This window comes from Escherichia sp. UTM R2 (assembly GCF_048593455.1).
GTDB lineage: Bacteria > Pseudomonadota > Gammaproteobacteria > Enterobacterales > Enterobacteriaceae > Escherichia > Escherichia coli.
In genome coordinates this window covers 1-57,671 of sequence record NZ_JBFWDY010000002.1, presented here as the reverse complement: position 1 = coordinate 57,671, position 57,671 = coordinate 1, and the positions used below count along the sequence as shown (strand labels likewise).

Sequence of the window (57,671 nt, the reverse complement as noted above, 5' to 3'; positions counted from 1 at the left end):
ACATCTCCAAAAACCGTTGCTCATCTTCAAGGCAGCGTAAATCCAGCCACAATCGTCCGTCATAAATACGACCAATCACCGGCACTGGCAATTCACGCCAGCGGGTGGCTAATGACTCAAGGTGGCTACCGCGTCCATCATGGGGTGTAAACGTTAATGCCGCGCTCGGCAGGCGATCAACCGGCAGCGAACCACTGCCAATCTGCGAAAGACATGGCATAACCTGTACCGCAAACTCCGCGCCGTAATGTGCGGCAAGGGGGGCCTGTAAACGTTGTGCCTGGATTTGAATGACCTCTGCGCTGCGGGTAAGCAGGCGCAGGGTCGGTAATTTTTCACTCAGAGCTTCAGGGTGTAAATAAAGACGCAACGTGGCTTCCAGCGCCGCGAGGGTCATTTTATCCGCGCGTAATGCACGCTTCAGCGGGTGGCTTTGCAGGCGGGCGATCATCTCTTTTTTACCAACAATAATTCCTGCCTGCGGCCCGCCTAACAACTTGTCGCCGGAGAAACTCACCAGACTGACGCCCGCCGCAATCAACTCCTGCGGCATTGGCTCTTTCGGCAAACCGTACTGGCTAAGATCGACCAGCGAGCCACTGCCTAAATCAGTCACTACGGGAACATCCAGCTCTTTGCCGAGCGCCACCAGTTCCGCTTCATCTATCGCTTTGGTGAACCCCTGAATGCTGTAGTTACTGGTATGTACTTTCATCAACAGTGCGGTATTTTCATTCACCGCCTGACGATAATCATTCGCGTGCGTGCGGTTGGTGGTCCCTACTTCGTGTAGGGTGCAGCCTGCCTGACGCATAACATCGGGAATACGAAACGCGCCGCCAATCTCCACCAGTTCGCCGCGAGATACCACCACCTCTTTTCCGCTGGCAGTGGCCGCCAACATCAATAACACCGCCGCCGCATTGTTATTGACGATACAGGCATCTTCCGCCCCCGTAATACGGCACAGCAGCTGCGCCAGCGCCCGATCGCGATGTCCGCGTCCGGCGTCGTCCAGATCATACTCGAGGGTCACTGGCGAACGCATAGCCTGCGCAACGGCTTCCACCGCGGCTTCCGCCTGTAAAGCTCGCCCAAGGTTGGTATGCAGCACGGTTCCCGTCAGGTTGATCACCGGACGCAGCGCGCTCTGCACTTCTTTCGTCAACCGGGCATCGACTTCTTGCGCCCAGTTTTCACACCACGCAGGCAGCGTCTGGCTGCCACGAATCACTTCTCGCGCTTCGTCGAGCATCTGACGCAACAATTCCACCACGCGGGTGTGACCATAAGTATCACGCAAAGAAAGGAAGGAGCTATCGCGCAATAAGCGATCAATAGCCGGAAGTTGACTATAGAGGGAACGCGTTTCGGTTGTCATAGGAAACCTGGCTGATCAAGGCCCTCTCACACGGAGAAGGGCGTTTAACATAACCACGGATTGTAACGTGAGATGGGTCAGGAGGACATATCGCGCATCAAGCCTTTGGCGGTTCGGTGCGAGCAAAACTTTCGCGGCTAAACAGGTTTTCGACCAGTTTGACTAAGTGTGGGCGGTCGACACACCAACCTGGCGCAACGCGGCGGAAATTGAGATATCCGACGGCACAGGCAATGGCGATAGTCGCCAGATTGACCGTATCGGTTTTGAGTGTGCCATCGACCAGATATCCTTCCAGCACATCCAGACTGCGGTTGATTTTCTCCCGCTGGCGTAACAATTCATCTTCAGACTGCTGCGCCGCTGGACGCGCCTGTTCACGCACCGATACCAGCCCGGCATCCATAATGCCATCCGCCAGTGCCTCAATTTTGCGCACCCGCAACGACTCCAGCGGATCGCGCGGCAACATCGCCGGAGCGACATTCATTAATTCAATATATTCAGCGATGATCGGCGAATCAAACCAACATTCGCCCTCTTCGGTCACCAGCACCGGCACTTTTCCTAACGGGTTAAATTGCGCCACGCCGTTGTCCGCGTTATAGGGCAGTTCATTAATAAATTCGAAAGTTATGCCCTTTTCTAACAACAGAATAGAAAGTTTGCGTACAAACGGGCTGGTGTAGCTACCGACGAGTTTCATGCCGAGTCCTTTGTGCGAGGAAAAATATCAGTATGGCCTGGTGATGGGAAAAAGGGCAGAAAATGTTGATGGTTTGTTACTTCCAAATAAATCACATATTTATCATGGTGATATAAATATTTTCCTAATTGTTTCTATCTGATGGATATCTCACTTAAGGCTTTCTTATAAATCTGTAGGGTTTTGCCTGGAAGCAGACAAATAACCCGATAAAACAAGGATGAGCAGATGAGCGGAAAACCGGCAGCGCGTCAGGGCGACATGACGCAGTATGGCGGTAGCATTGTTCAGGGTTCAGCCGGGGTGCGCATTGGTGCCCCCACCGGCGTGGCCTGTTCGGTGTGCCCCGGCGGAGTGACGTCCGGCCATCCGGTCAATCCCCTGCTCGGTGCAAAGGTCCTTCCCGGTGAAACCGACCTTGCCCTGCCCGGCCCGCTGCCGTTCATCCTCTCCCGCACCTACAGCAGTTACCGGACAAAAACGCCCGCGCCGGTGGGGAGCCTCGGCCCCGGCTGGAAAATGCCTGCGGATATCCGCTTACAGCTGCGCGATAACACACTGATACTCAGTGATAACGGCGGCAGAAGCCTGTATTTTGAGCACCTGTTTCCCGGTGAGGACGGTTACAGCCGCAGCGAGTCACTGTGGCTGGTGCGCGGCGGCGTCCTGAGACTGGATGAAGGTCACCGGCTGGCCGCACTCTGGCAGGCGCTGCCGGAAGAACTCCGCTTAAGTCCGCATCGTTATCTGGCGACAAACAGTCCGCAGGGGCCGTGGTGGCTGCTCGGCTGGTGTGAGCGGGTGCCGGAAGCGGATGAGGTGCTGCCTGCGCCGCTGCCGCCGTACCGGGTACTGACCGGGCTGGTGGACCGCTTCGGGCGCACACAGACGTTCCACCGCGAAGCCGCCGGTGAATTCAGCGGCGAAATCACCGGCGTGACGGATGGTGCCGGGCGTCACTTCCGGCTGGTACTGACCACGCAGGCGCAGCGGGCAGAAGAAGCCCGGCAGCAGGCCATTTCCGGCGGGACGGAACCGTCCGCTTTTCCTGATACCCTGCCGGGTTACACCGAATATGGCCGGGACAACGGCATCCGTCTGTCTGCCGTGTGGCTGACGCACGACCCGGAATACCCGGAGAATTTACCTGCCGCGCCGCTGGTACGCTATGGCTGGACGCCACGCGGCGAACTGGCGGTGGTGTATGACCGTAGTGGCAAACAGGTGCGCAGCTTTACTTACGATGATAAATACCGGGGCCGGATGGTGGCGCACCGTCACACGGGCCGGCCGGAAATCCGTTACCGTTACGACAGCGACGGGCGGGTGACAGAACAGCTAAACCCGGCAGGCTTAAGTTACACGTATCAGTATGAGAAGGACCGCATCACCATCACCGACAGCCTGAACCGCCGTGAAGTCCTGCACACGCAGGGTGAAGGCGGGCTGAAGCGGGTGGTGAAAAAGGAACACGCGGACGGCAGCGTCACGCAGAGTCAGTTTGACGCGGTGGGCAGGCTCAGGGCACAGACGGATGCCGCAGGCAGGACAACAGAATACAGTCCGGATGTGGTGACGGGCCTCATCACGCGCATCACCACGCCGGATGGCAGGGCATCGGCGTTTTACTATAACCACCACAGCCAGTTAACGTCAGCCACCGGGCCTGACGGGCTGGAAATACGCCGGGAATATGATGAATGGGGCCGTCTGATTCAGGAAACTGCCCCTGACGGCGATATCACCCGCTACCGTTATGATAATCCACACAGTGACTTACCCTGCGCAACGGAAGATGCCACCGGCAGCCGGAAAACCATGACGTGGAGCCGTTACGGTCAGTTGCTGAGCTTCACTGACTGTTCCGGTTATGTAACCCGCTATGACCATGACCGTTTTGGTCAGGTGACGGCGGTGCACCGCGAGGAAGGGCTGAGTCAGTACCGCGCATACGACAGCCGTGGACAGTTAATTGCCGTGAAAGACACGCAGGGCCATGAAACGCGGTATGAATACAACGCCGCCGGTGACCTGACCGCCGTCATTGCCCCGGACGGCAGCAGAAACGGGACACAGTACGATGCGTGGGGAAAGGCCGTCCGTACCACGCAGGGCGGGCTGACGCGCAGTATGGAATACGATGCTGCCGGACGGGTCATCCGCCTGACCAGTGAAAACGGCAGCCACACCACCTTCCGTTACGATGTACTTGACCGGCTGATACAGGAAACCGGCTTTGACGGCCGCACACAGCGTTATCACCACGACCTGACCGGCAAACTTATCCGCAGCGAGGATGAGGGTCTGGTCACCCACTGGCACTATGACGAAGCAGACCGCCTCACGCACCGCACCGTGAAGGGTGAAACCGCAGAGCAGTGGCAGTATGACGAACGCGGCTGGCTGACAGACATCAGCCATATCAGCGAAGGGCACCGGGTGGCGGTGCATTACAGGTATGATGAGAAAGGCCGGCTGACCGGTGAGCGCCAGACGGTGCATCACCCGCAGACGGAAGCACTGCTCTGGCAGCATGAGACCAGACATGCGTACAACGCGCAGGGACTGGCGAACCGCTGTATACCGGACAGCCTGCCCGCCGTGGAATGGCTGACCTACGGCAGCGGCTGGCTGGCAGGCATGAAGCTCGGCGACACACCGCTGGTGGATTTCACCCGCGACCGCCTGCACCGGGAAACGCTGCGCAGCTTCGGTCGTTATGAACTCACCACCGCTTACACCCCTGCCGGGCAGTTACAGCGTCAGCACCTGAACAGCCTGCAGTATGACCGCGATTACACCTGGAACGACAACGGCGAACTCATCCGCATCAGCAGCCCGCGCCAGACCCGGAGTTACAGCTACAGCACCACCGGCAGGCTGACCGGCGTTCACACCACCGCAGCGAATCTGGATATCCGCATCCCGTATGCCACGGACCCGGCGGGCAACCGCCTGCCCGACCCGGAGCTGCACCCGGACAGCACCCTCAGCATGTGGCCGGATAACCGTATCGCCCGTGACGCGCACTATCTTTACCGGTATGACCGTCACGGCAGGCTGACAGAGAAAACCGACCTCATCCCGGAAGGGGTTATCCGCACGGATGATGAGCGGACTCACCGGTACCATTACGACAGTCAGCACCGGCTGGTGCACTACACGCGGACACAATATGAAGAGCCGCTGGTCGAAAGTCGCTATCTTTACGACCCGCTGGGCCGCAGGGTGGCAAAACGGGTATGGCGGCGTGAACGGGACCTGACGGGCTGGATGTCGCTGTCACGGAAACCGCAAGTGACCTGGTACGGCTGGGACGGCGACCGGCTGACCACAATACAGAACGACAGAACCCGCATCCAGACGATTTATCAGCCGGGGAGCTTCACGCCACTCATCAGAGTTGAAACCGCCACCGGTGAGCTGGCGAAAACGCAGCGCCGCAGCCTGGCGGATACCCTTCAGCAGTCCGGCGGCGAAGACGGTGGCAGTGTGGTGTTCCCGCCGGTGCTGGTGCAGATGCTCGACCGGCTGGAAAGTGAAATCCTGGCTGACCGGGTGAGTGAGGAAAGCCGCCGCTGGCTGGCATCGTGCGGCCTGACCGTGGAGCAGATGAAAAACCAGATGGACCCGGTGTACACGCCGGCGCGAAAAATCCACCTGTACCACTGCGACCATCGCGGCCTGCCGCTGGCCCTTATCAGCAAGGAAGGGACAACAGAATGGTGCGCAGAATACGATGAATGGGGCAACCTGCTGAATGAAGAGAACCCGCATCAGCTGCAGCAGCTTATCCGCCTGCCGGGGCAGCAGTATGATGAGGAGTCCGGCCTGTATTACAACCGCCACCGCTATTATGACCCGCTGCAGGGGCGATATATCACTCAGGATCCGATTGGGCTGAAGGGGGGATGGAATTTTTATCAGTATCCGTTGAATCCGGTCATAAATGTAGATCCGCAAGGTTTGGTTGATATAAATTTATACCCCGAAAGTGATCTTATCCATTCTGTAGCTGATGAGATTAATATCCCAGGCGTTTTCACAATCGGGGGGCATGGTACCCCCACATCTATTGAATCCGCAACGCGCAGTATCATGACAGCTAAAGATCTAGCATATCTAATTAAATTTGATGGGAATTATAAAGATGGGATGACAGTTTGGTTATTTTCTTGTAATACAGGTAAAGGACAAAATTCATTTGCTAGCCAATTAGCTAAAGAGTTACATACAAATGTAATAGGACCTGACACGCTATGGACGTGGTGGGGGCGAGGAACTAATGGTAAGTTAAAAATGGATACAGTGCTAACAGCACCAACGAACCTTAATTCAAATAAGGATCTAATGGCTATAACAACAAAAGACCTTGGTAATTGGATAACATATGGGCCATCTGGGCACCCCATTTCTAATATGCAAGGTACGCCAGAAAAACCCAGTGATATAAGATAGGTTGTAGATGTATGAAAGCATGCTTGTTACTATTTTTTTATTTTTCTCTTATTGGTCAATTGCATGGTGCTGATGTGAAAATAAAAGAAAACGAAAGTGTGATGGGATCTACAGCAATGACCTATGATTTAAGTGAAGAAAAGCTGATGAAACTGAAGTATAAATCACAACATGGTGATTCAGAGGCATCATTTCGACTATATCAATATTACTGCTTTACTAAAAATAATATTGATAAACAATTGCGATTCTTGGAAAGATCAGCATCTCAGGGGAATGTTACAGCGCAGTTTAATTATGGGGTCTTTTTATCAGATACAAATCCAACATTATCAGAATATTATAATTTGAATAGAGCTATTTATTGGATGGAATTCGCTGTAAATAACGGTAATATTGATGCAAAGAGCAAACTTCAAGAGCTCAAAAAGCTAAAGCGAATGGATAGAAGGAAGAATAAGGAGAATCCGTAAAAGCAATAGTTCATCAGACTGCCGCAGCAGTAGTATGATGATGAATCAGGGCTGTACTATAACTATTATCGGTAACATTAACCGCAGCAGGGGCGGTATAACACTCAGGCTCCGATTGGGCTGGAAGGTAGGTGGAATTTTTATCAGTATCCGTTGAACCCGATTTCTGGAATCGATCCCCTTGGGATTAACCACCTGTTTATACAGCATAACTTTAGGTATGCTTTCGTGTGTTTCAGATATACCATGTGATGATAATTTTTATGATGTGCTTAGTATTCCAGTCGCTTCTGGTAATAATATGCAATGTAAAAATAATCCCCGTTGTACACATTTATAAATAGATGGCCAATACCTCAAGGCCTATGGAGTTGGAATGTTAATGACCCGGGAGCAAGCAATAGAAAACCTGACGGCATACGATTAGTACCGTCAGTTAATACAGGAACTTATAATCGCAATGGATTTTCAATACATAGTTGTTTAAACGCTTTTGGTCCGTCTTTAGGACCTCGATTCTGTTCCGAGGGTTGTATAACTGGTTTATCTAATGACATGCAAAAATTAAATGAGTTAATATTTTCAGAGCCAGATAGCACATTAACAGTTACGGACTAAAAAATATGGCAAGGTTATTAACAATTGTATTTTTTTCTCTATTTCTGCGAGTGCAGTTACTGCAAGACAATTTCAGAGAGAGTTAGATTTGGCAGACAAAGCAATATTATGGGCACTAATATCAGCCAGTACTAAAGAGGGACGAAAAGCGTGTTCACTAAGCTATTTTGCCTGTAAGGCCGCAGAGGCTGAACTCGGACTGGCATATATGGCTGCGAATGATAACAAGGAATTTCTCACATCCTTATCTAATATAATGAGGTACAAAATAGATGCTGGACTTTCCGAATCCTATACATGCTATTTATTAAGTAAGGGAAAGATCATAAGACCATATCTGAAAAATCTAAATCCACTCCAACTTGCCGCTGATTGCATTGAAACAGTAAATAAAATAAAAGATAAGAATAAAAAAATCATTGATATAAATTCAGTTAATATTTGTAGTGATGATAAAAATATAAAATTGAGAGTTAATAGTACTATTATGGCCATTGATGATTCTATAAAGTGCATCGATGAATGATAACTTAATTTTATTTAAAAATATATTAATAACTCACTCTCCAGGAGTTTTTTTAACTTAGTTTTATAATGAATACGATAATTAAAAGTGAAGAAGAAAATAGTTGTATACATATATTCCATGACCCTACATTGTGATCTATAGATTAAATATTTTTTAAATGTGACTGTCATCCTTCAGATAATAAAGCCATCATCGCAATAGATGGAAAAGCACTCCTGCTCTTTTTTGATTAGAGCCGTCGCAGGAGGAACAACTCATATCATCATTGCGATCTCGACGATGTATAGTCTCATCCTGCGGCAGAACAAGACGGATAAAAAATCCAATGAGAGCACACTCATCCAGAACTTATTAACATAATGAATATTAAAGAAAAATCATCGCAGCTAATGAAGTAATATGCAAAAATAATTAGTCCTTACAAGGAGCAAAGTTCCATAATCTCCCCCCTCCCCCTCAATGATCCAAATAAAGATAATGCATCCAGCTGGTCATTCTTAGCAGCACTTTCCGCATCACCGAAACATGGCTGAAATGGTCGGAGTAAACCGCCACCTGGGCGTAGATGCCGTCGGGTAAGGCATCGATATCATCGTTAGGGTCCAGTTCAATGGTTCCCAGCACACCGTCCGTGCCGGGCACGACCGTTAATGATTGCAATACCCCCTGCGCCTGATAAGAACCGCCTGGCACGACAGGTAAAATACTGGTCAGTTTGCCGTGGAACACCTGCCCAGGTAGCGCGTTAAACACCACTTCTGCATCATCACCAGGTTTCAGACGTAACAGCGAGTTTTGCCGAAATTGGGCGACAATTTGCCGTTTTTGCTCGGGGATGAAAACCATCACCGGACGCAACGGCAAGGCAGCTGCGTATGTGCCTGGGCGGATCAGTACCTGAGTGACGTAGCCATTGCTTGGTGCGCGAATGACAGTCTGCTCAAGATTATATTTTGCTTCAGTAAGTTGCGCTCTTAAGCTCACAATCTGCGATTGCTCGCCGTTAACCATACTGTCGAGCTGGCTCTGGATCTGCGCCTGCTCCGCCACCGAGCCTTTCACCAGCGCATCCTGCGCGAGGAAATTTTGCCGCGCATCGTCGATGTCACGTTCCGAGAACGGATTCACCGCCGCCTGGCTGCCTTTCAGATAACGTTGATAATTTTTAAACAGACGGTCGCGCTCCGCTGAAACCTGGGTGGTGTTGGCCTGCGCTTCTGTGAGCTGCGCGCGCAGAGTCTTTATATTATGCGTCGCCGTCATCAGGTCAGCCTGAAGCCTGTCAACTCGCGCCTGGTAACGAACCGGGTCGAGCTTAAAAAGCACCTCGCCCTTTTGAATAAGCTGATTATTCTTGTCAGTGACTTCAGTAACAATTCCCGTCACCTGTGGCGTGATGGGGATCGCTATCACTGCCTTTTGCGCGGTAAAAGTGTAAGGGTGGTTGTAGTTCATCAACAAAATCAAACCACTCACCAGAAACACGCCACCCAGCGCCGCCGTCGCCAGCGTCCACTGATTCACCGGAATACGAAAGATTTTAAAGACCGCCCACGCCAGCGCCACGTAAGTTAAAACAATCAATAGATCCATAATTAGATCTCCGGGAACGTGGAATAGTCAGTCTTTTTCTCGGCGGCGAGTTGATGCTCCAGCCGGGAAATTCGGTCAGAAAGTGCGGCGATTTCCGGGTCAGTCGCTTTCTCCTGCGACGCAACATGTGACTGCATACCCCAGCCACGCTCCGGTTGATAGAGCGTCGCCCAGATCCACAGAAACGGCCAGATAACATGCAGAGTAAACAGGCTCACCCAGCCCGCCGTATGAATAGCGTCGGCATGGGGATGGTTGCGCTTTTTGGCAATCAGATAAGGGATGTCATGTATCGCGATGATTCCATAAAAAATCACCAGAAAGACGAAGATCAGCACTCCCAACGCGAAATAGTTTAGAAACATATCTGCCTCGGATTCACGTTTATCAGTGTTGTTTTTGGGCTGGCAGCCAGAAGGGAGTCAGGCTGATATTTTGACAATAATCCGGGTTCGCGATTCTCGCCATAACACCAAAGAATAATTTTTAGAGGTGATGAGTTGCTTAGTTACATAACGATTGTATGACGAAGGCATAACATGCTGTAGATCACATCAGGTGAACGCCGTAAGAAAATATGTTGTGATTCAGATCACAAAGATTCAACAAACCATCAAAACAAAAATGTGACACTACTCACATTTAAATGCCATTTTTAGCGAAAATCGCCGCCTTGTTGCTTTTTTACACAAGCGTTTTGTGATGAATGTCACGTCAATTACCTCTCTACCCCCTATATTTATGTGATTGATATCACACAAAAGGCCGTCGACTGGACAGTTAACCGATTCAGTGCCAGATTTCGCAGTATCTACAAGGTCCGGCTACCTCTGCCGCCACATTAACAAAAAACCTCGGGCTTCCAGCCTGCGCGACAGCAAACATAAGAAGGGGTGTTTTTATGTCATCCGATATTAAGATCAAAGTGCAAAGCTTTGGTCGTTTCCTCAGCAACATGGTGATGCCAAATATCGGCGCGTTTATCGCGTGGGGTATCATCACCGCGTTATTTATTCCAACAGGGTGGTTACCGAACGAGACGCTGGCGAAGCTGGTCGGGCCGATGATCACTTATCTCCTGCCGCTGCTGATCGGTTATACCGGTGGTAAGCTGGTAGGCGGCGAACGTGGCGGCGTAGTCGGTGCCATCACCACCATGGGCGTTATCGTCGGCGCAGACATGCCGATGTTCCTCGGTTCTATGATTGCAGGTCCGCTGGGCGGCTGGTGCATTAAGCACTTCGACCGCTGGGTAGACGGTAAGATCAAATCCGGTTTTGAGATGCTGGTGAATAACTTCTCCGCAGGCATCATCGGGATGATCCTCGCTATTCTGGCATTCCTCGGCATTGGCCCGATTGTTGAAGCCCTGTCCAAAATGCTGGCTGCGGGCGTTAACTTCATGGTTGTCCATGACATGCTGCCGCTGGCGTCTATCTTTGTTGAACCGGCGAAAATCCTGTTCCTCAACAACGCCATTAACCACGGTATCTTCTCGCCGCTGGGTATTCAGCAGTCCCATGAACTGGGTAAATCAATCTTCTTCCTGATTGAAGCTAACCCAGGTCCAGGTATGGGCGTGCTGCTGGCGTACATGTTCTTTGGTCGTGGTAGCGCTAAACAGTCTGCGGGCGGTGCGGCAATCATCCACTTCCTGGGTGGTATCCACGAAATCTACTTCCCGTATGTGCTGATGAATCCGCGTCTGATCCTCGCAGTCATCCTCGGCGGTATGACTGGCGTGTTCACGCTGACTATCCTGGGCGGTGGTCTGGTTTCTCCGGCATCTCCGGGTTCTATCCTTGCTGTACTGGCGATGACACCAAAAGGTGCTTACTTCGCTAACATCGCGGGTGTGTGTGCGGCGATGGCTGTCTCCTTCGTTGTCTCTGCTATTTTGCTGAAAACCAGCAAAGTGAAAGAAGAAGATGATATTGAAGCAGCAACTCGTCGTATGCAGGACATGAAAGCTGAGTCTAAAGGCGCATCTCCGCTGTCTGCTGGCGATGTGACTAACGACCTGAGCCACGTACGTAAAATCATCGTTGCCTGTGACGCCGGTATGGGTTCCAGTGCGATGGGCGCAGGCGTTCTGCGTAAGAAAATTCAGGATGCAGGTCTGTCGCAGATTTCTGTTACTAACAGCGCGATCAACAACCTGCCGCCAGATGTGGACCTCGTCATCACTCACCGTGACCTGACCGAACGCGCTATGCGCCAGGTTCCGCAGGCACAGCATATTTCGCTGACCAACTTCCTCGACAGCGGCCTGTACACCAGCCTGACCGAACGTCTGGTTGCTGCCCAACGCCACACGGCAAACGAAGAGAAAGTAAAAGACAGCCTGAAAGACAGCTTTGACGATTCCAGTGCTAACCTGTTCAAGCTAGGCGCGGAGAACATCTTCCTCGGTCGCAAAGCGGCAACTAAAGAAGAAGCGATTCGTTTTGCTGGCGAGCAGCTGGTGAAAGGCGGTTACGTTGAGCCGGAATACGTTCAGGCGATGCTGGATCGTGAAAAACTGACCCCGACTTATCTGGGTGAGTCTATCGCGGTGCCACACGGTACGGTTGAAGCGAAAGATCGCGTACTGAAAACGGGCGTCGTGTTCTGCCAGTACCCGGAAGGCGTGCGCTTCGGTGAAGAAGAAGATGACATTGCCCGTCTGGTGATTGGTATTGCTGCCCGTAACAACGAGCACATTCAGGTTATCACCAGCCTGACCAATGCACTGGATGATGAGTCCGTCATCGAGCGTCTGGCACACACCACCAGCGTGGATGAAGTGCTGGAACTGCTGGCAGGTCGTAAGTAATCCAATCCCACCCTCTCCACATGGAGAAGGTGGGGTTAATTGCCTGATGCGCTACGCTTATCAGGCCTACAGGATGCATCACAATTTGTTGAATTTGCACGTTCTTGTAGGCCGGATAAGGCGCTTACGCCGCATCCGGCGCTGCCCCTCTCCTCACGGAGAGGGTTTGGGTGAGGGAAAAGCCTCACCCCAGCCCTCTCGGGTAAAAACATTGATGAAGGTTAATACTATGAAAGCATTACATTTTGGCGCAGGTAATATCGGTCGTGGCTTTATCGGTAAACTGCTGGCAGACGCGGGTATCCAACTGACGTTTGCCGATGTCAATCAGGTGGTACTTGATGCCCTGAATGCCCGTCATAGCTATCAGGTACATGTGGTTGGTGAAACCGAGCAGGTAGATACCGTTTCCGGCGTCAATGCTGTCAGCAGCATTGGTGATGATGTCGTTGATCTGATTGCTCAGGTTGATTTAGTCACTACCGCCGTTGGCCCGGTTGTGCTGGAACGTATTGCTCCGGCAATCGCCAAAGGGCTGGTGAAACGTAAAGAACAAGGTAATGAATCCCCGCTGAACATCATCGCCTGTGAAAACATGGTACGCGGTACCACGCAGCTGAAAGGCCATGTGATGAACGCCCTGCCGGAAGACGCCAAAGCGTGGGTAGAAGAACACGTTGGCTTTGTCGATTCCGCCGTTGACCGCATCGTACCGCCTTCGGCTTCGGCAACTAACGATCCGCTGGAAGTGACGGTAGAAACTTTCAGCGAATGGATTGTCGATAAAACGCAGTTCAAAGGCGCACTGCCGAACATCCCAGGCATGGAGTTAACCGACAACCTGATGGCATTTGTCGAACGTAAACTCTTCACCCTGAACACGGGTCATGCTATAACCGCGTACCTCGGAAAACTGGCCGGTCATCAGACCATTCGTGACGCGATTCTCGACGAGAAAATCCGCGCGGTGGTAAAAGGTGCGATGGAAGAAAGTGGTGCAGTATTGATCAAGCGCTACGGCTTTGACGCTGACAAGCATGCGGCGTACATCCAGAAAATCCTCGGTCGTTTTGAGAACCCGTATCTGAAAGATGATGTAGAGCGCGTAGGCCGTCAGCCGCTGCGTAAACTGAGTGCTGGCGACCGTCTGATCAAGCCACTGCTCGGTACGCTGGAATATGGTCTGCCACATAAAAACCTGATTGAAGGTATTGCCGCTGCAATGCACTTCCGCAGTGAAGATGATCCGCAGGCTCAGGAACTGGCAGCACTGATCGCTGACAAAGGTCCGCAGGCGGCGCTGGCACAGATTTCCGGTCTTGATGCCAACAGCGAGGTTGTATCCGAGGCGGTAACCGCTTATAAAGCAATGCAATAATGGTGGACCAGGCGCAGGACACCCTGCGCCCGAATAACAGATTGTCAGATATGCAGGCAACAATGGAACAAACCCAGGCCTTTGAAAACCGTGTGCTTGAGCGTCTGAATGCTGGCAAAACCGTGCGAAGCTTTCTGATCACCGCCGTCGAGCTCCTGACCGAGGCGGTAAATCTTCTGGTGCTTCAGGTATTCCGCAAAGACGATTACGCGGTGAAGTATGCTGTAGAACCGTTACTCGACGGCGATGGTCCGCTGGGCGATCTTTCTGTGCGTTTAAAACTCATTTACGGGTTGGGCGTCATTAACCGCCAGGAATACGAAGATGCGGAACTGCTGATGGCATTGCGTGAAGAGCTAAATCACGACGGCAACGAGTACGCCTTTACCGACGACGAAATCCTTGGACCCTTTGGTGAACTGCACTGCGTGGCGGCGTTACCACCGCCGCCACAGTTTGAACCAGCAGACTCCAGTTTGTATGCAATGCAAATTCAGCGCTATCAACAGGCTGTGCGATCAACAATGGTCCTTTCACTGACTGAGCTGATTTCCAAAATCAGCTTAAAAAAAGCCTTTCAAAAGTAAGCAACGTCTGCTTACTGCCCCTCTACCTGCTTCGGCCGATAAAGCCGACGATAATACTCCAGACGTTGTAGATATAACGGCACGCTTTCATCGGGTATTCCGGACGGAATCGCGTTACGGGGAGGAAGTTTTTTCAGATACTCCCGGAACGCCTGGCTTGATGCCATGAAATCTACGGCTTTATCGATAAGAAGCGGAACGTTTTCACCTAATTTGCCCATGATGATATCTCCGTATTACCCCGCGCCGGGAATGCGCGGCCGCCAATTTTAGTTTAGGTTCCCGGTAAAGATGACATTAAGGAAAACGTGCTGAATCCTCAATAATCATCCGCTGCTGTTTATTATCTTTTTTCTATAGATTTCTTAATTAATCAACGAATTGCGTAGTTTTTGAGCATGTTAATGATTACGTTGCAGAACTATTACAATGTCATCAGTTGTGAACAAAGCACTTGGTCGCGCATACTAGGGGCTATAAATTTATCTTTATCAGAAGCCATCACATGAAAGAAGTCGAAAAAAACGAAATCAAACGTCTCAGCGATCGCCTGGACGCCATCCGCCACCAGCAGGCCGATCTGTCGCTGGTTGAAGCCGCAGACAAATATGCCGAGCTGGAAAAAGAGAAAGCCACGCTGGAAGCAGAAATTGCTCGCCTGCGTGAGGTTCATAGCCAAAAACTGAGTAAAGAAGCACAAAAACTGATGAAGATGCCGTTTCAGCGCGCAATTACCAAAAAAGAGCAGGCTGATATGGGCAAGCTGAAGAAAAGTGTTCGCGGACTGGTGGTTGTGCACCCAATGACCGCACTGGGCCGTGAAATGGGCCTGGAAGAGATGACCGGGTTTTCAAAGACCGCGTTTTAAGCCCCTCAGACGACTGGTACGATCGTATCAACCCGCATCTGACTTGCGTTAGCTGGTCAATGCGGGGACTCTCCTGTCTACTCGCCTAATGACCAAACAATTCACTCCCCTTACGTCGATTTACCGCTGGTTGATATTCTGAAAATGCATCTTTACCGAAATAACCACCTATAAACAATAAAAATATATAGAAGATATCATTTATTAATTAACAAGCAGTTACGTCTCTTTTTTTCGGATTTAATTGTGAAATTTTAATCATCATATTCATACAATCAATTATCTGTAAAATTTTTCCCATACATGGTTTCTTTCATATTTGACATTTATTAATAATCATCATTAGAATCCACGAAAAATATTATATTCATACAAACACAGACATCTTTTGAAACTAATGATACATTTTTATGATGAATGCTTAAAACAATATTTAATCGACACACATCACTGTCATTAATGTAAAGCAACATAGATCACCAATAATACAATGGACAACTCTACCGGCATTGATCGCTGGTCGGAGGCAATAAGGATTTTCACATGAACTTGAAGAAGATTTTTTTCAGTGCTGTCACTGTTTCAGTTCTCTGCGCATTAACGGGATGTGACTACATTCAAGAAGGCAAGCCAGAAAGTAGTTTACTGAAACAAGAAGAAGAACATAACAATAAAATTGTGCTACTTGAAAAACAACAAGCACAGCTAAAGAGTCAACTCGAAACTATTCAAAAACAACAAACTGGCATAATAAACAGCACAAAGACTTTAACTCACGTAATTAAATCCGTTAAAGACCAACAAAATACTTTTATTTTTACCGAGTTTAACCCAGCAAAAACGAAGTATTTCATCCTGAACAACGGTTCGGTGGCTTTAGCGGGCCGAGTGTTATCCATTGACGCCACAGAGAATGGCAGTGTTATTCATATTTCACTGGTCAACTTATTAAGTATACCAATCTCAAACATTGGCTTTAATGCGACATGGGGTGGTGAAAAACCTGTCGATGCCAAAGAGTTTGCCCGGTGGCAACAATTACTTTTCAACACATCAATGACATCCACATTGAAATTATTACCAGGTCAATGGCAAGACATTAATTTGACACTGAAGGGTGTATCGCCAAATAACCTGGGATATCTGAAGTTAGCCATCAATATGGAAAATATTCAGTTTGACAATCTTCCCGCTGCTGATAATCGGCAGAAAAGAAGCAAAAAATAAATGCAATTAGTACGCTTATAACAAGGAATAGCGAGCATCATTAATGAACAAAATATTTAAAGTTATCTGGAACCCTGCCACAGGGAATTATACTGTTACCAGCGAAACGGCAAAAAGCCGTGGCAAGAAATCTGGGCGCAGTAAGCTGTTAATTTCTGCGCTGGTTGCGGGTGGGTTGTTGTCGTCGTTTGGGGCATTGGCGAATGCCGGGAATGACAACGGTCAGGGTGTTGATTACGGTAGTGGATCAGCTGGCGACGGCTGGGTTGCTATAGGCAAAGGGGCGAAAGCAAATACTTTTATGAACACCAGTGGTTCCAGTACTGCTGTGGGTTATGACGCTATAGCTGAAGGCCAATATAGCTCTGCCATCGGGTCAAAAACCCATGCGATTGGCGGTGCATCAATGGCCTTTGGGGTTAGTGCAATATCAGAAGGCGATAGAAGTATAGCACTGGGTGCCTCTTCGTATTCATTGGGCCAATACTCAATGGCCCTCGGCCGTTATTCAAAAGCATTGGGTAAATTGTCTATTGCTATGGGGGACTCTTCCAAAGCGGAAGGAGCAAACGCCATTGCCCTGGGAAATGCCACTAAAGCTACTGAGATTATGAGTATTGCTCTTGGCGACACCGCCAATGCGTCAAAAGCGTATTCAATGGCGCTGGGAGCAAGTAGCGTCGCATCTGAAGAAAACGCAATTGCCCTGGGGCGTAGCAGTGTAGCTAGCGGTACTGACAGCCTCGCATTTGGCAGACAATCACTTGCCAGCGCAGCGAACGCTATTGCGATAGGTGCTGAGACCGAAGCCGCTGAAAATGCAACTGCTATTGGCAATAATGCGAAGGCAAAAGGGACTAATAGCATGGCAATGGGGTTCGGAAGCCTTGCCGATAAAGTCAATACTATCGCATTAGGAAATGGCAGCCAGGCTCTGGCAGATAATGCAATCGCCATAGGCCAGGGCAACAAAGCTGATGGCGTGGATGCCATCGCTCTGGGTAATGGTAGCCAGTCGAGAGGCTTAAACACCATTGCCTTAGGCACAGCCAGTAATGCAACTGGTGATAAGAGTCTTGCGCTTGGTAGTAATAGCAGTGCCAACGGTATTAACTCTGTCGCGCTGGGCGCAGATTCCATTGCGGATTTAGACAATACCGTCTCTGTCGGCAATAGTTCATTAAAACGCAAGATCGTTAATGTGAAAAATGGCGCGATCAAGTCTGACAGTTACGATGCCATTAATGGTTCACAGCTTTATGCCATTAGCGACTCGGTAGCAAAAAGGCTTGGAGGAGGGGCTGCAGTAGATGTTGATGACGGTACTGTTACAGCACCAACCTACAATTTAAAAAATGGTAGCAAAAATAACGTAGGGGCTGCGCTCGCTGTACTTGATGAAAACACCCTGCAATGGGACCAAACCAAAGGCAAATACAGCGCTGCTCATGGTACTAGTAGCCCAACTGCCAGCGTAATCACCGATGTTGCGGATGGCACGATTTCAGCCTCCAGTAAGGATGCGGTTAACGGTTCCCAACTGAAAGCTACCAATGACGATGTCGAAGCCAACACCGCCAATATCGCTACTAATACCAGCAACATTGCCACGAATACAGCAAGTATTGCCACCAATACCACCAATATCACCAACCTGACGGATTCCGTTGGTGACCTTCAGGCTGATGCCCTGCTCTGGAACGAAACTAAAAAGGCATTCAGTGCAGCTCACGGCCAGGATACCACCAGCAAAATCACCAACGTTAAAGATGCCGACCTGACGGCTGACAGCACTGATGCTGTTAACGGCTCTCAGCTGAAAACCACCAACGATGCTGTGGCGACGAATACCACCAATATCGCCAATAACACTTCCAATATTGCCACTAACACCACCAACATCTCTAACCTGACTGAGACGGTGACTAATCTTGGTGAGGATGCGCTGAAATGGGATAAGGACAATGGTGTCTTCACTGCAGCTCATGGCAACAATACCGCCAGCAAAATCACCAATATCCTGGACGGCACAGTCACTGCAACCAGTTCCGATGCCATTAACGGTAGCCAGCTTTATGACTTAAGCAGCAATATCGCCACCTACTTCGGCGGCAATGCTTCTGTGAATACTGACGGTGTGTTTACCGGTCCAACCTACAAAATCGGTGAAACAAATTATTATAACGTCGGCGATGCACTGGCTGCGATTAACTCCTCATTTAGCACGTCTCTCGGCGATGCTCTGCTTTGGGATGCCACCGCAGGTAAATTCAGTGCCAAACACGGTACTAATGGTGACGCAAGCGTGATCACTGATGTCGCAGATGGTGAAATTTCAGACTCCAGTTCTGACGCAGTAAACGGCTCACAACTCCACGGCGTGAGCAGTTATGTTGTTGATGCGCTGGGGGGTGGTGCCGAAGTCAATGCAGACGGCACCATCACTGCGCCGACGTACACCATTGCTAATGCTGATTACGATAATGTCGGTGATGCCCTGAATGCTATCGATACCACTCTTGACGACGCTCTGCTCTGGGATGCGGACGCCGGTGAAAATGGTGCATTTAGCGCCGCTCACGGAAAAGATAAAACTGCCAGTGTAATCACTAACGTCGCTAACGGTGCAATCTCTGCTGCCAGCAGCGACGCGATTAACGGCTCACAACTCTATACCACCAATAAGTACATCGCTGATGCGCTGGGTGGTGACGCAGAAGTCAACGCCGACGGCACCATCACCGCACCGACTTACACCATTGCGAACGCCGAGTACAACAACGTCGGTGACGCCCTGGATGCGCTTGATGATAACGCCCTGCTGTGGGATGAGACTGCCAATGGCGGTGCTGGAGCCTACAATGCCAGCCATGACGGTAAAGCCAGCATCATCACTAATGTCGCTAATGGCAGTATTAGTGAGGACAGTACCGATGCAGTGAACGGTTCTCAGTTGAATGCGACGAATATGATGATTGAGCAGAACACCCAAATTATCAATCAGCTCGCTGGTAACACCGACGCAACCTATATCCAAGAAAACGGTGCGGGTATTAACTATGTGCGTACTAACGACGACGGCTTAGCGTTCAACGACGCCAGCGCACAGGGTGTTGGCGCTACAGCTATAGGTTATAACTCTGTCGCCAAAGGCGATAGCAGCGTAGCTATTGGTCAGGGCAGCTACAGCGACGTTGATACGGGTATCGCCCTGGGTAGCAGCTCTGTTTCCAGCCGAGTGATTGCCAAAGGCTCCCGTGACACCAGCATAACGGAAAATGGCGTTGTTATTGGTTACGACACCACGGATGGCGAACTGCTCGGTGCATTGTCTATCGGTGATGACGGTAAATATCGTCAAATCATCAACGTAGCCGATGGTTCCGAAGCCCATGACGCCGTTACGGTTCGTCAATTGCAGAATGCGATTGGTGCTGTAGCAACGACACCGTCCAAATACTTCCATGCTAATTCAACGGAAGAAGATTCACTGGCTGTCGGTGAAGACTCGCTGGCAATGGGTGCGAAAACCATTGTTAATGGTGATGCAGGGATCGGTATTGGCCTGAACACTCTGGTGTTAACTGATGCAATCAACGGTATTGCTATCGGTAGCAACGCGAGTGCAAATCATGCAAACAGTATTGCGATGGGTAGTGGTTCCCAGACCACCCGTGGTGCGCAGACGGACTACACCGCCTACAACATGGACGCGCCGCAGAATTCTGTCGGTGAATTCTCTGTCGGCAGCGAAGACGGTCAACGTCAGATCACCAACGTCGCGGCTGGTTCAGCGGATACCGATGCGGTTAACGTAGGTCAGTTGAAAGTCACTGATGAGCGCGTAGCGCAAAATACCCAAAGCATTACTAACCTGAACAATCAGGTCACTAATCTGGATACTCGCGTTACTAATATCGAAAACGGTATTGGCGACATTGTAACCACCGGTAGCACCAAGTACTTCAAGACCAACACCGATGGCGTAGATGCCAACGCCCAGGGTAAAGATAGCGTTGCTATTGGTTCTGGGTCCATTGCTGCCGCTGACAACAGCGTCGCACTGGGTACCGGTTCCGTTGCAGACGAAGAAAATACAATCTCTGTAGGTTCTTCTACTAACCAACGCCGTATTACTAACGTTGCCGCAGGTAAAAATGCTACCGATGCTGTTAACGTTGCGCAGTTGAAGTCTTCTGAGGCGGGCGGCGTGCGTTACGACACCAAAGCTGATGGTTCTATCGACTATAGCAATATCACCCTCGGTGGCGGCAACGGTGGTACGACTCGTATCAGCAACGTCTCCGCTGGCGTCAACAACAACGACGCGGTGAACTACGCGCAGTTGAAGCAAAGCGTGCAGGAAACGAAGCAATACACCGATCAGCGGATGGTTGAGATGGATAACAAACTGTCTAAAACTGAAAGCAAGTTGAGCGGTGGTATCGCTTCTGCAATGGCGATGACCGGTCTGCCGCAGGCTTACACTCCAGGTGCCAGCATGGCCTCTATTGGTGGCGGTACTTACAACGGTGAATCGGCTGTTGCTTTAGGTGTGTCGATGGTGAGCGCCAATGGTCGTTGGGTCTACAAATTACAAGGTAGTACCAATAGCCAGGGTGAATACTCCGCCGCACTCGGTGCCGGTATTCAGTGGTAATGATCCATTAACTTCATGTGACTAAGGGCAAACGCCAAATTGCCTGATGCGCTACGCTTATCAGGCCTACAGGGTGATTCTGCACATTCCTATAGGCCGAGTAAGGTGTTCACGCCGCATCTGGCAAGATAAGGCGCTCCGGGTCAACAATCTAAGGGCAATTCTCTGATGAGGATTGCCCTTTTCTTTACCAGACATCTCCCCCCACAAGAATTGGCCCTACCAATTCTTCGCTTATCTGACCTCTGGTTCACAATTTCCCAATTAAAACTCACATCAATGTTGCCAATACATAACATTTAGTTAACCATTCATTGTCATTATCCCTACACAACACAATTGGCAGTGCCACTTTTACACAACGTGTGACAAAGAGATGAGCAACAGACTCATTACACGATGTGCGTGGACTCCAGGAGACCTGCAATGAATCTCTGGCAACAAAACTACGATCCCGCCGGGAATATCTGGCTTTCCAGCCTGATAGCATCGCTTCCCATCCTGTTTTTCTTCTTTGCGCTGATTAAGCTCAAACTGAAAGGATACGTCGCCGCTTCATGGACAGTGGCAATCGCCCTTGCCGTGGCTTTGCTGTTCTATAAAATGCCTGTCACTAACGCGCTGGCCTCGGTGGTTTATGGCTTCTTCTATGGTTTGTGGCCCATCGCGTGGATCATTATTGCAGCGGTGTTCGTCTATAAGATCTCGGTGAAAACCGGGCAGTTTGACATCATTCGCTCGTCTATTCTTTCGATAACCCCTGACCAGCGTCTGCAAATGCTGATCGTCGGTTTCTGTTTCGGCGCGTTCCTTGAAGGAGCCGCAGGCTTTGGCGCACCGGTAGCAATTACCGCCGCATTGCTGGTCGGCCTGGGTTTTAAACCGCTGTACGCCGCCGGGCTGTGCCTGATTGTTAACACCGCGCCAGTGGCATTTGGTGCGATGGGCATTCCAATCCTGGTTGCCGGACAGGTAACAGGTATCGACAGCTTTGAGATTGGTCAGATGGTGGGGCGGCAGCTACCGTTTATGACCATTATCGTGCTGTTCTGGATCATGGCGATTATGGACGGCTGGCGCGGTATCAAAGAGACGTGGCCTGCGGTCGTGGTTGCGGGCGGCTCGTTTGCCATCGCTCAGTACCTTAGCTCTAACTTCATTGGGCCGGAGCTGCCGGACATTATCTCTTCGCTGGTATCACTGCTCTGCCTGACGCTGTTCCTCAAACGCTGGCAGCCAGTGCGTGTATTCCGTTTTGGTGATTTGGGGGCGTCACAGGTTGATATGACGCTGGCCCACACCGGTTACACTGCGGGTCAGGTGTTACGTGCCTGGACACCGTTCCTGTTCCTGACAGCTACCGTAACACTGTGGAGTATCCCGCCGTTTAAAGCCCTGTTCGCATCGGGTGGCGCGCTGTATGAGTGGGTGATCAATATTCCGGTGCCGTACCTCGATAAACTGGTTGCCCGTATGCCGCCAGTGGTCAGCGAGGCTACAGCCTATGCCGCCGTGTTTAAGTTTGACTGGTTCTCTGCCACCGGCACCGCCATTCTGTTTGCTGCACTGCTCTCGATTGTCTGGCTGAAGATGAAACCGTCTGACGCTATCAGCACCTTCGGCAGCACGCTGAAAGAACTGGCTCTGCCCATCTACTCCATCGGTATGGTGCTGGCATTCGCCTTTATTTCGAACTATTCCGGACTGTCATCAACCCTGGCGCTGGCACTGGCGCACACCGGTCATGCATTCACCTTCTTCTCGCCGTTCCTCGGCTGGCTGGGGGTATTCCTGACCGGGTCGGATACCTCATCTAACGCCCTGTTCGCCGCGCTGCAAGCCACCGCAGCACAACAAATTGGCGTCTCTGATCTGTTGCTGGTTGCCGCCAATACCACCGGTGGCGTCACCGGTAAGATGATCTCCCCGCAATCTATCGCTATCGCCTGTGCGGCGGTAGGCCTGGTGGGCAAAGAGTCTGATTTGTTCCGCTTTACTGTCAAACACAGCCTGATCTTCACCTGTATGGTGGGCGTGATCACCACGCTTCAGGCTTATGTCTTAACGTGGATGATTCCTTAATGATTGTTTTACCCAGACGCCTGTCAGACGAGGTTGCCGATCGTGTGCGGGCGCTGATTGATGAAAAAAACCTGGAAGCGGGCATGAAGTTGCCCGCTGAACGTCAACTGGCAATGCAACTCGGCGTATCGCGTAATTCACTGCGCGAGGCGCTGGCAAAACTGGTGAGCGAAGGCGTGCTGCTCAGTCGACGCGGCGGCGGGACGTTTATTCGCTGGCGTCATGACACATGGTCGGAGCAAAACATCGTCCAGCCGCTAAAAACGCTGATGGCCGATGATCCGGATTACAGTTTCGATATTCTGGAAGCTCGCTACGCCATTGAAGCCAGCACCGCATGGCATGCGGCAATGCGCGCCACACCTGGCGACAAAGAAAAGATTCAGCTTTGCTTTGAAGCAACGCTAAGTGAAGACCCGGATATCGCCTCACAAGCGGACGTTCGTTTTCATCTGGCGATTGCCGAAGCCTCACATAACATCGTGCTGCTGCAAACCATGCGCGGTTTCTTCGATGTCCTGCAATCCTCAGTGAAGCATAGCCGTCAGCGGATGTATCTGGTGCCACCGGTTTTTTCACAACTGACCGAACAACATCAGGCTGTCATTGACGCCATTTTTGCTGGTGATGCCGACGGGGCGCGTAAAGCAATGATGGCGCACCTTAGTTTTGTTCACACCACCATGAAACGATTCGATGAAGATCAGGCTCGCCACGCACGGATTACCCGCCTGCCCGGTGAGCATAATGAGCATTCGAGGGAGAAAAACGCATGATTATTTCCGCAGCCAGCGATTATCGCGCCGCAGCGCAACGCATTCTGCCGCCGTTCCTGTTCCACTATATGGATGGGGGTGCATATTCTGAATACACGCTGCGCCGCAACGTGGAAGATTTGTCAGAAGTGGCGCTGCGCCAGCGTATTCTGAAAAACATGTCCGACTTAAGCCTGGAAACGACGCTGTTTAATGAGAAATTGTCGATGCCGGTGGCACTGGCTCCGGTGGGTTTGTGTGGCATGTATGCGCGACGCGGCGAAGTTCAGGCTGCCAAAGCCGCGGATGCGCATGGCATTCCGTTTACTCTCTCGACGGTTTCCGTTTGCCCGATTGAAGAAGTGGCTCCGGCTATCAAACGTCCGATGTGGTTCCAGCTTTATGTACTGCGCGATCGCGGCTTTATGCGTAACGCGCTGGAGCGAGCAAAAGCAGCGGGTTGTTCGACGCTGGTTTTCACCGTGGATATGCCGACACCGGGCGCACGCTACCGTGATGCGCATTCAGGTATGAGCGGCCCAAATGCGGCAATGCGCCGCTACTTGCAAGCGGTGACACATCCGCAATGGGCGTGGGATGTGGGCCTGAACGGTCGTCCACATGATTTAGGTAATATCTCAGCTTATCTCGGCAAACCGACCGGACTGGAAGATTACATCGGCTGGCTGGGGAATAACTTCGATCCGTCCATCTCATGGAAAGACCTTGAGTGGATCCGCGATTTCTGGGATGGCCCGATGGTGATCAAAGGGATCCTCGATCCGGAAGATGCGCGCGATGCAGTACGTTTTGGTGCTGATGGGATTGTAGTTTCTAACCACGGTGGCCGCCAGCTGGACGGTGTACTCTCTTCCGCTCGTGCATTGCCCGCTATTGCAGATGCGGTGAAAGGTGATATCGCCATTCTGGCGGATAGCGGAATTCGTAACGGGCTTGATGTCGTGCGTATGATTGCGCTCGGTGCCGACACCGTACTGCTGGGTCGTGCTTTCCTGTATGCGCTGGCAACAGCGGGCCAGGCGGGTGTAGCTAACCTGCTAAATCTGATCGAAAAAGAGATGAAAGTGGCGATGACGCTGACTGGCGCGAAATCGATCAGCGAAATTACGCAAGATTCGCTGGTGCAAGGGCTGGGTAAAGAGTTGCCTGCGGCACTGGCTCCCATGGCGAAAGGGAATGCGGCATAGTCGTTTGCGCTCCCTCACCCTAACCCTCTCCCTCAGGGAGAGGGGACCGTTCGGCGCTGTATGTACTCCCTCACTCTGAAACGACACCGCACTCTTTTTTCTCCCTCGCCCCTCCGGGGTGAGGGGAAAAGGCCGCACTGCTCACCAATTTTCTGCTATCCTGCCCCCGCACTAAGGGGGCAGTATGCTAAACATCGTACTTTACGAACCAGAAATTCCGCCAAATACTGGCAACATCATCCGTCTTTGCGCTAATACCGGCTTTCGTCTGCATATCATCGAACCGATGGGATTTGCCTGGGACGATAAGCGCCTGCGCCGCGCGGGGCTGGACTATCACGAGTTTACCGCCGTTACGCGTCATCATGACTATCGCGCGTTCCTCGAAGCAGAAAATCCCCAGCGCCTGTTCGCCCTCACCACGAAAGGTACACCTGCTCACAGCGCCGTAAGCTATCAGGATGGCGATTATCTGATGTTCGGCCCGGAAACACGCGGCCTGCCAGCGAGCATTCTTGATGCCCTGCCCGCTGAACAAAAAATTCGCATTCCGATGGTGCCGGACAGCCGCAGCATGAACCTGTCCAATGCGGTGTCAGTTGTGGTGTATGAAGCCTGGCGGCAGCTGGGATATCCGGGAGCGTTGTTGAGAGATTAGTTACTGTAGGCCGGATAGATGATTACATCGCATCCGGCACGATCACAGAACATTAGATCCCATCCCCATACTCAAATGTATGGTTAATACCATTGAAATGCTGGTCCATATCCATTGATGGTTTATCGCTATCCGGCTTGCCGACAATGCGTGCCGGAACGCCAGCGGCGGTGGTATGCGGCGGCACCGGTTGCAGCACCACGGAACCTGCGCCAATCTTCGCGCCGCGCCCAACTTCAATATTGCCGAGAATTTTCGCGCCCGCGCCAATCATCACACCTTCACGAATTTTCGGGTGACGGTCACCACCAGATTTACCCGTACCGCCAAGCGTCACAGATTGCAGAATCGATACGTCGTTTTCAATCACCGCCGTTTCACCAACGACGATGCCTGTCGCGTGGTCAAGCATGATACCGCGACCAATTTTTGCTGCCGGGTGAATATCAACCTGGAACGTCACAGAAACCTGGTTTTGCAGAAAGATTGCCAGTGCGCGACGCCCCTGATTCCACAACCAGTGGCCTATGCGATAGGCCTGCAAGGCATGAAAACCCTTCAGGTATAACAACGGGGTTGAGTATTTATCGACTGCCGGGTCGCGGGTACGCACCGCCTGAATATCACAGGCCGCAGAGGCGATCATTTCCGGGTCAGCGGCGTAGGCTTCTTCCACCACTTCACGGATAGCAATAGCAGGCATAATTGGCGATGACAGCTTGTTCGCCAGCATGTAGCTCAGTGCACTGCCAAGGTTTTCGTGCTTGAGTAGCGTCGCGTGGTAAAAACTGGCCAGCATTGGCTCACAGTCCGCCAGCGTTCTGGCTTCGGCTTTAATATTGTTCCAGACAATTTCCAGTTCTTCACACGACATTGCTTACTCCACACGATGAGATAATGACCGGCCCGTTCTGCGCGGGCCGGGTCATAGCGGTAACAAAGGTTCCCTGGGGTTAGTGGCTGCTGCGCTCGTCCTTGCGTGCACGACCTAATAACGTCAATGCTGCCTCGCGCGCGTTTTTTCCGCAATATAATACTTGATAAATTTCCTCGGTTATTGGCATTTCAACGCCGAAGCGATGCGCCAGTTCGCGGACTTCTTTCGTATTGCGGTAGCCTTCCACCACCTGACCAATCTTCTCCTGCGCGCTTTGTACATCCATGCCCTGACCGAGCATCATGCCAAAACGGCGGTTACGCGACTGGTTGTCGGTACAGGTAAGCACCAGATCGCCAAGCCCCGCCATGCCCATAAAGGTGGCAGGATCGGCACCCAGCGCCACGCCAAGACGCGACATTTCAGCCAGCCCACGGGTGATCAGCGCCGTACGCGCATTCGCACCAAAACCGATACCGTCGGACATCCCCGCACCAATGGCAATGACGTTTTTCACCGCGCCGCCAAGCTGCACGCCAATGAAATCCGGATTGCTGTAAACGCGGAAACTTTTGCCGCAGTGCAGCAGCTGCTGGAGATCATCTGCAAAGGTCTGGTCGGTAGAGGCCAGCGAAATGGCCGTCGGTAAACCTGCCGCCAGTTCTTTCGCAAACGTTGGGCCAGAGATAACCGCCAGCGGAATTTGATCGCCTAAGGCCTCACGCGCCACGTCCTGTAACAGACGTCCGGTTTCCGCTTCCAGCCCTTTGGTCGCCCACACCAGACGCGCATCAGGACGCATCAGTGGTTTAATCTGGCGCAGCACTTCACCAAAGACATGGCTGGGTACGACGACGAGAATATTACGGCTGGCTGCCAGCGCAGTGGCGAGATCGCTTTCAAGATGGAGCGTATCGGGAAAAGGCACATCGGGGAGAAACGCGGCGTTACAGCGGTCGCGTTCAAGCGTTGCGATATGTTCAGGGTCATGGCCCCAGAGGGCAACCTCGTGGCCATTTCTTGCCAGGGTGATGGCAAGAGCGGTGCCGTACGAGCCGGCACCGATCACAGTCATTGAAGCATTACGTTGGTTCATCAGGCATCCTGATGTTCTTCAGTACCTTCGCCAGCCTGCTGCTGCAAATAGTTCATGAACAGCGCATCGAAGTTAACCGGCGCAAGGTTCAGTTGCGGGAATGTACCGCGGGATACCATGCTGGTGATGCACTCACGAGCATACGGGAACAGAATGTTCGGGCAGTATGCGCCCAGGCAATGTGCCATCTGGGTGCCTTCGATACCCGCGATGGAGAAAATACCGCCCTGCTGAACTTCACACAGGAACGCGGTTTCTTCGCCCAGGGAGGCCGTTACGGTAACACGCAGTACCACTTCGTAAACGTCATCTGCCAGTTGAGTAGATGCCGTATCCAGATCAAGTTTAACTTCTGGCTGCCAATCTTTCTGGAAAACGTGCGGCGCGTTCGGCGCTTCGAAAGAAATATCCTTGGTATAAATACGTTGGATCTGGAAAGTCATTTCGGTGTTGTTTTGTTCTGACATGTGTAGAAAACCCTTAAGTGTTGTCCTTAAATACTGCGCAATGTAATGCCAACGTTCACACGTTATTTCAGCAGGGGATCCAGTCCACCACGTGCATCCAATGCATACAAGTCATCACAGCCGCCAATGTGCTGTGCGTCAATAAAAATCTGGGGAACCGTGGTGCGACCGCTGCGTTTGATCATCTCTTCACGCTTGGCGGCATTGCCATCGATCGGCAACTCCTGGAAACTCACGCCCTTGCTGCTCAGCAGTGCTTTTGCACGATGGCAATACGGGCAGGTTTCTTTGGTATAGATTTCAACATTGGCCATAAATTAGCTCCTGTTTTTTTACCCTGAAATTTCATGTTGCAGGGCGGCAGCAAAATGGAGTGTCCCCAGAAGCTTATAACAATAAGTCGCTGGGGGCCTAATTGCAGCTAACGGCCTGCATCATGAAAGACGACAGGTAAATTATTTGCCGCGCACCAGAGGCAAGTTTTCGCCAGCCCAGCCAGCAACGCCCTCTTTCAGCACGAATACTTGCGCAAAACCAGCTTTCGTCAGCGCGTTTGCAGGCTCCTGGCACTGCATGCCAGAACCGTCTACCACGATAACCGGTTTGTCTTTGTGCTTCTCAAGCTCACCAACATTGTTGGCTTTGATTTCGCTCGGCAACAGATTGATAGAACCTGCGATATGGCCTTTACGGAAGTCATCACGCTGACGTAAATCCACAACCACAGCGTCTTCTTTGTTGATCAGACGCGTAGCTTCACCACGAGTAATCACCTTCACTTTCGAGGTCAGGCTCTTAAACGTAGTCACAAGAACCGCCACCAGTAACGCGATCCAGGCGATACTCAGTATGGGATGACGGCCAACAAATTGCATAATTTCTTGCATGGGGGGTAACAACTCCCGACGTAGTGATTAAAAAAACCAGGAAAGGAGTATACCTGCGCGGTGCGGCAAATACAGCCAGCGCGTTAACTGGAATGCAATTTTGCGGGGCGCGACGAAAAAAAAGCGCAAATCTGGCATCGGCTTGCCGCGAGCGGTCGTATATTTTGATCTTCAGAGGCTATTTTATCGATTCAGCTGTAGTAAAATTACGCAAATTTTGACTCTTGAGTATGAGGTTGTCGCAATGTCGGTTTCTAAAAAACCTATGGTACTGGTGATTCTGGATGGCTATGGCTATCGCGAAGAACAGCAGGATAACGCCATTTTTAGTGCTAAAACCCCGGTAATGGATGCACTGTGGGCCAATCGTCCGCATACCCTAATCGACGCTTCCGGTCTGGAAGTCGGTCTGCCTGACCGTCAGATGGGTAACTCCGAAGTAGGCCACGTTAACCTGGGTGCCGGCCGCATCGTGTATCAGGACCTGACTCGTCTGGACGTTGAAATCAAAGATCGCGCTTTCTTTGCTAATCCGGTGCTGACTGGCGCGGTAGATAAAGCGAAAAACGCAGGCAAAGCGGTACACATTATGGGTCTGCTCTCCGCAGGCGGCGTACACAGCCACGAAGATCACATCATGGCGATGGTAGAACTGGCAGCTGAACGCGGCGCAGAAAAAATCTACCTGCACGCATTCCTTGACGGTCGCGACACTCCGCCGCGCAGTGCTGAATCCTCGCTGAAAAAATTCGAAGAAAAATTTGCCGCGCTGGGCAAAGGCCGCGTAGCGTCCATCATTGGTCGTTACTACGCGATGGACCGCGATAACCGTTGGGATCGCGTAGAAAAAGCTTATGACCTGCTGACTCTGGCGCAGGGCGAGTTCCAGGCCGATACCGCCGTTGCTGGTTTGCAGGCTGCTTATGCTCGCGACGAAAATGATGAATTCGTGAAAGCGACCGTTATCCGTGCTGAAGGTCAGCCAGACGCGGCAATGGAAGACGGCGATGCACTGATTTTCATGAACTTCCGTGCTGACCGCGCGCGTGAAATCACTCGTGCTTTCGTGAACGCTGATTTCGATGGCTTCGCGCGTAAGAAAGTGGTTAACGTCGATTTCGTGATGCTGACCGAATACGCCGCTGACATCAAAACTGCGGTTGCTTACCCACCCGCTTCCCTGGTTAACACCTTCGGCGAGTGGATGGCGAAAAACGACAAAACTCAGTTGCGTATTTCCGAAACCGAAAAATATGCCCACGTTACTTTCTTCTTCAACGGTGGCGTAGAAGAGTCGTTCAAAGGCGAAGATCGCATTCTGATCAACTCACCGAAAGTGGCTACCTACGATCTGCAACCGGAAATGAGCTCCGCAGAGCTGACCGAAAAACTGGTTGCGGCCATCAAGAGCGGCAAATACGACACCATCATCTGTAACTATCCGAACGGCGACATGGTAGGTCACACCGGGGTGATGGAAGCGGCGGTTAAAGCGGTTGAAGCGCTGGATCACTGCGTGGAAGAAGTCGCGAAAGCGGTTGAGTCCGTGGGTGGACAACTGCTGATCACCGCTGACCACGGTAACGCTGAGCAGATGCGCGATCCGGCAACGGGTCAGGCACACACGGCACACACCAACCTGCCAGTTCCGCTGATTTACGTTGGTGATAAGAACGTGAAAGCGGTTGAAGGCGGCAAACTTTCTGACATCGCGCCGACCATGTTGTCGCTGATGGGTATGGAAATCCCGCAAGAGATGACTGGTAAGCCGCTGTTCATCGTGGAATAATCCCTCCCCATGAGGGGAAAGGCGATTAATACCATGACACGGGCCGTGAAACCGCGCAGGTTTGCAATCAGGCCCATCATCTACGCCAGCGTTCTTAGCGCTGGCGTATTGTTGTGCGCCTTTTCCGCCCACGCGGATGAGCGTGACCAACTCAAATCTATTCAGGCTGACATCGCCGCAAAAGAGCGCGCGGTACGCCAAAAGCAACAACAACGCGCAAGCCTGCTCGCACAATTGAAAAAGCAGGAAGAAGCGATCTCTGAAGCCACCCGTAAGCTGCGCGAAACGCAAAACACGCTCAATCAACTCAATAAACAGATTGATGAGATGAACGCGTCGATTGCCAAACTGGAGCAGCAAAAAGCCGCCCAGGAGCGCAGCCTCGCCGCACAACTGGATGCCGCATTCCGTCAGGGCGAGCATACCGGTATTCAGCTGATTCTCAGCGGTGAAGAAAGCCAGCGTGGACAGCGTTTACAGGCTTATTTCGGCTATCTCAACCAGGCGCGACAAGAAACCATTGCCCAGTTGAAGCAAACGCGTGAAGAAGTCGCCATGCAGCGTGCTGAACTGGAAGAGAAACAGAGCGAGCAACAAACGCTGTTATATGAGCAGCGCGCCCAACAGGCGAAACTGACTCAGGCGCTGAACGAGCGTAAAAAGACGCTGGCAGGGCTGGAGTCTTCCATCCAGCAAGGTCAGCAACAGTTGAGCGAGCTGCGCGCCAACGAATCCCGTCTGCGTAACAGCATTGCCCGTGCGGAAGCCGCGGCGAAAGCGCGTGCAGAACGAGAAGCACGTGAGGCCCAGGCGGTTCGCGACCGCCAGAAAGAAGCGACGCGCAAAGGCACCACCTACAAACCGACCGAAAGCGAAAAATCGCTGATGTCCCGTACCGGTGGTCTGGGCGCGCCGCGTGGTCAGGCATTCTGGCCGGTTCGCGGGCCGACGCTGCATCGCTATGGCGAACAGCTACAGGGTGAATTACGCTGGAAAGGTATGGTTATCGGTGCTTCTGAAGGTACTGAAGTTAAAGCGATTGCCGACGGTCGAGTGATTCTGGCTGACTGGCTGCAAGGCTACGGTCTGGTGGTGGTGGTTGAGCATGGTAAAGGCGACATGAGTCTTTACGGCTATAATCAGAGCGCACTGGTGAGCGTTGGTTCGCAGGTTCGCGCGGGCCAGCCGATTGCACTGGTGGGCAGCAGTGGCGGTCAGGGTCGGCCTTCACTCTATTTCGAAATTCGCCGCCAGGGTCAGGCGGTCAATCCACAGCCGTGGTTGGGAAGATAAGTTTTGTTTCCATTTCGTCGTAACGTTCTTGCATTTGCCGCTCTGTTGGCGCTCTCCTCCCCCGTACTTGCTGGCAAACTTGCCATCGTCATTGATGATTTTGGGTATCGCCCGCACAACGAAAACCAGGTGCTGGCGATGCCTTCCGCTATCTCCGTCGCTGTATTACCCGATTCACCGCACGCCAGAGAGATGGCGACCAAAGCGCATAACAGCGGGCACGAAGTGTTGATTCATCTCCCGATGGCACCGTTGAGTAAACAGCCGCTGGAGAAAAATACGCTACGCCCGGAGATGAGCAGCGACGAAATTGAGCGCATTATTCGTAGTGCGGTCAATAACGTGCCCTATGCCGTGGGGATCAACAACCACATGGGCAGCAAGATGACCTCTAACCTGTTTGGTATGCAGAAAGTGATGCAGGCGCTGGAGCGTTACAATCTTTACTTCCTCGACAGCGTAACCATCGGTAATACCCAGGCGATGCGCGCCGCGCAAGGCACTGGCGTGAAGGTGATCAAACGGAAGGTATTCCTCGACGATTCGCAAAATGAAGCGGACATCCGTGTGCAATTTAATCGCGCAATTGACCTGGCGCGTCGCAACGGTTCGACCATTGCCATTGGGCATCCTCACCCTGCAACGGTACGCGTGTTGCAACAGATGGTTTATAACCTGCCGCCAGACATTACGCTGGTGAAAGCCAGCAGCTTGCTGAATGAACCGCAGGTTGATACTTCTACACCGCCGAAAAACGCTGTGCCTGATGCACCGCGTAATCCGTTCCGTGGCGTGAAGCTGTGCAAACCGAAGAAACCGATAGAACCTGTTTATGCTAATCGCTTCTTTGAAGTATTAAGCGAAAGCATCAGCCAGAGCACGCTGATCGTTTACTTCCAGCATCAGTGGCAAGGCTGGGGCAAACAGCCCGAAGCGGCGAAGTTTAACGCTAGCGCAAATTAAAGGCGCTACGCGTAATGCGATGGTGCGACCGCGTTTTGTCGCGCCATTGCCATAAGCGGAAAGACCACAATAACGCCTGGTAACCCACCTTCACGCTGCGCACATTGGTAATCAGGCGCTTATACATACCGGAAGTAAATATCTCGGCAATCATCCGTTGGCGGGTAATAATATCCGGCTCTTTGCGCACCGCATGGCAAACACGCAATGCTTCGTAAGTTATTTGCTGATAAAATTCCGGATAAATCGTAATTTTGTCGGCATAATTTCGATTTAATTTCTCCAGCAGGCGGGTAATCTTAATATAGTGACGTTGATAATTAAGGTTTTTATTCCCTTGTCTATGCAACCGACTCACTGACGTATTATGCAGATAATATTTATATAATGATTGCTCGGTATATCGCGCACGCAAAGCGTTAAACATGAATTCTGTTGTCCAGACAATATCCTGATGATGTAATCCGGCAATAAATTTAATGTTATTTTTAACAATAACATCGCGGCGATAAACCCCCATCCAGACAACGTGAGTCCAACGGCGCGAAGAAAGCCCCATCCGCAGCCAGTCCGGGCCGGTTAATACACCGGTTGAGCGAAGGCGATCGCTGGGGATGGATTGCCAGGTTTCTCCCGTTTCACGAAAACACCAGTCAGCGTTGCACTGCGCCACGTCGAGGTCGTCCTCTAACGCCATGGTCATCAGCGTTTCGTACATGGTGGGATAGACTTCATCGTCAGCATCGACAAAAGCGACATATTTGCCCGTCGCCACCTCGATCCCACGATTACGCGCTACCGATGCGCCAGCATTCGCCTGATGCAACAAACGAACGTGCGGATAGTTTTCTGCGTAATGCTTTGCTATTTCAACAGAATTATCCGTTGAACCATCGTTAATAATAATGATTTCCAGAGCAGTCCAGGTTTGCGTAATTAAAGATTCCATACAAGTGCGGAAATCATCGCCCGCATTATATAACGGAATAATAACACTAAGTTTATTGGTGTTGTTCATCATAAATTACCGACGACCTCTGAAGTTATCCTGACGTTTTACAGGCTTTGTATTAAGAAACTATTAAGCCTGTGAGATATTATTTTTACAGGTGAGAGAGTCACTTCAGGGTAGAGAGATAGTGAGAGCAGCTATATAAGAGATCAGCGCAATTACGATATCTTTATTACACTGACAGGATTTTACATATTTAACGGATTATCCTCAGGGAAAAGGGCTGGAATACCAGCCCTTGTTCGTGTTAATCCCAGCTCAGAATAACTTTCCCGGACTGGCCTGAACGCATGGCATCAAAGCCCTTCTGGAAATCATCGATAGAGAAACGATGGGTAATGATCGGCGAGAGATCGAGGCCAGACTGAATCAGCGCCGCCATCTTGTACCAGGTTTCAAACATCTCACGACCGTAAATACCTTTAATGAACAAGCCTTTAAAGATCACTTTGGTCCAGTCGATAGACATATCAGACGGTGGAATACCCAGCATCGCAATACGACCGCCGTGGTTCATGGTGTCGAGCATGGTACGAAACGCTGGCGGCGCACCGGACATTTCCAGACCGACATCAAAACCTTCGGTCATGCCTAACTCCGCCATCACGTCATTGAGATTTTCTTTGGCGACGTTAACCGCACGGGTGATACCCATTTTACGCGCCAGCTCAAGGCGGTATTCGTTAACATCAGTGATCACCACATTGCGTGCACCAACGTGTTTCGCCACCGCCGCAGCCATAATACCTATCGGCCCTGCACCAGAGACCAGCACATCCTCGCCAACCAGATCGAACGACAGCGCGGTATGCACGGCATTACCGAAGGGATCAAAAATGGAAGCCAGATCGTCGGAGATATTGTCGGGAATTTTGAAGGCGTTGAACGCCGGAATCACCAGATATTCGGCGAAGCAGCCCGGACGGTTAACGCCGACGCCGATCGTGTTGCGGCACAGATGGGTACGACCGCCACGACAGTTGCGACAGTGACCGCAAGTGATATGGCCTTCGCCAGAAACGCGATCACCAATCTTGAAGCCTTTCACTTCCTGACCAATACCTACCACTTCACCGACATATTCATGGCCCACGACCATCGGCACCGGGATGGTTTTTTGCGACCACTCATCCCAGTTATAGATGTGAACGTCAGTCCCGCAGATGGCTGTTTTACGGATTTTAATCAGCAGATCGTTATGCCCGAGTTCCGGTACAGGAACGTCGGTCATCCAGATGCCCTCTTCCGCTTTCAGTTTGGATAACGCTTTCATCTCACATCCTCAGGCGATAACGCCCAGTTGTTTACCAATACGCGTGAATGCTTCTACTGCACGCGTAATTTGCTCAGGGGTATGCGCCGCAGACATCTGGGTACGAATACGCGCCTGACCTTTCGGAACGACCGGATAGAAGAAACCGGTGACGTAAATGCCCTCTTTTTGCAGCTCACGGGCAAATTTCTGCGCCACTACTGCATCGCCAAGCATGACCGGAATAATGGCATGATCGGCTCCCGCCAGGGTAAAGCCCGCCGCCGACATTTGCTCACGGAACTGACGTGCGTTCGCCCACAGACGGTCACGCAGTTCGCTGCCCGCTTCGACCATCTCCAGTACTTTGATGCATGCGGCAACAATGGCCGGTGCCAGCGAGTTGGAGAACAGATACGGACGAGAACGCTGGCGCAGCCACTCAACCACTTCTTTGCGCGCCGCAGTATAACCACCAGAAGCCCCGCCCAGCGCTTTACCGAGCGTGCCGGTGATGATGTCGACACGCCCCATCACATCGCAGTATTCATGGGAACCACGACCATTTTCACCGACAAAACCGACCGCGTGGGAGTCGTCTACCATCACCAGGGCATCGTATTTATCTGCCAGATCGCAAACGCCTTTCAGGTTGGCAATCACGCCGTCCATTGAGAACACACCATCGGTGGCAATCAGCACATGACGCGCACCGGCTTCACGCGCTTCTTTCAGACGTGCTTCCAGCTCCTGCATATCGTTGTTGGCATAGCGATAGCGTTTAGCTTTGCACAGACGCACACCATCAATAATAGACGCGTGGTTCAGTGCGTCGGAGATAATGGCGTCTTCCGCACCCAGCAGCGTTTCAAACAGTCCACCGTTAGCATCAAAGCAGGAAGAGTAGAGAATCGCATCTTCCATCCCCAGGAATGCCGCCAGTTTTTGTTCAAGCTCTTTATGGCTGTCCTGAGTGCCGCAAATAAAACGCACCGAAGCCATGCCGAAACCGTGAGAATCCATTCCCGCCTTTGCTGCCGCAATCAGATCCGGATGATTCGCCAGCCCGAGATAGTTGTTGGCACAAAAGTTAATGACGTGGCTTCCATCAGCCACAGTGATATCTGCTTGCTGCGCAGACGTAATAATGCGCTCTTCTTTAAACAACCCTTCCGCCCGTGCGGTTTCCAGATCGTTGGTTAACTGCTGATAAAATTCTCCACGCATTGCGATTCTCCAGACAGGGCAAATTCCAGCACATATTACCCAAACTTATACGTCGCGACGAGATGACGCGTTAACACTTCTGCAAAATTCAGGATAAATAACGTCCATCAATCTCACTTTTGGCGAATGGCTGAAGCCAACGCCGTGTAGTGATATGATAGAAGTATTCGTGTCTGAGATTGTCTCTGACTCCATAATTCGAAGGTTACAGTTATGATCATCGTTACCGGCGGCGCGGGCTTTATCGGCAGCAACATCGTTAAGGCCCTGAATGATAAAGGCATCACCGATATTCTGGTGGTGGACAACCTGAAAGACGGCACCAAGTTTGTGAACCTGGTGGATCTGAATATCGCAGACTATATGGATAAGGAAGACTTCCTGATCCAGATTATGGCTGGCGAAGAGTTCGGCGATGTCGAAGCGATTTTCCACGAAGGCGCATGCTCTTCCACCACCGAGTGGGATGGCAAGTATATGATGGATAACAACTATCAATACTCCAAAGAGCTGCTGCACTACTGTCTGGAGCGCGAAATCCCGTTCCTGTATGCATCTTCCGCGGCCACCTACGGCGGACGCACCTCCGACTTTATTGAATCCCGCGAGTACGAAAAACCGTTGAACGTCTACGGTTACTCAAAATTCCTGTTTGATGAATATGTTCGTCAAATCCTGCCTGAAGCGAACTCGCAGATTGTTGGCTTCCGCTATTTCAACGTTTATGGACCGCGTGAAGGCCATAAAGGCAGCATGGCGAGCGTCGCTTTCCATCTCAACACCCAGCTTAACAACGGTGAATCACCGAAGCTGTTTGAAGGTAGCGAGAACTTCAAACGCGACTTCGTCTATGTGGGCGACGTGGCAGATGTAAACCTGTGGTTCCTGGAAAATGGCGTTTCCGGCATCTTCAATCTCGGTACTGGTCGTGCGGAATCCTTCCAGGCTGTAGCTGATGCTACGCTGGCTTATCACAAGAAAGGACAGATCGAATACATTCCGTTCCCGGATAAACTGAAAGGCCGCTATCAGGCGTTCACTCAGGCAGATCTGACAAATCTGCGCGCGGCGGGTTACGACAAACCGTTCAAAACCGTTGCTGAAGGTGTAACGGAATACATGGCCTGGCTGAATCGCGACGCATAAGAGCTCTGCATGAAAATACTGGTGATCGGCCCGTCTTGGGTTGGCGACATGATGATGTCGCAAAGTCTCTATCGCACGCTCCAGGCGCGCTATCCCCAGGCGATAATCGATGTGATGGCACCGGCATGGTGCCGTCCATTATTATCGCGGATGCCGGAAGTTAACGAAGCTATTCCTATGCCTCTCGGTCACGGAGCGCTGGAAATCGGCGAACGCCGTAAACTGGGTCATAGCCTGCGTGAAAAGCGCTACGACCGCGCCTACGTCTTACCCAACTCCTTCAAATCTGCATTAGTGCCTTTCTTCGCGGGTATTCCTCATCGCACCGGCTGGCGCGGCGAGATGCGCTACGGTTTACTCAACGATGTACGCGTGCTCGATAAAGAAGCCTGGCCGCTAATGGTGGAACGCTATGTCGCGCTGGCCTATGACAAAGGCGTGATGCGTACCGCACAAGATCTACCAAAACCGTTGTTATGGCCGCAATTGCAGGTGAGCGAAGGTGAAAAATCATATACCTGTAATCAATTTTCGCTTTCATCAGAACGTCCGATGATTGGTTTTTGCCCGGGGGCGGAGTTTGGTCCGGCAAAACGCTGGCCACATTACCACTATGCTGAGCTGGCAAAGCAGCTGATTGATGAAGGTTATCAGGTGGTTCTGTTTGGCTCGGCGAAAGATCATGAGGCGGGCAATGAGATTCTTGCCGCTTTGAATACCGAGCAGCAGGCATGGTGTCGGAACCTGGCGGGGGAAACACAGCTTGATCAAGCGGTTATCCTGATTGCAGCCTGTAAAGCCATTGTCACTAACGATTCTGGCCTGATGCACGTTGCGGCGGCGCTCAATCGTCCGCTGGTTGCCTTGTATGGTCCGAGTAGCCCGGACTTCACACCGCCGCTATCCCATAAAGCGCGCGTGATCCGTCTGATTACCGGCTATCACAAAGTGCGTAAAGGTGACGCTGCGGAGGGTTATCACCAGAGCTTGATCGACATTACTCCCCAGCGCGTACTGGAAGAACTCAACGCGCTATTGTTACAAGAGGAAGTCTGACGGATGCGGGTTTTGATCGTTAAAACATCGTCGATGGGCGATGTTCTCCATACGTTGCCCGCACTCACTGATGCCCAGCAGGCAATCCCAGGGATTAAGTTTGACTGGGTGGTGGAAGAAGGGTTCGCACAGATTCCTTCCTGGCACGCTGCCGTTGAGCGAGTTATTCCTGTGGCAATACGTCGCTGGCGTAAAGCCTGGTTCTCGGCCCCCATAAAAGTTGAACGCAAAGCGTTTCGTGAAGCGCTACAAGCAGAGAACTATGACGCAGTTATCGATGCTCAGGGGCTGGTAAAAAGCGCGGCGCTGGTGACGCGTCTGGCGCATGGCGTAAAGCATGGATTGGACTGGCAAACCGCTCGCGAACCGTTAGCCAGCCTGTTTTACAATCGTAAGCATCATATTGCAAAACAGCAGCACGCCGTAGAACGCACCCGCGAACTGTTTGCCAAAAGTCTGGGCTATAGCAAACCGCAAACCCAGGGCGATTATGCTATTGCACAGCATTTCCTGACGAACCTGCCTACAGATGCTGGCGAATATGCCGTATTTCTTCATGCGACGACCCGTGATGATAAACACTGGCCGGAAGAACACTGGCGAGAATTGATTGGTTTACTGGCTGCTTCAGGAATACGGATTAAACTTCCGTGGGGCGCGCCGCATGAGGAAGAACGGGCGAAACGACTGGCGGAAGGATTTGCTTATGTTGAAGTATTGCCGAAGATGAGTCTGGAAGGCGTTGCCCGCGTGCTGGCCGGGGCTAAATTTGTAGTGTCAGTGGATACGGGGTTAAGCCATTTAACGGCGGCACTGGATAGACCCAATATCACGGTTTATGGACCAACCGATCCGGGATTAATTGGTGGGTATGGGAAGAATCAGATGGTTTGTAGGGCTCCGGGGAATGAGTTGTCTCAATTGACAGCAAATGCTGTTAAGCGATTCATTGAAGAAAACGCTGAAAACGCTGCTATGATTTAAATTACAACCCCTTAATAGATAATTTTGAAATAAAATCAGCCTCCTTGCTGATTTTATTTCACATATTCATTATTTATCTAATAAACATTGGTCTGATTGTGCTTTAAAATAAGCACAAAGCAATATTATGGTGACAAACACAGCAGTCGGAACCGGTTTAGAAAAGAGTATTACATCACTTAGGCCTACTACCAGTAGTGAAAAAAGCAAGATTAAAATATAAGGTTCTTTAGCAGTTCTTAAGGCATATATGAGTATTGCTGAAAAGGCTAAAATTGTTAATACAACTCCAGGAATACCACGCGTTGATAACGTATCTATGAGATCGTTATGCAAATGAGAATCTATATAGGGTAAAGCGCCACTCAATCTAGGCTCTTTTTCTTCTAGTTCATGTATTTTTTCCGCTCGTTTTTCCAGTGATTGTCCTATTGGAGAATATGTTTTTAAGCCAACTTCATACATTGCCAGACGGGCACCGACTGAAGTTCTGGTGTTATCATGCGAATAATTAACTAAATCGTTATTTAAGTCATTCATTCTCATAAGCAATGTATCTTTAAAAGAAAATACACCTGCTAATAATGCAATCGCAATAAAACAATATAACTTATAATTAATTCGCTTATTAATATAACTATCCATTACGATTAATAGTAACGCAAAGAATGGAAACACTAATATGGCTGCACGCGTTTCAGTTACTATGACAGCACATAAGCTAAGCATGAAGTTAATTGTATATAATGTTGTTTTATGTCTAAAGTCGGATTTTAAAATGAGAATTGATGCCAGTAAAGAAGGGAAAAGGATGATGTAGCCTGCTGTTGTAGCGTGGGAAGCTGATAATGCAACACGGTCAACGTTTAAATAGAAATGTTGCCACATGGCATGCGCAAAAAAAAGTAACTGCGTTGCCAGGGATGCGAACAGAATTAGTTTCCCAAATTTTATTTTTGTTCTCAACTCATTTTTAGCAAAAAGAACCAAGAAAATAAAAGCACTACACAAGGCAATTTTCCCAGTTTCCATTGGGCCACGATATGCATTGGTATAAACAGAGCCCGAAACTTTATAATGTGAATACCAGATGATATTTATGATTCCCAAAAGACATAATGAGATGAAAATTAACAAAGTAGGATTATTAGTTATTGTTTTTTTTGGTGTCATTAGAAAATACAATGCAGATATAATTCCAGCTGCATGAAGAAACTTTGTTGCAACATCATCCCATAAAGACAAAGTCATCAAAGAAAAAATACATAATATGAGAATTAAAGACTTTATACCAGAATTAATTTCATTCCAACAAAATGACATATATTTTCAACCTATGCTACGAGGATGGATTATTTAATGCAAGATCTAACGTTTATTCTTTTTCCTATTTACCAGTCTTACCATCCTCCAGAGAATATAATTTTTTGATGCTAATATTTTTGCTCGTCTTTTATCTCTCTTGCCAGAAAGATTACAATCATTCAATTCTTTTTCATTGCTTTCAACTAATTGATTTAATAGTTCAAAATCACCATTAAGTAGAACATTCCATAAATAACGAGTTTTATGATAAGCTCTATTTTGACTCAATAATGTATGAATTTCTTCTTTCCGGTTACCTTTGTATAACTGCATCACAGAAGAGTAGATTCTTTCGTGCGCAAATGACTCATGTCGATAATGAGTGATGGTTCTACATGAGTTCATTAAGGAATTTTCTCTATAGTTATGCTTATACATATAATATGGAACCGCATACATATCGCATGTAAGTAGCAGTCGATAGATAAAATCCAGATCTTCTCCTAGTCGTAAATCTTCATCAAAAAAAAGATTATTCTCTTCCAGAAGTTGTTTTCTTATAAACAAGCACCCTATATGGAATCTAACCTTTTTATAAAAAAAGTCGAAAAGTAAAGATCCTTCATTAAACTCTGTATTTATAGGTGAGTAAGTAACACCATCTTTTATATAATGGCCATAAAGCCCACAATAAATCGCATCCCCTCCCGTCTCATGTTGTCTGGTATACATCTTCAGCAGATAGTTAGGATCTATCTCATCATCATCATCCATAAAACATATAAACTGTCCTTGCGCCTTGCGGATACCTGTATTCCTGGCAGACGAAACACCGCCATTTTCTTTATTGATAATAATTAATCGAGAGTGGGTTAACCCATACTCTCTCAAAACGTTTGATGTGTTATCTTTAGAACCATCATTAACAATAACAATTTCAAAATTTGGGTAAGTTTGTTTTTCTAATTTCGTTAGAGTTTCAGTAATGTAATCAGATGAATTATACGTCGGTATTATTATGGATACTAAAGGGTAATCATTGCTCATCGTGTTCTCTTGCCTGAACTAATAAAATATGATAGTACTCATCCTTAATTATTATTGTAACTCAGACATCCATGATTTTTATTATTATCCAAATAGTTTTCTTTTATACTTATTTAATTTAAATTTAATGAAGTAAATAAAAGCGTTAAACGTATCACCATTTTTCTTTGCATGTTGATATTTCACTTGATACTGCTTTTCATTCGTGGCTGGAATAAACGCCACATCATTCCAGCAAGAAGCCTGATAAGCCTCATTAAAATACTTCTGGCAGGGATAATTCGTCCAGTCGTTCCAGGGCTTCGTTACGCCAACATAATGAATCAGCTTAGTATCATCGGTAATGGTCTTTTTATAATCTTCATCGCTTTTATTTTCTAACTCATAATCAATGCCATAAAAGCAATCATAATCGCCGCTAATAAAAATACAATGACCAAAGAACAGAATATTTAAAATATCCTGATCAAGGCATTTATACTTCGTGTGCTGCGGGTCACTTGCCAGCATAGCAATGGCTTTATTCATAAAATCATTTTTCGCCCATGCTTCAAGCTGCAGATATACTACACCGGCGTTGAAATAATTCCCTGGAAGTCCCTCTATAGCCAGACGCTTCGCTGGTTTTTCCTGCATAAAAGGCACATCTTTAATAACAGCTGCAAACTTATCCCCATCAAAATTAATATCAAGCAATCCAGCTAATGAGCCTTTACAGATGACATCAGCATCGATATATAACAGATTTTCAATAGTTTCACTCAGATACTGGAACGCAACTAAACGGAAGAATGTTGCATAAGACCACTGTTTCAGGCTGGGGAAGATATCAATAAAGGCATTGGAGACTTTATAAATTCTTACTTCAGCGTTAGCATTTTTGCTGGTAAAAGCATTAACACGTTGTAGATAATCTTCATCAATGTAGTCGGTAAAGAGATGAAACTTAACCGCAAGGTCCGGATTATGCATAACAACTGATTGCATAGATACTGCCGCACCAAATAAAAAGTTACGGTCAATACCGTAAGCGATATTTAACACACGATCGGTGTTAGCAATTTCCCCAGAGACAGCGATTTCAGTAATACTCTCAGCTAATAAATCCATGTTGGTTCCGTTTTGACTGTGTGGTTTACGCTTTGCCTTTTAATTTTTTAATAAATTTGCGTAGTTTGGTTCTGTAGATTACTGAATAGTAGCCATAATCTTTTATTTCGTTGGCAATACCCAGGTGACGTTCCATGGCCAGACGATCACGAGCTTTACGCTCTGCCGTACAGCTTTTACCGGATAGGTCAATTATCCTGACACCATCTTTACTAACGATAAAGTTACCCCGGTGTGGGTCGCCCGATAGCATATTTAAGGCATGCAATTTTTCCATTGAAGCCTTAATTTCTGCTTTAATATTTTCTGGAATAATCGGCATATCATTGAGCTCTACGCCCTCGACATACTCGATAAGCATGATAAAAACACTGGCATAGTTGAAAATTTTACGCTCAGCCAGAAAATAAAAATCATTAGGAAAAGTAAGACCTGCACTTCTGACACGATCGGTTTCAACGATCAAATTCTGATAGTAGTCACCTTTTACAAAAGATTTTAAAAAACGTTCATTCCTTTTCGTTTTCGGAGCAAAGACTTTAAAAACATAGCGACCATATTTCGTATCAATCAAAGATACTTTGGTATCATCAATATTACGTAATACTTTTACTGTTTTAAAATTATAGGCCAGTATTTCATCAAAGATTTCTTTATATTTATTATCATTATCTTTGTAATAAAATGAGAAGCCGCGATAACGTATACTTGTAATCATAAGAGTAATTTATTTCTTAAGCTTGTACTTAATTAATGAAGTTATGCCTTTTATATACTCACCATGGGCAAACAGATGCTTATATTGTTTCTGCATTTCTGCAACAGTCCGCGCCTCTTTAAGAGGATATTTCTTCCAGGGAGATTGTTCACGCGCGATATTAAAGTATGATGCAGACGGATATCCAGCCCAGCTATGCCATGGTTTAGTTATCCCTGTATAGTGAATCAACACTGTTTTATCGGTAATGGTTTGCTGATACTTTCGATGACTACGATCATGAAGTTCGTTTTTCAGGGTATAAATAGTATCAAAATCCTTCGCAAGGTAGATATTATTCATATTAAATGCGATATTCAACGCATCCTGATCTAAATATTTAAGAGAGCCATATTTAGTTTCCCCTCGTAAAAGTTTGAGTAAATACGGTGTCAAATTTGCTTCATGCCATTTTTTAAGATTGACATAGATAACGCCTGCATTGAAATAACGTCCATTCATTTCGGGAATGTTGAGGCGTTTTGCACATGCCGCCTGAGTACTATCATTGTCAGGAATGACCGCAGCAAACTCATCTTTAAATATAATTTCTGTGAGAGGTTTCAGGCTTCCTTTACAAACAACATCGGCATCCAGATACAGCAGTGTGGGAATACTTTCACTCAGATATTCAAAAGACAATACCCTGAAGTATGTCGCGTACGACCAAAACTGTGACGTCGGCAGATCAGCAAAGTATTTTGGGTCAATTAAATATACAATAATTGAGGTATTAAATTGTTTTGCTGTTTCATTAAATGACTTTAAATAATCATCATCCACATAATCAGTGAAAACATGAAAGACAAAATTAATATCTGAATTATTAATCAAAACGGAAGAAATTGAAACGCCAGCACCATACAAAAAATTCTTATCGATACCGTAGGAAACATTTAGCTCTGGGGCGTTTTCTTTTTTATTATCTGCTAAATACGAAAACCGTTCTTTTATAAATTCATTCATTTAACTTTTCTCAATTTCATTTTATTATCTTTAAATAAAAATAATAAATATAATTCATTATCCCGTTAATTGGTTTATTTTGTTTAAAATTATGCTTGGCGCAATAACGAGCATAGTTTGAGTTAACTGGCCGCATTAACGGTTCATTTTTCCAGGGCGATGCTTCTTTGGCTTTGATAAAAGGTTGCGCACTTGGATAACCGGCCCAGTAATGCCAGGGTTTTGTCGGGCCGACATAATGAATTAATACGGTTTCATCATTAATTGGACAAACAAATGATTTTTTTAATTCATAATTTAAACTAAACTGCGTATTGTATTTAGCATCAATGAATTTAACTTTCCCTAACAGGATAAGATTAAGGATATCTTGATCCATATAGGTTAAACGGGAAACGATGGCTTTATCAGCAAGCATCGACATCGCTTTAGCAGAAACGGACTCCTGCGCCCACGCTAGTGTATTAATTAACAGGACACCTGAATTAAAGTAACCCTTTTCAAGTTCATTACACTGCAGACTTTGACCCCGTAACGACCACCAGTTAGCATCGCGTTCAGTAACAACAGCAGCAACGTTATTGGCAAGATCCATTGTTATCAGCGGCTTTAAGTTTCCCTGACAGGCGATATCAGCATCCAGGTAAAGGATCTTATCTTGTTGATCAATAAAGTAATCTGCAATTACAAAACGGAAATACATGGCAATAGACCAATTTTTGGTCGTCGGTAATGCCTTAAGCCGTTCACAATTTACCAGATGGATCTGGATACAGGTACGATAGCTTTTCGCCAATTGGGCTAAACGCTGGATATCGGCTTCAGGGATATCATCAATAAAAACGTGGAAAACAAAACTCACGTCGTTGTTATGTAACAAAACTGACGTGATTGAAACACCACAACCAAAAAGAAAGTTTTTATCAATGCCATAAGCAACATGGAATGATGATGCCACTGACGCCGCTGGCCTTTCATCGAAGATGATTGTCTTATTGATCATCTCTTGTGGATTAAAATAGTGGGCACTCATATTTCTCTCCGGAAATTACAACGATTTTCGAATCGTTCTTTCCCTGATTTTTGTGGCTTTTGCTTCTGCTTGCGACAGCAGTCCTTGTTCCTGCTTGAGAATGTCTTTAAGCGGGGCGGCAAAATACACTTTCATAAACCGCCAGATATCCCGCTGAGTCAGGCCGATATTCATCGAAGAAAAATAAAGCCCAATAAGATCTTTATCGCGCCAACGACGTGGAACGCGCGTGCGAAGCTGCGCCCGGTGCAGGTCAATTACCGAAATTTTTAACTCCTCTTCCTTACCGGAAAAAGGCAAGTGCAGCAGGAAATGACAGATATAACAGTCACGGTGGTTAATGCCCGCAGCATGCATATCGCGCACCATCGTCGCGACACGCTTAATAAGCATACGCTTTACGCGAACATCTGGTGGGTTGGTCGCCCAGTCAGCACAGTAATCTTCCAGACTGATGGTTGGGGTCAGATCTTCGGTAATAATAAACGAGGTTCTGGTCAGCGGATTAATACCTTTTTCGCCAAATGCCACCCCATACATAGTATCAACGCCGACATCCCGCAGTCGATGAATCGCATTCCATTCGCGGTCTGCGCCTAATACTGGCATCCGCAATGAGAGTAAATTTTTGATTATCTCTTTCAGGGTCGTGCCGCGATGCCATTTGAGAAAATAGCTTTTGCCCGCCATTTCAAATCGCAGAGTGCGGCGAGTTTCCAGTTCACGAAAAACCTCACCCTGCAAGGTTTTAACTTCCTCAAAAGGATCTTTACCGCGCCATAACGTGGCAAACGGCTCTTTAAGTTCAACCATCCAGACCACCCGTTATGATATCCGCCGCTTTCTCTGGCAGACTGTATAAATCTTGTGTATCAGCATAATGTCGCGCATTTTCCGCCCAGGCCTGGCGCAATGAAGATTGCGTTAACGCTTTGCGTAAAATCTCATTCAATGTTTCCTGGCGGAATGGCTCAGCAATAGCCTCGCCGCAATTGGCGTCGACAATATAATGCGCATAGCCACAAACGGCTGTTGTTAGTACCGGTAATCCTGCAGTAATCGCTTCCAGTAGCACAATTCCCGCTGCTTCCTGGTAGGCAGGATGCAGTAATAAATCCGCCGCCGCCATTAATTCCGAGACATCGTTGCGTCCCGAGAAGAAGTGAACATTACTGCGCACGCCGCGTTTTTCTGCCAGCGCCTCAAATTTTCGCGGTTTATCCTGTCCAACAACATATAGCAATGTGTTGTGGCGCAGCGAATCCGGTAACGAAGCAAGTGCTTCAATGGAACGATCGACACCTTTACGCGTGAAGTCTGAACCGACCTGCAACAATAAATATTGTTGTTCGGTTATTCCATTCTTCTTACGGAAGATTTCACGGCTATTAGCTGGCTGCTGGTTATATTTACGATCAGGATAAATCCCCGGTGGCAGAATATGAAAACGCTCCGCTTCAGTCTGATAATGTTTCTGGAAATCGGCGATTTGCTTATCTGTCAGCATCAGCAGCTGTGTCGGCTTGCCCTGTTCGAAGGTTGCCCGCTCAAAGGCGGCATAATGGCGATAACGTGACGTCAGGCGATAGAAAAAGCCTTTCTCCTGCGCTACTTTCTCGGCATAACAAACATCAGCGGCATAATAAACGTCCAGCCCCGGCATTTTGTTGAATCCAACGACTTTATCGACGGGATGTTCGCGTAAATGTTTTTGCACCCAGGTAAAATACTCCGCATTGCGCCCGTGATTGGTATGCGATTTAACCGGCACTTTGATCAGTTCAAATACATCAGGGCATTCGCCTTCCCACGACTGGGTATAAACCCGAACATGATGACCTCGGGCGGCGACTGTCTGAGCAATACGCATAAAATCGCGCTGCAAACCGCCAAAGGGAAAATATTTATATAAACAAAAAGCAACGATCATAACGACGTACCTGTCGTGGAGGAGGGCAGTAATTTATCGACAGCAGCAATGACATCTGCCGCCGGAATAACCGAAAGATACATCTCATTTCGGTCACGCTGATCGCGCGTTGGCATTTCCCGGTAATCTCCCGCCCAGAATTGAATCATGTTATTTGACCAGGGACGCCAGAAAATATGGTCTGTCGCACCAAACAGCGATATCAGCGGCGTATTAACTGCAGCGGCAATATGCGCCGGTGCGGAATCAACGCCAATAAACAGCTGCGCATGATCGATTAACGCACCAAGTTCCGGGAAGGTCACCTTTCCAGCCAGCGCCGTTACTGGTGGCGTCTGGCATCCCTGCGCAATTTCATTGACGCAGGCCAGATCGTCTTTATCCGGGCCGGACGTCAGAACGACTTCATAACCACGAGCATGTAAGGCATCAATCACAGCGGAAAACTTGGCGTTGTCCCAGCATTTGAAGATTTGCCGCGCCGTAGGTTGGATAACCACATAATTTTGTCCAACACCAGCGTGATCAAGTTCGCGACGCATACGTTTCCAGCTTGCAGGCGGGTAACTCATGGTTGTCTGCTTCACCAACGAATCAAGTCCCAATGGTGTCAGCACGGATAAGTTACTTTCCACCACATTTCCACCCTGCAACGGCACCAAATGGGTGAAACTTTTACGCCAAAAAGCAGACTGCCGATGATGATAATCCTGGGAAATTTTCACACGAGCATTTAATAAGCGAACCAGTATAGCAACCATCCATTGATCGGTAAGATTGACGATAAGGTCATACTTATTGGCACGTAATACCTTGATGAGATGAAAAAAGTTGGCAATTTTTTCTGAGGCTTTTGCTTTTTTATTTTTTATGCCGTAGAGCGCGTTAATCTCTGGATTTTCAGACAGGATCGGGATGGTGTCCTGATAAAGCAGCACATCGATTTTTGCGTCAGGGTAATTTTTTTTCAGCGAACTAATGACGGGAGTAGTTAATAACATATCCCCATGAAAACGCATCTTAATGAGCAAAATTCTTCGAAATGGCTTATCCACAAGTAACTCTTTTTGTTGAGATTATCCGATTAAGGTGAAGCAGAAAAAGCACGCTACCGCCCCAGGCTCAACAGCTACCTGAATACTGATACCGCACTGATATTGACGCGCTAGTGTATCACTTCTTTCGCGGCAATCCGACCCGAATGATTTTTAAGCACATTGTTGATTTTCAATAAAGAAATCAATCAAATAAAATCATTAGCAACCATATTCTTTCACTGTTGCTCTGCGATTCCTTCCTGCACGTACAGCAGAAATCAATGAATCGCATAAAAATACAAAAAAAGTATAGATGTTCAGCAAGAATTGGCGGGTAAATTGCTATTTAAGTCAAAAACGGGAAAAGTAATGGTAAAGCCACAGCTAAATACATAGAATCCCCAGCACATCCATAAGTCAGCTATTTACTATGCTCGAATTGCTTTACACCGCCCTTCTCTACCTTATTCAGCCGCTGATCTGGATACGGCTCTGGGTGCGCGGACGTAAGGCTCCGGCCTATCGAAAACGCTGGGGTGAACGTTACGGTTTTTACCGCCATCCGCTAAAACCAGGCGGCATTATGCTGCACTCCGTCTCCGTCGGTGAAACTCTGGCGGCAATCCCGTTGGTGCGCGCGCTGCGTCATCGTTATCCTGATTTACCGATTACCGTAACAACCATGACGCCAACCGGTTCGGAGCGCGTACAATCGGCTTTCGGGAAGGATGTTCAGCACGTTTATCTGCCGTATGATCTGCCCGATGCACTCAACCGTTTCCTGAATAAAGTCGACCCTAAACTGGTGTTGATTATGGAAACCGAACTATGGCCTAACCTGATTGCGGCGCTACATAAACGTAAAATTCCGCTGGTGATCGCTAACGCGCGACTCTCTGCCCGCTCGGCCGCAGGTTATGCCAAACTGGGTAAATTCGTCCGTCGCTTGCTGCGTCGTATTACGCTGATTGCTGCGCAAAATGAAGAAGATGGTGCACGTTTTGTGGCGCTGGGCGCAAAAAATAATCAGGTGACCGTTACCGGTAGCCTGAAATTCGATATTTCTGTAACGCCGCAGTTGGCTGCTAAAGCCGTGACGCTGCGCCGCCAGTGGGCACCACACCGCCCGGTATGGATTGCCACCAGCACTCACGAAGGCGAAGAGAGTGTGGTGATCGCCGCACATCAGGCATTGTTACAGCAATTCCCGAATTTATTGCTCATCCTGGTACCCCGTCATCCGGAACGCTTCCCGGATGCGATTAACCTTGTCCGCCAGGCTGGACTAAGCTATATCACACGCTCTTCAGGGGAAGTCCCCTCCACCAGCACGCAGGTTGTGGTTGGCGATACGATGGGCGAGTTGATGTTACTGTACGGCATTGCCGATCTCGCCTTTGTTGGCGGTTCACTGGTTGAACGTGGTGGGCATAATCCGCTGGAAGCTGCCGCACACGCTATTCCGGTATTGATGGGGCCGCATACTTTTAACTTTAAAGACATTTGCGCGCGGCTGGAGCAGGCAAGCGGGCTGATTACCGTTACCGATGCCACTACGCTTGCAAAAGAGGTTTCCTCTTTACTCACCGACGCCGATTACCGTAGTTTCTATGGCCGTCATGCCGTTGAAGTACTGTATCAAAACCAGGGCGCGCTACAGCGTCTGCTTCAACTGCTGGAACCTTACCTGCCACCGAAAACGCATTGAGGTTGTTATGCAAAAACGGGCGATTTATCCGGGTACTTTCGATCCCATTACCAATGGTCATATCGATATCGTGACGCGCGCCACGCAAATGTTCGATCACGTTATTCTGGCGATTGCCGCCAGCCCCAGTAAAAAACCGATGTTTACCCTGGAAGAGCGTGTGGCGCTGGCACAGCAGGCAACCGCGCATCTGGGGAACGTGGAAGTGGTTGGGTTTAGTGATTTGATGGCGAACTTCGCCCGTAATCAACACGCTACGGTGCTGATTCGTGGCCTGCGTGCGGTGGCGGATTTTGAATATGAAATGCAGCTGGCGCATATGAATCGCCACTTAATGCCGGAACTGGAAAGTGTGTTTCTGATGCCGTCGAAAGAGTGGTCGTTTATCTCTTCATCGTTGGTGAAAGAGGTGGCGCGCCATCAGGGCGATGTCACCCATTTCCTGCCGGAGAATGTCCATCAGGCGCTGGTGGCGAAGTTAGCGTAGCGTTTATGCCGGATGGTATGCCATCCGGCGCGCATGAATTACTTCTGGCACTGCCGACAATAAAACGTTGCCCGCTGCGCATGTTTAGTCGCCACAATCGGCGTACCGCACACCCGACACGGCTCGCCTTTTCGCCCGTAAACCTGCAATTCCTGCGCGAAATAGCCCGGTTTACCATCACTTTGCAGAAAATCTTTCAGCGTTGTACCACCCTGCTCAATCGAACGCAGCAACACCGCTTTAATCACCCGAGCTAACAATTCACACTCTGCCAGCGACAGTGATGACGCCAGCCGATCCGGATGGATCCCCGCCGCAAACAGTGATTCGCTGGCATAAATATTACCTACCCCTACCACCAGCTTGTTATCCATCAGCCACGGTTTAATCGCCGTTTTTTTCTTCGCGCACTTCTGATGCAGATACTCACCATTGAAATCGTCGCTAAGCGGCTCCGGTCCAAGATGGGTCAGCACATTATGCCCTTCCAGCTCTTTGGTCCACAGCCAGGCACCAAAGCGGCGCGGATCGGTGTAGCGCAGCACTTTGCCGTTGCTCATCACCAAATCCACATGGTCATGCTTTTCAGGGGGAAGTTCTTCTGGAAGGATGCGCAGGCTGCCAGACATCCCTAAATGAATGATAATCCAGCCCTCAGGCAGCTCCAGCAGCAGATATTTAGCCCGCCGCTGCACGCTAAGCACTGGTTGGTCGCTTAAACGGTAGATCTCTTCTGAAACCGGCCAGCGCAAGCGTCCGTTGCGCACCACTGCATGAAGAATGGTTGCACCAACGAGATGCGGTTCTATGCCGCGGCGGCTGGTTTCAACTTCGGGTAATTCAGGCATAGCATCTCCAGGAATGAACAGATGCAGTCAATATGGGGGCAAGCAGATAACAAAAAACCCCGCCGGAGCGAGGTTTTTTGTTACATCAAAGCGAGAATTATTTGATTTTCGCTTCTTTGTAGATCACGTGCTGGCGAACAACTGGATCGAATTTTTTCAGTTCCAGTTTTTCCGGCTTAGTACGTTTGTTCTTCGTAGTGGTATAGAAGTGACCAGTACCAGCAGAAGAAACCAGCTTGATTTTCTCACGAATACCTTTAGCCATGATTTATTTCCTCTAAGTACTTAGTACTTTTCGCCACGGGCACGCAGTTCAGCCAGAACTGTATCGATGCCTTTTTTATCGATTACACGCATACCTTTAGCAGATACGCGCAGGGTGACAAAACGCTTCTCGCTCTCAACCCAGAAACGGTGAGAGTGCAGGTTCGGCAGGAAACGGCGTTTAGTCGCGTTCAGTGCGTGGGAACGGTTGTTACCGGTCACCGGACGCTTGCCAGTAACTTGGCAGACTCGGGACATGTCTATTCTCCAAAAATCAAATTAGCTCGAGCTTCGTATGGGGTATTGGCGCCTCGTCAGGCTTTACAGCCCGGTCATCGCAGTTCTATGTGAACTCTCGATTGCCAGGCCCAAATGCCAAACCCGAGATTCTCAAAGGTGGCGTAGTATACGCTGACTCAGCGATGTGCTCAAGTCCCGAACAGACAAAGATCCCGAAGGATCGCGCATAGCGGGTTAAATCCAGCCGCGTTCGGCAAAAGAAACATACTCTCCACGCCCAATCACGATATGGTCGAGCACGCGTAAATCCATGAACTGACAACTCTTTATTATCCGTTCAGTAATGAGTTTATCCGCTTTACTGGGTTCAGCACAACCCGAAGGGTGATTATGTGCAAGGATCAGCGCCGAGGCGTTTATTTTTATCGCTTCGCGGATAATTTCCCGAGGATGGACTTCAACATGGTTTAGCGTGCCGGAAAAAAGACGGCTATGCGTTATAACCCGGTGTTGGGAGTCGAGAAAGATCACCATAAAGATCTCCCGCTCCTCACCCGTGAGCTGGCTTTGTAAAAATTCCCGCGTCATCTCCGGGCTGAGTAAAGGGCTTTCTTCACGCATCCGCACGTTGTAGTAACGCCGCGCCAGTTCAGCAATCCCCTTTAACTGGGCAAATTTCGCCACGCCAATTCCATGAACGCCACTAAATTGTTCATATTCAGAGGTTAACAAGCCATAAAGAGAGCCGAAATTCTCCAGCATCTCTTTTGCCAGGGTTAATACATCTTTACCGCGCGTTCCGGTACGCAGAAATAGCGCCAGCAGCTCGACATCCGTTAAGGCGCTAATACCAAACTTCAGCATTTTTTCGCGCGGCATCAACAGCTGTGAATTGTTTTTCACCTTCACCTCCTTTGTGGTGCTCGCATCCTGTCATAGCCGTTTCGTTAAATCGACGGCCAGTTTTCAATCCTGGAAAGCGCCTCGCAAAGTGAATCTCAGGTGAAGGCACGACAACAAAAGTATTGTGATAAAATCGCCAACTTCTGGTGTCACCCTACAGGAAAAATCATCATGAGCCTGGCCGGTAAAAAAATCGTTCTCGGCGTTAGCGGCGGTATTGCTGCCTATAAAACCCCTGAACTGGTGCGTCGTTTGCGCGATCGCGGGGCCGACGTCCGCGTAGCCATGACCGAAGCGGCAAAAGCCTTTATCACCCCACTTAGCTTGCAGGCGGTTTCTGGTTATCCCGTTTCCGACAGTCTGCTGGACCCGGCAGCCGAAGCCGCTATGGGCCATATTGAGCTGGGTAAATGGGCTGATTTAGTGATTCTCGCCCCTGCCACGGCAGATTTGATTGCCCGTATTGCTGCCGGAATGGCGAATGACCTGGTATCGACGATTTGTCTGGCTACACCTGCGCCTGTAGCCGTGCTCCCCGCCATGAACCAGCAGATGTACCGTGCCGCTGCCACGCAGCATAATTTAGAGGTGCTTGCTTCCCGTGGTATGCTCATCTGGGGGCCAGACAGTGGCAGTCAGGCTTGTGGTGATATCGGTCCTGGGCGAATGCTCGATCCGTTAACCATTGTGGATATGGCGGTGGCGCATTTTTCGCCCGTCAACGACCTGAAACATCTGAACATTATGATTACCGCCGGCCCGACGCGTGAACCGCTCGATCCGGTGCGTTATATCTCTAATCACAGCTCCGGCAAGATGGGTTTTGCTATCGCCGCCGCCGCTGCCCGTCGTGGCGCGAACGTCACGCTGGTATCAGGTCCGGTTTCACTACCGACGCCACCGTTTGTTAAACGTGTTGATGTGATGACTGCGCTGGAAATGGAAGCCGCCGTGAATGCTTCTGTACAGCAGCAAAATATTTTTATCGGTTGCGCCGCCGTGGCGGATTATCGCGCAGCTACCGTGGCCCCAGAAAAAATCAAAAAGCAGGCCACGCAGGGTGATGAATTAACAATAAAAATGGTTAAAAACCCCGATATCGTCGCAGGCGTTGCCGCACTAAAAGACCATCGACCCTACGTCGTTGGATTTGCCGCCGAAACAAATAATGTGGAAGAATACGCCCGGCAAAAACGTATCCGTAAAAACCTTGATCTGATCTGCGCGAACGATGTTTCCCAGCCAACTCAAGGATTTAACAGCGACAACAACGCATTACACCTTTTCTGGCAGGACGGAGATAAAGTCTTACCGCTTGAGCGCAAAGAGCTCCTTGGCCAATTATTACTCGACGAGATCGTGACCCGTTATGATGAAAAAAATCGACGTTAAGATTCTGGACCCGCGCGTTGGGAAGGAATTTCCGCTCCCGACTTATGCCACCTCTGGCTCTGCCGGACTTGACCTGCGTGCCTGTCTCGACGACGCCGTAGAACTGGCTCCGGGTGACACTACGCTGGTTCCGACCGGGCTGGCGATTCATATTGCCGATCCTTCACTGGCGGCAATGATGCTGCCGCGCTCCGGATTGGGACATAAGCACGGTATCGTGCTTGGTAACCTGGTAGGATTGATCGATTCTGACTATCAGGGCCAGTTGATGATTTCCGTTTGGAACCGTGGTCAGGACAGCTTCACCATTCAACCTGGCGAACGCATCGCCCAGATGATTTTTGTTCCGGTAGTACAGGCTGAATTTAATCTGGTGGAAGATTTCGACGCCACCGACCGCGGTGAAGGCGGCTTTGGTCACTCTGGTCGTCAGTAACACATACGCATCCGAATAACGTCATAACATAGCCGCAAACATTTCGTTTGCGGTCATAGCGTGGGTGCCGCCTGGCAAGTGCTTATTTTCAGGGGTATTTTGTAACATGGCAGAAAAACAAACTGCGAAAAGGAACCGTCGCGAGGAAATACTTCAGTCTCTGGCGCTGATGCTGGAATCCAGCGATGGAAGCCAACGTATCACGACGGCAAAACTGGCCGCCTCTGTCGGCGTTTCCGAAGCGGCACTGTATCGCCACTTCCCCAGTAAGACCCGCATGTTCGATAGCCTGATTGAGTTTATCGAAGATAGCCTGATTACTCGCATCAACCTGATTCTGAAAGATGAGAAAGACACCACAGCGCGCCTGCGTCTGATTGTGTTGCTGCTTCTCGGTTTTGGTGAGCGTAATCCTGGCCTGACCCGCATCCTCACTGGTCATGCGCTGATGTTTGAACAGGATCGCCTGCAAGGGCGTATCAACCAGCTGTTCGAGCGTATTGAAGCGCAGCTGCGTCAGGTATTGCGTGAAAAGAGAATGCGTGAGGGTGAAGGTTACACCACCGATGAAACCCTGCTGGCAAGCCAGATCCTGGCCTTCTGTGAAGGTATGCTGTCACGTTTTGTCCGCAGCGAATTTAAATACCGCCCGACGGATGATTTTGACGCCCGCTGGCCGCTAATTGCCGCGCAGTTGCAGTAATATGACGCCGGATGACTTTTCATCCGGCGAGTTTCTTTAAACGCCAAACTCTTCGCGATAGGCCTTAACCGCCGCCAGATGTTCCGCCATTTCCGGCTTCTCTTCCAGATAGGCAATCAGATCTTTCAGGGTGATGATAGAGATCACTTTGCAGTTGTAATCACGCTCAACTTCCTGAATCGCCGAAATCTCGCCGCGCCCCCGTTCCTGACGATCAAGCGAAATCAATACGCCAGCAAGCGTCGCGCCATTAGCCTGAATAATCTCCATCGATTCGCGAATCGCCGTTCCGGCGGTGATCACATCATCTACCAGCATTACGCGTCCTTGTAACGCGCTACCAACCAGATTGCCGCCTTCACCGTGGTCTTTTGCCTCTTTGCGGTTAAAGCAGTACGGCAGGTCAAGGTCATGATGCTCCGCCAGCGCCACGGCGGTAGTGGTCGCAATCGGGATCCCTTTGTAAGCAGGGCCAAACAGCAGATCGAACTCAATGCCAGAATCCACCAATGCTTCAGCGTAAAAACGGCCTAACAGTGCCAGGTCGCGCCCGGTATTAAACAGCCCGGCGTTGAAGAAATAGGGGCTTTTGCGCCCGGATTTCAGCGTAAACTCGCCAAACTTTAACACCTGCTTGCTAAGCGCAAATTCAATAAACTGGCGCTGATATGGTTTCATGCCTTCGCTCCTCATCTTACTTTTCTACAGACAAAAAAAAGGCGACTCATCAGTCGCCTTAAAAATCAGTTTGCCAGCGCCGCCTTCTGCGTCGCTACAATGGATTCGATTCCCCCTCGGGCCAGCGCCAACAAGGTGAGTAGCTCTTCATGGGTGAACGGCTCGCCTTCTGCCGTCCCCTGCACTTCAATGATGCGCCCGTCTTCGGTCATCACTACGTTCATGTCGGTCTCTGCGGCAGAGTCTTCAACGTATTCCAGATCGCAAACCGCTTCGCCGTTCACAATCCCGACAGAAACCGCGGCTACCATCCCTTTCATCGGGTTGGTTTTCAGCTTGCCGTTTTCCACCAGCTTCTGTAGCGCATCTGCCAGCGCCACACAGGCACCCGTAATCGAAGCGGTACGCGTGCCACCATCAGCCTGAAGCACGTCGCAGTCCAGCGTAATGGTGAACTCACCCAGCGCTTTCAAATCTACTGCCGCGCGAAGTGCACGGGCGATCAGACGCTGGATTTCCATTGTGCGTCCACCCTGCTTACCTTTCGCCGCTTCACGCGCGTTACGGGTGTGGGTAGAACGCGGCAGCATACCGTACTCTGCGGTGATCCAGCCCTGGCCCTGACCTTTCAGGAAGCGCGGCACGCCTTCTTCAATAGAGGCGGTACACAACACTTTGGTATCGCCAAATTCGACCAGCACCGAGCCTTCTGCATGTTTTGTATAGTTACGAGTCAGGGTAACGGGACGCACCTGATTATTGCTACGGCCTGCTGGACGCAT

General features: G+C 49.6%; 51 protein-coding genes and 2 pseudogenes (1 of these 53 running past the window's edge). 25 read left to right on the top strand and 28 right to left on the bottom strand.

The features are described 5' to 3' along the window. Positions 1 to 1,381: the 5' portion of an L-seryl-tRNA(Sec) selenium transferase gene (gene selA, locus AB4H76_RS01120; RefSeq protein WP_088538117.1), read on the bottom strand. Its footprint begins 11 nt before the window's first position; 1,381 of the gene's 1,392 nt are visible here — the first part of the coding sequence; its start codon is at positions 1,379 to 1,381; its stop codon lies beyond the left edge, outside the window. A 97-nt stretch (positions 1,382 to 1,478) separates the two neighbouring features. After that, a complete protein-coding gene (locus AB4H76_RS01115) occupies positions 1,479 to 2,087 on the bottom strand; it encodes a glutathione S-transferase (RefSeq protein ID WP_000779792.1) in 609 nt (202 codons plus the stop codon). A 228-nt stretch (positions 2,088 to 2,315) separates the two neighbouring features. Between AB4H76_RS01115 and AB4H76_RS01110 the strand changes: the two genes are divergently transcribed. The 4 genes and pseudogenes from AB4H76_RS01110 to AB4H76_RS01095 all read left to right on the top strand — a co-directional run bounded on the left by AB4H76_RS01110 (position 2,316) and on the right by AB4H76_RS01095 (position 8,162). Then, positions 2,316 to 6,545 (top strand): RHS element core protein, encoded by a 4,230-nt coding sequence (locus AB4H76_RS01110; RefSeq protein ID WP_121689805.1) that lies wholly within the window; start codon positions 2,316 to 2,318, stop codon positions 6,543 to 6,545. An 11-nt stretch (positions 6,546 to 6,556) separates the two neighbouring features. Next, positions 6,557 to 7,018, top strand: a complete 462-nt coding sequence (locus AB4H76_RS01105; protein WP_000642489.1) for a sel1 repeat family protein — start codon at positions 6,557 to 6,559, stop codon at positions 7,016 to 7,018. 33 nt (positions 7,019 to 7,051) lie between these two features. Continuing rightward, positions 7,052 to 7,216: pseudogene (locus AB4H76_RS01100) on the top strand (RHS repeat-associated core domain-containing protein); the annotation flags it as partial. Positions 7,217 to 7,641: 425 nt separating this feature from the next. Continuing rightward, a pseudogene (locus AB4H76_RS01095) lies at positions 7,642 to 8,162 on the top strand (Imm57 family immunity protein). Positions 8,163 to 8,621: 459 nt separating this feature from the next. Here AB4H76_RS01095 and AB4H76_RS01090 read toward each other — a convergent pair. Both AB4H76_RS01090 and AB4H76_RS01085 read right to left on the bottom strand, forming a co-directional pair. Beyond that, a complete protein-coding gene (locus AB4H76_RS01090; RefSeq protein ID WP_000364939.1) occupies positions 8,622 to 9,758 on the bottom strand; it encodes an HlyD family secretion protein in 1,137 nt (378 codons plus the stop codon). A gap of 2 nt (positions 9,759 to 9,760) precedes the next feature. After that, complete coding sequence (locus AB4H76_RS01085; protein WP_000479624.1) at positions 9,761 to 10,123, bottom strand: DUF3302 domain-containing protein; 363 nt, start codon at positions 10,121 to 10,123, stop codon at positions 9,761 to 9,763. 536 nt (positions 10,124 to 10,659) lie between these two features. On the opposite strand from AB4H76_RS01085, the gene mtlA reads away from it, so the two are divergent. The 3 genes from mtlA to mtlR all read left to right on the top strand — a co-directional run bounded on the left by mtlA (position 10,660) and on the right by mtlR (position 14,538). Continuing rightward, positions 10,660 to 12,573: a PTS mannitol transporter subunit IICBA gene (mtlA, locus tag AB4H76_RS01080; protein WP_000093247.1), complete on the top strand. Its 1,914-nt coding sequence runs from the start codon at positions 10,660 to 10,662 to the stop codon at positions 12,571 to 12,573. A gap of 229 nt (positions 12,574 to 12,802) precedes the next feature. Beyond that, positions 12,803 to 13,951, top strand: a complete 1,149-nt coding sequence (gene mtlD / locus AB4H76_RS01075; protein WP_000645420.1) for a mannitol-1-phosphate 5-dehydrogenase — start codon at positions 12,803 to 12,805, stop codon at positions 13,949 to 13,951. Next, positions 13,951 to 14,538: a mannitol operon repressor MtlR gene (gene mtlR, locus AB4H76_RS01070; RefSeq protein ID WP_000228269.1), complete on the top strand. Its 588-nt coding sequence runs from the start codon at positions 13,951 to 13,953 to the stop codon at positions 14,536 to 14,538. The genes mtlD and mtlR overlap by 1 nt, the downstream gene beginning before the upstream one ends. Positions 14,539 to 14,549: 11 nt before the next feature. Here mtlR and yibT read toward each other — a convergent pair whose 3' ends face one another. After that, positions 14,550 to 14,759, bottom strand: coding sequence for a protein YibT (yibT, locus tag AB4H76_RS01065; RefSeq protein WP_000517100.1), 210 nt, complete (start codon positions 14,757 to 14,759; stop codon positions 14,550 to 14,552). Between the two features lie 284 nt (positions 14,760 to 15,043). Here yibT and AB4H76_RS01060 point away from each other — a divergent pair, with 284 nt between their 5' ends. The 7 genes from AB4H76_RS01060 to trmL all read left to right on the top strand — a co-directional run bounded on the left by AB4H76_RS01060 (position 15,044) and on the right by trmL (position 25,996). Continuing rightward, positions 15,044 to 15,406, top strand: coding sequence for a YibL family ribosome-associated protein (locus tag AB4H76_RS01060; protein ID WP_000665676.1), 363 nt, complete (start codon positions 15,044 to 15,046; stop codon positions 15,404 to 15,406). A gap of 543 nt (positions 15,407 to 15,949) precedes the next feature. Further along, positions 15,950 to 16,633 carry a DUF3251 domain-containing protein gene (locus AB4H76_RS01055; RefSeq protein ID WP_001049550.1) on the top strand — a complete coding sequence of 228 codons (684 nt, stop codon included), beginning with the start codon at positions 15,950 to 15,952 and terminating at the stop codon, positions 16,631 to 16,633. 43 nt (positions 16,634 to 16,676) lie between these two features. Further along, positions 16,677 to 21,293, top strand: coding sequence for a YadA-like family protein (locus AB4H76_RS01050; RefSeq protein ID WP_021563877.1), 4,617 nt, complete (start codon positions 16,677 to 16,679; stop codon positions 21,291 to 21,293). Positions 21,294 to 21,719: 426 nt separating this feature from the next. After that, a complete protein-coding gene (gene lldP, locus AB4H76_RS01045) occupies positions 21,720 to 23,375 on the top strand; it encodes an L-lactate permease (protein ID WP_001401317.1) in 1,656 nt (551 codons plus the stop codon). Next, the gene (lldR, locus tag AB4H76_RS01040; protein WP_000636500.1) at positions 23,375 to 24,151 is read left to right on the top strand and encodes a transcriptional regulator LldR; all 777 of its coding nucleotides are present in this window, start codon (positions 23,375 to 23,377) and stop codon (positions 24,149 to 24,151) included. The genes lldP and lldR overlap by 1 nt, the downstream gene beginning before the upstream one ends. Continuing rightward, entirely contained in the window at positions 24,148 to 25,338 is a 1,191-nt protein-coding gene (gene lldD, locus AB4H76_RS01035) for a quinone-dependent L-lactate dehydrogenase (protein ID WP_000586962.1), read from the top strand. Before lldR ends, lldD begins: the two co-directional genes overlap by 4 nt. 184 nt (positions 25,339 to 25,522) lie before the next feature. Then, entirely contained in the window at positions 25,523 to 25,996 is a 474-nt protein-coding gene (trmL, locus tag AB4H76_RS01030) for a tRNA (uridine(34)/cytosine(34)/5-carboxymethylaminomethyluridine(34)-2'-O)-methyltransferase TrmL (RefSeq protein ID WP_000932346.1), read from the top strand. Between the two features lie 52 nt (positions 25,997 to 26,048). Here trmL and cysE read toward each other — a convergent pair whose 3' ends face one another. From cysE to AB4H76_RS01005, 5 genes are all read right to left on the bottom strand, one after another. Continuing rightward, positions 26,049 to 26,870, bottom strand: a complete 822-nt coding sequence (cysE, locus tag AB4H76_RS01025; protein ID WP_001277561.1) for a serine O-acetyltransferase — start codon at positions 26,868 to 26,870, stop codon at positions 26,049 to 26,051. A gap of 79 nt (positions 26,871 to 26,949) precedes the next feature. Next, positions 26,950 to 27,969 (bottom strand): NAD(P)H-dependent glycerol-3-phosphate dehydrogenase, encoded by a 1,020-nt coding sequence (gene gpsA, locus AB4H76_RS01020; RefSeq protein WP_088538069.1) that lies wholly within the window; start codon positions 27,967 to 27,969, stop codon positions 26,950 to 26,952. After that, the gene (gene secB, locus AB4H76_RS01015; RefSeq protein WP_000003382.1) at positions 27,969 to 28,436 is read right to left on the bottom strand and encodes a protein-export chaperone SecB; all 468 of its coding nucleotides are present in this window, start codon (positions 28,434 to 28,436) and stop codon (positions 27,969 to 27,971) included. The genes gpsA and secB overlap by 1 nt, the downstream gene beginning before the upstream one ends. A gap of 62 nt (positions 28,437 to 28,498) precedes the next feature. Further along, positions 28,499 to 28,750 (bottom strand): glutaredoxin 3, encoded by a 252-nt coding sequence (grxC, locus tag AB4H76_RS01010; RefSeq protein ID WP_000024392.1) that lies wholly within the window; start codon positions 28,748 to 28,750, stop codon positions 28,499 to 28,501. A 141-nt stretch (positions 28,751 to 28,891) separates the two neighbouring features. Beyond that, on the bottom strand, positions 28,892 to 29,323 hold the full coding sequence (locus AB4H76_RS01005) for a rhodanese-like domain-containing protein (RefSeq protein WP_001156181.1): 432 nt from the start codon (positions 29,321 to 29,323) through the stop codon (positions 28,892 to 28,894). 244 nt (positions 29,324 to 29,567) lie between these two features. Between AB4H76_RS01005 and gpmM the strand changes: the two genes are divergently transcribed. Genes gpmM through AB4H76_RS00990 form a run of 3 tightly spaced genes read left to right on the top strand, consistent with a single transcriptional unit; the run spans position 29,568 to position 33,368 of the window. Continuing rightward, complete coding sequence (gene gpmM / locus AB4H76_RS01000) at positions 29,568 to 31,112, top strand: 2,3-bisphosphoglycerate-independent phosphoglycerate mutase (protein ID WP_000116566.1); 1,545 nt, start codon at positions 29,568 to 29,570, stop codon at positions 31,110 to 31,112. A 33-nt stretch (positions 31,113 to 31,145) separates the two neighbouring features. Beyond that, positions 31,146 to 32,405, top strand: coding sequence for a murein hydrolase activator EnvC (gene envC, locus AB4H76_RS00995; protein WP_000196256.1), 1,260 nt, complete (start codon positions 31,146 to 31,148; stop codon positions 32,403 to 32,405). A gap of 3 nt (positions 32,406 to 32,408) precedes the next feature. Continuing rightward, positions 32,409 to 33,368: a divergent polysaccharide deacetylase family protein gene (locus tag AB4H76_RS00990; RefSeq protein WP_000483847.1), complete on the top strand. Its 960-nt coding sequence runs from the start codon at positions 32,409 to 32,411 to the stop codon at positions 33,366 to 33,368. On the opposite strand, the gene waaH is transcribed toward AB4H76_RS00990, so the two are convergent. From waaH to kbl, 3 genes are all read right to left on the bottom strand, one after another. Further along, positions 33,355 to 34,389 carry a UDP-glucuronate:LPS(HepIII) glycosyltransferase gene (gene waaH / locus AB4H76_RS00985; RefSeq protein WP_088538068.1) on the bottom strand — a complete coding sequence of 345 codons (1,035 nt, stop codon included), beginning with the start codon at positions 34,387 to 34,389 and terminating at the stop codon, positions 33,355 to 33,357. The two genes, AB4H76_RS00990 and waaH, sit on opposite strands and share 14 nt — an antisense overlap. A gap of 238 nt (positions 34,390 to 34,627) precedes the next feature. Further along, positions 34,628 to 35,653, bottom strand: coding sequence for an L-threonine 3-dehydrogenase (gene tdh / locus AB4H76_RS00980; protein ID WP_000646014.1), 1,026 nt, complete (start codon positions 35,651 to 35,653; stop codon positions 34,628 to 34,630). 9 nt (positions 35,654 to 35,662) lie between these two features. Continuing rightward, positions 35,663 to 36,859: a glycine C-acetyltransferase gene (gene kbl / locus AB4H76_RS00975; protein WP_088538067.1), complete on the bottom strand. Its 1,197-nt coding sequence runs from the start codon at positions 36,857 to 36,859 to the stop codon at positions 35,663 to 35,665. Positions 36,860 to 37,072: 213 nt separating this feature from the next. Between kbl and rfaD the strand changes: the two genes are divergently transcribed. Genes rfaD through rfaC form a run of 3 tightly spaced genes read left to right on the top strand, consistent with a single transcriptional unit; the run spans position 37,073 to position 40,045 of the window. Then, positions 37,073 to 38,005, top strand: coding sequence for an ADP-glyceromanno-heptose 6-epimerase (rfaD, locus tag AB4H76_RS00970; protein WP_000587764.1), 933 nt, complete (start codon positions 37,073 to 37,075; stop codon positions 38,003 to 38,005). Positions 38,006 to 38,014: 9 nt separating this feature from the next. Further along, complete coding sequence (rfaF, locus tag AB4H76_RS00965; RefSeq protein WP_000699242.1) at positions 38,015 to 39,061, top strand: ADP-heptose--LPS heptosyltransferase RfaF; 1,047 nt, start codon at positions 38,015 to 38,017, stop codon at positions 39,059 to 39,061. A gap of 3 nt (positions 39,062 to 39,064) precedes the next feature. Beyond that, complete coding sequence (gene rfaC, locus AB4H76_RS00960; protein ID WP_001264601.1) at positions 39,065 to 40,045, top strand: lipopolysaccharide heptosyltransferase RfaC; 981 nt, start codon at positions 39,065 to 39,067, stop codon at positions 40,043 to 40,045. A 69-nt stretch (positions 40,046 to 40,114) separates the two neighbouring features. Here the strand turns inward: rfaC and AB4H76_RS00955 are convergent, their stop codons facing one another. From AB4H76_RS00955 to rfaQ, 9 genes are all read right to left on the bottom strand, one after another. Continuing rightward, complete coding sequence (locus AB4H76_RS00955) at positions 40,115 to 41,368, bottom strand: O-antigen ligase family protein (RefSeq protein WP_001300929.1); 1,254 nt, start codon at positions 41,366 to 41,368, stop codon at positions 40,115 to 40,117. A 45-nt stretch (positions 41,369 to 41,413) separates the two neighbouring features. Next, entirely contained in the window at positions 41,414 to 42,397 is a 984-nt protein-coding gene (locus AB4H76_RS00950; RefSeq protein WP_088538066.1) for a glycosyltransferase family 2 protein, read from the bottom strand. Positions 42,398 to 42,481: 84 nt separating this feature from the next. After that, positions 42,482 to 43,507 carry a UDP-galactose--(galactosyl) LPS alpha1,2-galactosyltransferase gene (locus tag AB4H76_RS00945; RefSeq protein WP_000364777.1) on the bottom strand — a complete coding sequence of 342 codons (1,026 nt, stop codon included), beginning with the start codon at positions 43,505 to 43,507 and terminating at the stop codon, positions 42,482 to 42,484. Between the two features lie 25 nt (positions 43,508 to 43,532). Further along, a complete protein-coding gene (gene rfaY / locus AB4H76_RS00940; RefSeq protein ID WP_000633084.1) occupies positions 43,533 to 44,225 on the bottom strand; it encodes a lipopolysaccharide core heptose(II) kinase RfaY in 693 nt (230 codons plus the stop codon). A gap of 9 nt (positions 44,226 to 44,234) precedes the next feature. After that, positions 44,235 to 45,230 carry a glycosyltransferase family 8 protein gene (locus AB4H76_RS00935; protein WP_001001717.1) on the bottom strand — a complete coding sequence of 332 codons (996 nt, stop codon included), beginning with the start codon at positions 45,228 to 45,230 and terminating at the stop codon, positions 44,235 to 44,237. A gap of 16 nt (positions 45,231 to 45,246) precedes the next feature. Next, positions 45,247 to 46,263 carry a lipopolysaccharide 3-alpha-galactosyltransferase gene (gene waaO, locus AB4H76_RS00930; protein WP_001272734.1) on the bottom strand — a complete coding sequence of 339 codons (1,017 nt, stop codon included), beginning with the start codon at positions 46,261 to 46,263 and terminating at the stop codon, positions 45,247 to 45,249. A 15-nt stretch (positions 46,264 to 46,278) separates the two neighbouring features. Further along, the gene (rfaP, locus tag AB4H76_RS00925) at positions 46,279 to 47,076 is read right to left on the bottom strand and encodes a lipopolysaccharide core heptose(I) kinase RfaP (protein WP_001300933.1); all 798 of its coding nucleotides are present in this window, start codon (positions 47,074 to 47,076) and stop codon (positions 46,279 to 46,281) included. Next, complete coding sequence (locus AB4H76_RS00920; protein WP_088538065.1) at positions 47,069 to 48,193, bottom strand: glycosyltransferase family 4 protein; 1,125 nt, start codon at positions 48,191 to 48,193, stop codon at positions 47,069 to 47,071. Before AB4H76_RS00920 ends, rfaP begins: the two co-directional genes overlap by 8 nt. Next, positions 48,190 to 49,248: a lipopolysaccharide core heptosyltransferase RfaQ gene (rfaQ, locus tag AB4H76_RS00915; protein WP_000360402.1), complete on the bottom strand. Its 1,059-nt coding sequence runs from the start codon at positions 49,246 to 49,248 to the stop codon at positions 48,190 to 48,192. The genes AB4H76_RS00920 and rfaQ overlap by 4 nt, the downstream gene beginning before the upstream one ends. 412 nt (positions 49,249 to 49,660) lie before the next feature. Here rfaQ and waaA point away from each other — a divergent pair, with 412 nt between their 5' ends. Together waaA and coaD are read left to right on the top strand one after the other, a co-directional pair. After that, positions 49,661 to 50,938: a lipid IV(A) 3-deoxy-D-manno-octulosonic acid transferase gene (gene waaA / locus AB4H76_RS00910; protein ID WP_000891564.1), complete on the top strand. Its 1,278-nt coding sequence runs from the start codon at positions 49,661 to 49,663 to the stop codon at positions 50,936 to 50,938. Between the two features lie 7 nt (positions 50,939 to 50,945). After that, positions 50,946 to 51,425: a pantetheine-phosphate adenylyltransferase gene (coaD, locus tag AB4H76_RS00905; RefSeq protein WP_032231556.1), complete on the top strand. Its 480-nt coding sequence runs from the start codon at positions 50,946 to 50,948 to the stop codon at positions 51,423 to 51,425. Between the two features lie 38 nt (positions 51,426 to 51,463). Here the strand turns inward: coaD and mutM are convergent, their stop codons facing one another. The 4 genes from mutM to radC form a co-directional block, all read right to left on the bottom strand. Next, positions 51,464 to 52,273, bottom strand: coding sequence for a bifunctional DNA-formamidopyrimidine glycosylase/DNA-(apurinic or apyrimidinic site) lyase (mutM, locus tag AB4H76_RS00900; protein ID WP_001114543.1), 810 nt, complete (start codon positions 52,271 to 52,273; stop codon positions 51,464 to 51,466). A gap of 97 nt (positions 52,274 to 52,370) precedes the next feature. Further along, the gene (rpmG, locus tag AB4H76_RS00895; RefSeq protein ID WP_001051798.1) at positions 52,371 to 52,538 is read right to left on the bottom strand and encodes a 50S ribosomal protein L33; all 168 of its coding nucleotides are present in this window, start codon (positions 52,536 to 52,538) and stop codon (positions 52,371 to 52,373) included. Between the two features lie 20 nt (positions 52,539 to 52,558). After that, complete coding sequence (gene rpmB / locus AB4H76_RS00890) at positions 52,559 to 52,795, bottom strand: 50S ribosomal protein L28 (protein WP_000091955.1); 237 nt, start codon at positions 52,793 to 52,795, stop codon at positions 52,559 to 52,561. A 216-nt stretch (positions 52,796 to 53,011) separates the two neighbouring features. Next, a complete protein-coding gene (radC, locus tag AB4H76_RS00885) occupies positions 53,012 to 53,680 on the bottom strand; it encodes a RadC family protein (protein ID WP_001298959.1) in 669 nt (222 codons plus the stop codon). Positions 53,681 to 53,851: 171 nt separating this feature from the next. Between radC and coaBC the strand changes: the two genes are divergently transcribed. The 3 genes from coaBC (at position 53,852) to slmA (ending at position 56,211) form a co-directional block, all read left to right on the top strand. Then, positions 53,852 to 55,072 (top strand): bifunctional phosphopantothenoylcysteine decarboxylase/phosphopantothenate--cysteine ligase CoaBC, encoded by a 1,221-nt coding sequence (gene coaBC / locus AB4H76_RS00880; protein ID WP_000050117.1) that lies wholly within the window; start codon positions 53,852 to 53,854, stop codon positions 55,070 to 55,072. Then, on the top strand, positions 55,050 to 55,508 hold the full coding sequence (gene dut / locus AB4H76_RS00875) for a dUTP diphosphatase (RefSeq protein ID WP_000976070.1): 459 nt from the start codon (positions 55,050 to 55,052) through the stop codon (positions 55,506 to 55,508). Before coaBC ends, dut begins: the two co-directional genes overlap by 23 nt. Positions 55,509 to 55,614: 106 nt before the next feature. Then, positions 55,615 to 56,211, top strand: a complete 597-nt coding sequence (slmA, locus tag AB4H76_RS00870) for a nucleoid occlusion factor SlmA (protein ID WP_000818601.1) — start codon at positions 55,615 to 55,617, stop codon at positions 56,209 to 56,211. 36 nt (positions 56,212 to 56,247) lie between these two features. Here slmA and pyrE read toward each other — a convergent pair whose 3' ends face one another. After that, positions 56,248 to 56,889: an orotate phosphoribosyltransferase gene (pyrE, locus tag AB4H76_RS00865; protein ID WP_000806177.1), complete on the bottom strand. Its 642-nt coding sequence runs from the start codon at positions 56,887 to 56,889 to the stop codon at positions 56,248 to 56,250. Positions 56,890 to 56,954: 65 nt separating this feature from the next. Then, entirely contained in the window at positions 56,955 to 57,671 is a 717-nt protein-coding gene (gene rph, locus AB4H76_RS00860) for a ribonuclease PH (RefSeq protein ID WP_001247093.1), read from the bottom strand.

Coding starts and splice junctions, on each gene's coding strand:
- rph (WP_001247093.1), bottom strand. CDS start 57,671: ATGCGTCCAGCAGGCCGTAGCAATAATCAGGTGCGTCCCGTTACCCTG.
- waaH (WP_088538068.1), bottom strand. CDS start 34,389: ATGATGAACAACACCAATAAACTTAGTGTTATTATTCCGTTATATAAT.
- waaA (WP_000891564.1), top strand. CDS start 49,661: ATGCTCGAATTGCTTTACACCGCCCTTCTCTACCTTATTCAGCCGCTG.
- AB4H76_RS01005 (WP_001156181.1), bottom strand. CDS start 29,323: ATGCAAGAAATTATGCAATTTGTTGGCCGTCATCCCATACTGAGTATC.
- rfaD (WP_000587764.1), top strand. CDS start 37,073: ATGATCATCGTTACCGGCGGCGCGGGCTTTATCGGCAGCAACATCGTT.
- coaBC (WP_000050117.1), top strand. CDS start 53,852: ATGAGCCTGGCCGGTAAAAAAATCGTTCTCGGCGTTAGCGGCGGTATT.
- rfaY (WP_000633084.1), bottom strand. CDS start 44,225: ATGATTACAAGTATACGTTATCGCGGCTTCTCATTTTATTACAAAGAT.
- rpmB (WP_000091955.1), bottom strand. CDS start 52,795: ATGTCCCGAGTCTGCCAAGTTACTGGCAAGCGTCCGGTGACCGGTAAC.
- coaD (WP_032231556.1), top strand. CDS start 50,946: ATGCAAAAACGGGCGATTTATCCGGGTACTTTCGATCCCATTACCAAT.
- rfaP (WP_001300933.1), bottom strand. CDS start 47,076: ATGGTTGAACTTAAAGAGCCGTTTGCCACGTTATGGCGCGGTAAAGAT.
- tdh (WP_000646014.1), bottom strand. CDS start 35,653: ATGAAAGCGTTATCCAAACTGAAAGCGGAAGAGGGCATCTGGATGACC.
- AB4H76_RS00945 (WP_000364777.1), bottom strand. CDS start 43,507: ATGGATTTATTAGCTGAGAGTATTACTGAAATCGCTGTCTCTGGGGAA.
- yibT (WP_000517100.1), bottom strand. CDS start 14,759: ATGGGCAAATTAGGTGAAAACGTTCCGCTTCTTATCGATAAAGCCGTA.
- kbl (WP_088538067.1), bottom strand. CDS start 36,859: ATGCGTGGAGAATTTTATCAGCAGTTAACCAACGATCTGGAAACCGCA.
- mutM (WP_001114543.1), bottom strand. CDS start 52,273: ATGCCTGAATTACCCGAAGTTGAAACCAGCCGCCGCGGCATAGAACCG.
- mtlR (WP_000228269.1), top strand. CDS start 13,951: ATGGTGGACCAGGCGCAGGACACCCTGCGCCCGAATAACAGATTGTCA.
- grxC (WP_000024392.1), bottom strand. CDS start 28,750: ATGGCCAATGTTGAAATCTATACCAAAGAAACCTGCCCGTATTGCCAT.
- secB (WP_000003382.1), bottom strand. CDS start 28,436: ATGTCAGAACAAAACAACACCGAAATGACTTTCCAGATCCAACGTATT.
- AB4H76_RS00955 (WP_001300929.1), bottom strand. CDS start 41,368: ATGTCATTTTGTTGGAATGAAATTAATTCTGGTATAAAGTCTTTAATT.
- AB4H76_RS00920 (WP_088538065.1), bottom strand. CDS start 48,193: ATGATCGTTGCTTTTTGTTTATATAAATATTTTCCCTTTGGCGGTTTG.
- pyrE (WP_000806177.1), bottom strand. CDS start 56,889: ATGAAACCATATCAGCGCCAGTTTATTGAATTTGCGCTTAGCAAGCAG.
- AB4H76_RS01055 (WP_001049550.1), top strand. CDS start 15,950: ATGAACTTGAAGAAGATTTTTTTCAGTGCTGTCACTGTTTCAGTTCTC.
- AB4H76_RS01090 (WP_000364939.1), bottom strand. CDS start 9,758: ATGGATCTATTGATTGTTTTAACTTACGTGGCGCTGGCGTGGGCGGTC.
- AB4H76_RS01085 (WP_000479624.1), bottom strand. CDS start 10,123: ATGTTTCTAAACTATTTCGCGTTGGGAGTGCTGATCTTCGTCTTTCTG.
- rfaF (WP_000699242.1), top strand. CDS start 38,015: ATGAAAATACTGGTGATCGGCCCGTCTTGGGTTGGCGACATGATGATG.
- AB4H76_RS01105 (WP_000642489.1), top strand. CDS start 6,557: ATGAAAGCATGCTTGTTACTATTTTTTTATTTTTCTCTTATTGGTCAA.
- mtlA (WP_000093247.1), top strand. CDS start 10,660: ATGTCATCCGATATTAAGATCAAAGTGCAAAGCTTTGGTCGTTTCCTC.
- rpmG (WP_001051798.1), bottom strand. CDS start 52,538: ATGGCTAAAGGTATTCGTGAGAAAATCAAGCTGGTTTCTTCTGCTGGT.
- AB4H76_RS00935 (WP_001001717.1), bottom strand. CDS start 45,230: ATGAATGAATTTATAAAAGAACGGTTTTCGTATTTAGCAGATAATAAA.
- trmL (WP_000932346.1), top strand. CDS start 25,523: ATGCTAAACATCGTACTTTACGAACCAGAAATTCCGCCAAATACTGGC.
- AB4H76_RS01115 (WP_000779792.1), bottom strand. CDS start 2,087: ATGAAACTCGTCGGTAGCTACACCAGCCCGTTTGTACGCAAACTTTCT.
- AB4H76_RS01060 (WP_000665676.1), top strand. CDS start 15,044: ATGAAAGAAGTCGAAAAAAACGAAATCAAACGTCTCAGCGATCGCCTG.
- lldR (WP_000636500.1), top strand. CDS start 23,375: ATGATTGTTTTACCCAGACGCCTGTCAGACGAGGTTGCCGATCGTGTG.
- rfaC (WP_001264601.1), top strand. CDS start 39,065: ATGCGGGTTTTGATCGTTAAAACATCGTCGATGGGCGATGTTCTCCAT.
- AB4H76_RS00950 (WP_088538066.1), bottom strand. CDS start 42,397: ATGAGCAATGATTACCCTTTAGTATCCATAATAATACCGACGTATAAT.
- cysE (WP_001277561.1), bottom strand. CDS start 26,870: ATGTCGTGTGAAGAACTGGAAATTGTCTGGAACAATATTAAAGCCGAA.
- mtlD (WP_000645420.1), top strand. CDS start 12,803: ATGAAAGCATTACATTTTGGCGCAGGTAATATCGGTCGTGGCTTTATC.
- lldD (WP_000586962.1), top strand. CDS start 24,148: ATGATTATTTCCGCAGCCAGCGATTATCGCGCCGCAGCGCAACGCATT.
- dut (WP_000976070.1), top strand. CDS start 55,050: ATGATGAAAAAAATCGACGTTAAGATTCTGGACCCGCGCGTTGGGAAG.
- lldP (WP_001401317.1), top strand. CDS start 21,720: ATGAATCTCTGGCAACAAAACTACGATCCCGCCGGGAATATCTGGCTT.
- envC (WP_000196256.1), top strand. CDS start 31,146: ATGACACGGGCCGTGAAACCGCGCAGGTTTGCAATCAGGCCCATCATC.
- AB4H76_RS01050 (WP_021563877.1), top strand. CDS start 16,677: ATGAACAAAATATTTAAAGTTATCTGGAACCCTGCCACAGGGAATTAT.
- slmA (WP_000818601.1), top strand. CDS start 55,615: ATGGCAGAAAAACAAACTGCGAAAAGGAACCGTCGCGAGGAAATACTT.
- gpsA (WP_088538069.1), bottom strand. CDS start 27,969: ATGAACCAACGTAATGCTTCAATGACTGTGATCGGTGCCGGCTCGTAC.
- gpmM (WP_000116566.1), top strand. CDS start 29,568: ATGTCGGTTTCTAAAAAACCTATGGTACTGGTGATTCTGGATGGCTAT.
- waaO (WP_001272734.1), bottom strand. CDS start 46,263: ATGAGTGCCCACTATTTTAATCCACAAGAGATGATCAATAAGACAATC.
- AB4H76_RS01110 (WP_121689805.1), top strand. CDS start 2,316: ATGAGCGGAAAACCGGCAGCGCGTCAGGGCGACATGACGCAGTATGGC.